The sequence below is a fragment of the Agrobacterium rubi TR3 = NBRC 13261 genome (assembly GCF_000739935.1).
GTDB classification, from domain to species: Bacteria; Pseudomonadota; Alphaproteobacteria; order Rhizobiales; family Rhizobiaceae; genus Agrobacterium; species Agrobacterium rubi.
Map to the genome: position 1 here is coordinate 226,858 of NZ_BBJU01000014.1, position 56,792 is coordinate 283,649.

Here is a 56,792-nt window from a genome sequence, read left to right on the forward strand (position 1 = left end):
AGGTTCGGCGATATCACCTGACGGTGACGTGAAGACGCCGAAGCAGAGAAGCGGGACATCGCGTTTGACGTCTGCGAGCGGCGCCAGCTTTTTCTCGAAGAGATAGCCTGCCTCATAGGACATGTAGCCAGCGAGATATTTGCCGTCATCGCGCGCCTGCTGCATGCGCTCCAGTGCGACCGGGAACTCATCAGGCTCATGCGCAAAGATAATGTCTTCCGGTTCAGTGAACAGTGTCACCGAACCGGTCGTATCATCGCGGAAGAGAACATAGGGCGCGGTTGGCAATGCGGTCGATCCGGCTGGCGCTCGTTTCAAAAGGAAACGATATCAGATTGGATCGATATCGCCTTTCGCCCACATTTCAATGGTTTCCGCATAGAAATCGGCAAAGCGGCCTTCTTCGATGGATTTGCGGATGCCCTGCATCAGTTCCTGATAATAGGCGAGATTGTGCCAGGACAGCAGCATGCCGCCCAGCGCCTCGTTGGAGCGAGCCAGATGATGCAGGTAGGCACGCGAATAATCACGCGATGCCGGGCAGTTGGACTGCTCGTCCAGCGGGCGCATGTCTTCGGCGTGGCGGGCGTTGCGAATGTTGACGCGGCCACGGCGGGTGAAGGCCAGACCGTGGCGGCCCGAACGGGTGGGCATGACGCAGTCGAACATATCAATGCCACGTGCGACCGACTTCAGGATATCGTCGGGCGTGCCGACGCCCATAAGGTAGCGCGGCTTTTCTGTCGGAAGGGCAGGCAATGTGATGTCGAGCATGCTCAGCATCACCTCTTGCGGCTCACCCACGGCGAGACCACCCACGGCGTAACCCTTGAGATCGAGCTGCTTCAGACCCTCGGCGGAGCGAATGCGCAAATCCGGCTGGTCGCCGCCCTGCACGATGCCGAACATGGCCTTGCCCGGCTGCTCACCGAAGGCAACGCGGCAACGCTCCGCCCAGCGCAGCGACATTTCCATGGCGCGCTCGATTTCCTTGCGCTCGGCAGGCAGCGCAATGCATTCGTCCAGCTGCATCTGGATGTCCGAATCGAGCATGCCCTGAATTTCGATGGAGCGTTCCGGCGACATGTGGTGCAGCGAGCCATCCACATGGCTTTTGAAGGTCACGCCCTTTTCATCCAGCTTGCGCAAGCCAGACAGCGACATCACCTGAAACCCGCCGCTGTCGGTCAGAATCGGGTGCGGCCAGCGGATCAGCTCATGCAGACCGCCGAGACGCTGAACGCGCTCCGGGCCGGGGCGCAGCATCAGGTGATAGGTATTGCCCAGAATGACATCGGCGCCGAGGTCACGCACCTGATCCAGATACATGGCCTTGACGGTGCCGACAGTGCCGACCGGCATGAAGGCAGGCGTGCGGATGGTGCCGCGTGGCATGGCCACTTCGCCAAGACGCGCGCCGCCGCTGGTTGCTTTGAGGGTGAAGGTGAAGTTCTCTTGCATCAGGTCTTCCGAAAAAGGAGGCTGGAATCGCCATAGGAATAGAAACGGTAGCCGGTTTCGATGGCGTGCCTGTAGGCCTCGCGCATGGTTTCAAGCCCGCAGAAAGCCGAAACCAGCATGAACAGCGTGGATTTCGGTAGGTGAAAATTGGTCATCAGGATATCGACGGCCTTGAAGCGGTAACCCGGCGTGATGAAGATGCCGGTGGCACCGGACCACGGCGCTATCTGGCCATCATCGCGCGCCGCACTCTCGATCAACCGCAGCGAGGTGGTTCCGACGCAAACGATGCGCCCGCCCCTCGCCTTGACGGCATTCAGTTTGGCCGCCGTTTCCTCAGATACAGTGCCGATTTCGAAGTGCATCTTGTGCTCCTCGGTGTCGTCGGCCTTCACGGGCAGAAACGTGCCAGCGCCCACATGCAGCGTCACGAAATGCCGCTCGATACCGGCGGCATCCAGGGCTTCGAACAGTGCGGGCGTGAAGTGCAGACCGGCAGTGGGTGCGGCGACGGCGCCTTTTTCGCGGGCGTAGATCGTCTGGTAATCCGTTTGGTCCTGCGCGTCTTCTGGGCGCTTGGCGGCGATGTAAGGTGGCAAGGGAATGTGGCCGACGGAGGCGATGGCCTCGTCCAGCACCGGGCCGGAGACGTCGAACAACAGGGTGATCTCACCCTCCTCGCCCTTCTCCTCCACCGTCGCCTCAAGGAAAGCCAAGCCGCAGGCATTGTCACGCTCGTAGCCGAAGCGAATGCGGTCGCCCTGCTTGATGCGCTTGCCGGGACGCGCGAACGCCTTCCAACGGCTGGCATCTGCGCGCATGTGAAGCGTGGCGGACACGGCAGTCTCCGGCGCACCCTCGCGAAGGCGCACGCCCTCAAGCTGGGCCGGAATGACGCGTGTGTCGTTGAAGACGAGCGCATCGCCCGGTTTCAGGAAGCTGGGGAGATCGAAGACGTTGTGATCCGTCATGCTGTTCGCGTTCGGATCGACCACGAGCAGACGCGCACTGTCACGCGGGCTTGCCGGGCGAAGCGCGATGTTGTCGTCGGGAAGGTCGAAGTCGAACAGGTCTACACGCATGATGGGGCTCTTAGAGTTTTCAAGAATAGTCCGGCGCTCCGCTCTCGTCTTCCCTCATTCCTGTGCTTGTCACAGGAATCCAGTTGGCGCGCGTCTGCGCGGCAGGAAGACTCTTTTCAGCCCAAGGACTTGGGCTGGCTGGATTCCTGTGACGAGCACAGGAATGAGGAAGCAACGGCACCAGAATATCAAAACCCGCCCCGCAGTTGCCTGCGAGGCGGGCCAAGTGTCTATATCCTATGCTCAGGCCGCAGAAGCAAGGCGGATCGAGACGATGGAATCGGGGTCTTTCACGGGCTCGCCGCGCTTGATCTTGTCGATGGCTTCCATGCCTTCGATGACCTGGCCCCAGACGGTGTACTGCTTGTTCAGCCATGGGCTGTCGGTGAAGCAGATGAAGAACTGTGAATTGGCAGAGTTCGGGCTCTGCGAACGGGCCATGGAGCAGGTGCCGCGTACGTGTGGGATAGCGGAAAATTCTGCCTGAAGGTCAGGCTTTTCGGAACCGCCCATGCCAGCGCGCGAAGGGTTGAAGCTCTCGGAGCCCTTCTTGCCGAACTTCACGTCGCCGGTCTGCGCCATGAAATCGGTGATGACGCGGTGGAAGACGACGCCGTCGTAAGCCTGCTCGGACACCAGTTCCTTGATGCGGGCAACGTGGCCGGGAGCCACTTCCGGCAGAAGCTGGATCACGACCTTGCCGGTCGTTGTTTCCATGATGAGGGTGTTTTCGGGATCTTTGATCTCGGCCATGGTATCTCTCCTTTTACGTGGGCATGCGCCCGGTTTTATTTCTTGCCAACGGTGACTTTGACCATGCGGTCAGGATCGGAAACTTCGCCGTTGCCGCCTTTGCCCTTCTTGATCTTGTCCACAAATTCCATGCCGGACACAACCTTGCCGACCACGGTATATTGGCCGTTCAGGAACGAGCCCTGATCGAACATGATGAAAAACTGCGAGTTGGCGGAGTTGGGGTCCTGCGAACGGGCCATGCCGACCGTGCCACGCTCGAACGGTGTCTTGGAGAACTCGGCTGGCAGATCCGGCAGGTCGGAACCGCCTGTGCCTGCGCGCTGGGCGTTGAAGGATTTGCTCATATTGCCGTACTGCACATCACCCGTCTGGGCCATGAAGCCGGGAATGACGCGGTGGAAAGCGACATTGTCATAAGCACCCTTCTCGGCCAGCGCCTTGATCTGCGCAACGTGCTTGGGCGCGACTTCCGGCATAAGCTGGATAACCACGGGGCCGTCCTTCAGCTGGATGGTGAGGAATTCCGCAGCCGAAGCAAAGGTGCTGGCGGCGATGGCGCTGACGAACAGGGCGCCTGCAAAGGCAAATCGAAGCAGTTTCATCGGATTGGCTCCAGAATATTGGCTGAGACTAGCGTTTCAGCTTGCTGTTGAGGGCGTGCAACACGGCTTTCGGCACGAAAGTCTCCACATTACCGCCCATTGCGGCGATCTGACGAACCAATGTGGCGGTAATGGGCCGCGATGCCGTGCCGGCGGGTAGAAAAACAGTCTGAATATCGGGCGCCATCTGCCGGTTCATGCCTGACATCTGCATTTCGTAATCCAGATCGGTGCCATCCCGCAGGCCGCGAACGAGAAGTGTCGCGCCATGTTCGCGGGCGGCATCCACCACCAGATTGGCAAAGGAAACGACGCGCAGACGATCGACGGCATCCGGCACCACGTCATTCAAAGCAAGACGAATGAGCTCTGCTCTTTCTTCAAAGCTGAACATAGGCGCCTTGCCGGGATGAATACCAATAGCAACGATGACCTTCGACGCAACATTGAGCGACTGGATCAACACGTCCAGATGTCCGTTGGTCATCGGATCGAACGATCCGGGGTAAAAGGCAATCGTCATATCGCTCCCGATACTGAACGTTGGTTGTGCCGCCTTTTGTCATGGAAGACGGGTCTTCGCAAGACCACAGGGGTGCCTCACAGACCGGACAGGCGGGTGAACATCACATGAATGCATCGTTCAGCGCGGCTTCAAAGCGCATCGCTATAACGGTCTCATCGAATGGCAAACGGGCAAGCAGCCCAATCGGAGACGGAAATGCTGGTGTTCATGATGATCCTAACAATCGCGACATCCTTCGTCGTTGAATATGTCTTTATGGATTGACGTGAACTGCCGATTTTCTGAACGCCAGATGAACGAAGCATTCAACAAGGCTTCAGAGGCGAAATGCTAATCGATTTTTAATAATAACGCGGAACTGGATCAGAGATCACGCGTTCAGATCGCAGTTAAAGGAACGAACACATGTTTACCAAAGCAAATCAGTCTACGTCTTCCAAGATTGGCGTTATCAGCACGGCATGGACAATGTTGGTTATCGCGATGGTAGCAACAACGCTCAGCCTTTACGGTCAAAAGCCGCAAGACAACGCTTCTGACTTCCCACAGCTGACTTCCCGCACTCAGTACATGAACTATTACTGATCAAGCGGGAGTGATTAGCAATCACTTCTGGAGTGAAATGCCATGATTACTGTCCTAACCTTGTTAGCAGCCCTGATTAGTATCATGTTCGTGGCATCTGTAATCTCCGTGGTGGTGGAATCACGCAAGGAAGATGAGGATTTCAAGGTTCTCTTGGAGCGACGCAAATCCTTCTGACGACGGGCTATCCAATTCATTTCAGATGATCCAAAGTGCACGGAAGCCGCCCTTTCAAGAGGCGGCTTTTTCGTTTTTGGGCTTCAGTTCCAATAAATTGCTTGCTCACTCGACTGTTGTAACAGTCGAAGATCGCTGTTTGAGGCAAGATACTCACGCCATCGTTTGCCATCGCGCTCTTTTCAGCGGAATTTAGCCTTCAATTTCAAAGTGGATTGATTTAAGGAAGCCCCACAGACCCGGCGTAACGGGCGAATATTGTGAGGTTTGCATAACGATGCTCGATTCCCTGAGAAATGCTTCTCGTACTCTGGCAGCAAAAATTCTGCTTTTGCTCCTCGTCCTGTCCTTCGGCGTGTGGGGCGTATCCGCATCTCTGGTTTCGAGCAACTCGCGCGATGTCATGACGGTTGGCGATCAGAGCGTGACGCCCAACGAGTTCCGCTTCGCCTATCAGCGCCAGATGGCCGATGTCGGTCGCCAGTTCGGCACACGCCTTACGACTGAACAGGCAAAGGCCTTTGGGATCGACCGTCAGGTCTTCAGCCAGCTTGCTGCCGGTGCGGCGTTGGACGAACTCGCATCGAAGATGAACCTCGGACTATCCGAAGATCGTCTTGCGACGCTGATCTCCGAGGATCCATCGTTCAAATCCTCCACTGGCCAGTTTGATCGCAACCTGTTCAGCCAGCGTCTGCGCAGCGCCGGTTTCAACGAAGATGATTACGTGAAGGAACGCAGCAAGGTTGCCGTGCGCGGTCAGATCGTGGATGCCGTGTCCGATGGCTTCAAGCCGCCACAGGTTCTCGTTGATGCGCTGAAGCAGTATCGCGACGAACAGCGCTCCATCGAATATATCCTGCTCTCCAACGCCAATATCGATCCTGTCAAAGCACCGGGCGACGATGTGCTTGCCGCATGGTTCGAAAAGAACAAGGACAAGTACCGCGCGCCGGAATATCGCAAGTTCAGCTATGTGAAGCTTGAGCCAACCGATATCGCCGATCAGGGCGCTATCACCGACCAGCAGATTTCCGATTATTACGAAGGCCACAAAGACAATTTCCGAACCGCTGGACGTCGCACCATCGAGCAGCTGACATTTACCGACAAGGAAATGGCCGAAGCCGCTGCTGCGCAAATCCGTGCCGGCACCACGACATACGATCAGGTCGTCAAAGACCAGGGCAAACAGCCCGCTGACGTGACTCTTGGTGAATTCACCAGGGACACGGTTCCTGACCAGTCGGTTGCCGAGGCGGCCTTTGCAATCCAGAAGGATGGAGGCGTTTCGTCCGTGGTCGACGGGTCCTTCGGACCGGTCATACTGCGCGTCACCGGTATCAAGAACGAAAGCATGAAGACGCTGGACGAGGCGAAGGAAGAGATTCGCACCAATCTCGCCACGACCAAGGCCGCAGAAGAGATGAACGCCGTTCACGACCGTTACGAAGATTTGCGCGGCGGCGGTTCGTCCTTGGCGGATGCCGCAACGCAGCTGAACCTCAAGACTGTCACCGTCAACGCCATCGACGCCAATGGTGAAGATGAAAAGGGCAACCCGGTCGAAGGCCTGCCGACATCTGAACTGGTGGCGGAAGTGTTCAAGGCCGAACAGGGCGTGGATGCGCCTGCCGTCAACATCGGCCGAGAGGGCTATGTCTGGTTCGATCTTCAGCAGATCACACCACCGCGCGACAGAACACTCGACGAGGTCAAGGAACAGGTCGTTGCCGACTGGACAGCCGAACAGCAGCGCACCGCCCTTGCCGCGAAGGCTGATGAGTTGAAGGCACGCGCCGAAAAAGGCGAAACGCTGGCCACGATTGCTGGTGAGATGGGCCTTGCCGTGGAAACCAAGATGGGCCTTCGCCGCACCAGTGAAGATGCGTTGCTTGGCCAGCAGGCAGTTACAGCCGCATTTGCGGGCGCAAACGGCCTTGTTGGCACAGCGCCGGATGCAGATGGCTCCAGCCGCGTTCTGTTCAAGGTCACGGATGTCAACACCACCAAGCCATCCGACGCACTCGACAACAACGACCAGCAGATCACCGCCATGGCAACCGCCGCTGGCGACGATATGCTCGACCAGATGGTTAGCCGTCTTCAGAACGATTATGGTGTATCCATCAATCAGGCTGTCGCCGACCAGGCCTTGACCGGATACTAAGCCGCAATTGGGGACATGAGGACATGGCTGACTTGAAGCCGCTGATTGCGAAGGTGGCCAACGGCGAAAGCCTGAACCGCGAAGAAGCGCGGCAGGCCTTCGACGTGCTGATGTCCGGCGAGGCGACGCCATCGCAGATCGGTGCCTTTCTCATGGCCCTGCGGGTGCGTGGCGAAACGGTGGATGAAATCGTAGGTGCCGTGTCCTCCATGCGCTCGCGCATGCTGCCGGTCACCGCGCCTGCCGATGCCATCGATATTGTCGGCACGGGCGGCGATGGCCTTGGCACTTACAACATCTCCACTCTCGCCTCCATCATCGTGGCAGGCACCGGCGTTCCGGTTGCCAAGCACGGCAACCGCGCTTTGAGTTCCAAGTCGGGTACGGCGGATGCGCTGTCGGCACTTGGCTTGAAGCTGGATATCGGCCCCGAACTGATCAGCCGCTGCATCCATCAAGCGGGCATTGGTTTCATGTTCGCGCAGCTTCACCATTCCGCCATGCGCCATGTCGGCCCAACGCGGGTGGAGCTTGGGACACGCACGGTTTTCAACCTTCTCGGCCCCTTGTCCAATCCGGCAGGCGCGACGAAGCAATTGCTTGGCGTATTTTCACCGCACTGGCTGGTGCCGCTGGCAGAAGTGCTGCGTGATCTGGGCTCGGAAAGTGTCTGGGTCATGCATGGCGATGGTCTGGATGAAATCACCACCACCGGCACCACCCATGTCGCCGCGCTGGAATCTGGCAAGATCAGAACATTCGATCTGACGCCGAAGGATTTTGGTGTCGATACCGCCAGCATCGATGATCTCAAGGGCGGGGATGGCGTTTTCAATGCAGCGGCGTTGCGTGACGTTTTGAGCGGGTGCAAGAACGCTTACCGCGATGTATCGCTGTGCAATGCTGCCGCTGCCCTTGTTGTTGCTGGCAAGACCGAAACACTGATGGATGGCATGAGACTTGCGAGCGCCTCTCTGGATGAAGGCAAGGCCGCTGCCGCGCTGGACAGACTGGTTGCTGTTTCGAACGAAGAATAGGGCACGTGGATGAGCGACATTCTGAAAAAGATCGAAGCCTACAAGCGCGAAGAGATTGCTGCTGCCAATGCGCGTGTTTCGCTTGCTGATCTCAAAGCCATGGCAGCCGATCAGACAGCGCCGCGTGGTTTCTATCAGGCGCTCAAGCGTCGACAGGACAACGGTGCGTTCGGCCTGATTGCCGAAATCAAGAAAGCCAGCCCTTCCAAAGGCCTCATCCGCCCTGACTTCGATCCGCCAGCGCTGGCCAAGGCCTATGAAGCCGGTGGTGCGGCCTGCCTCTCCGTGCTGACGGACACGCCAAGCTTTCAAGGCGCACCGGAATTTCTGACGAACGCCCGCAACGCCTGCGCCCTGCCCGCGCTGCGCAAGGATTTCATGTTCGAAACCTATCAGGTGCACGAAGCACGCGCCTGGGGTGCAGACTGTATTCTTCTCATCATGGCGTCACTTTCCGATGACGAGGCGAAGCGTCTTGAGGACGAGGCGTTCTCGCTGGGCATGGATGTTCTTGTTGAAGTGCATGACGAGGAAGAGACCGAGCGTGCGCTGAAGCTCGCCTCGCCGCTGCTGGGCATCAACAACCGCAACCTGCGCACCTTCGAGGTCAGCCTTGAGGTCAGCGAGCGTCTGGCAAAGCTGGTGCCGCAGGACAAGCTGCTGGTGGGCGAAAGCGGTGTCTTTACGTTCGAGGATTGCACCCGCCTTCAGGCTTCGGGCATCACCACCTTCCTGGTGGGCGAAAGCCTGATGCGCAAGGACGACGTGACCGCCGCCACACGCATGCTGCTGACGGGCCGCAACGACGTTATGGCTGCGGAATGAGCAGCGAGCCCAAACTCACCCATATCGGCGCCTCCGGCGAGGCCCATATGGTCGATGTCGGCGACAAGGCCGAAACGACGCGCGTTGCAGTGGCTGAAGGCTATGTGAAGATGAAGCCGGAAACGCTGGTGTTGATCCGAGACGGCAACGCCAAGAAGGGCGACGTCATCGGCACGGCGCGGCTGGCAGGAATCATGGCCGCCAAGCAGACGCCCAATCTCATTCCGCTGTGCCACCCGCTGATTCTGACCAAGATCGTCGTGGATATCACAGAAGACGACGCCCTGCCCGGCCTGCGCGTGGAGGCGACCGTGAAGCTGACCGGCAAGACCGGCGTGGAAATGGAAGCACTGACCGCCGTTTCCGTGGCGTGCCTGACCATTTACGATATGGCCAAAGCCGCCGACAAGACCATGGAAATCGGCTCGATCCGCCTTCTGGAAAAGAGTGGCGGCAAATCCGGGCATTTCAAACTGTGAGATAAGCAGCGCTGCGGCGCAAACCGACAGCACAAGACATGCGAGAGGACCCATGATGAAACCTGCCCTCTTGCCCGTTGCAGACGCACAGGCGCGCTTGCTGGCGGCAGCCATTCCGGTAACCGGCACGGAAACCGTCACGCTCGACCAAGCCGATGGCCGCGTGCTGGCCCACGATCTAGTCGCCCGCCTCACCCAACCACCTTTCGATGCATCCGCCATGGATGGTTACGCCCTGCGCGCTGCCGATGCACCGCAGATCGGTGCCGTGCTCAGCGTCATCGGCGAATCAGCCGCCGGTCACGCCTTTGACGGCGTCGTTGGCGAAGGCCAAGCCGTGCGCATTTTCACCGGTGCCATCGTGCCAGCCGGGGCAGATGCCGTTCTCATTCAGGAAGACGCCGAAGTGCTGAAGCCCGGCAAAATCCGCACAACATTTGCGGTGACCGCAGGCAGGCACATCAGGCCGCGCGGACAGGATTTCATCGAGGACGAAACGGGGCTGAAGGCAGGAACGGAGATGAGCTTCACCGACATCACCCTTGCCGCCGCCATGAACCACGCGACGCTCAGCGTCTTCCGCAAACCGCTGATCGCCATTCTCGCAACGGGTGACGAACTGGTCCCCCCCGGTGGCACGCCCGACGCAGCGCAGATCATTGCCTCCAATACCTTCGGCGTCGCCGCACTCGCCCGCAAAGCAGGCGCCGACATTCTCGACCTCGGCATCGTAGCCGACGACGAAGCCCTCATCCGCGCCGCAATCGACAAAGCCACCACGGCCAAAGCCGATGTTCTCGTCACGCTGGGTGGAGCCTCTGTCGGCGAGCACGACCTCGTACAAGCGGCACTGAAAGCACAAGGCATGACACTCGATTTCTGGCGCATCGCCATGCGCCCCGGCAAACCACTGATGGTCGGCTCCATCGGCGACATGCAGGTGCTGGGCCTCCCCGGCAACCCCGTCGCCAGCCTCGTCTGCAGCCTGCTGTTTCTGGAACCCCTCATCCAAAAACTCAGCCACCGCCGGATTACCTCCCTCGAAGCCAAAGCCAGGACTGCGACGGCGCTGAAGGCCAACGACCAGAGGCAGGATTATCTGCGCGCCCGTATCGTTGGCCACGAAGATGGTCAGCCGGTTGTCGAGGCCTTCACCAAGCAGGATTCGTCGATGATGAAGATCATGGCGGAGTCCGATTGCCTGATTGTGCGTGCGCCGTTTGCGGAGGAGTTGGAGGCTGGTGGGGAGTGTTTGGTGGTGCGGTTGCGGTCGTAATTCGGAGATATCCCCATGAACACAATCAATGAAGCGATGCAAACCGACATAGACAATTCTGTACTATGCTGGCTTGCCACCGCAGATCTGTCTGGCATTCCAAATGTCAGCCCGAAGGAGATTTTCTCAACATATGGAGATGATCGTATCGTGGTCGCAGATATCGCTTCAGCCAATTCCGTTCGGAATATTCGCGCCAACCCCAATGTCTGTGTCAGCTTCATCGACATCTTTCATCAACGTGGGTTCAAAATTATCGGCAGGGCTGTCATCATCGAGCGCGAAGACGCCGATTTCCGAGTTGTTGGGCATCAGGTATTAAAAATGGTGGGCAATGACTATCCAATCCAGCGTCTTATTGCGATCGAGATCAGCAGAATTTCGCGGATATGGGCGCCCAGCTATAAACTCTTTCCGGAGCGAACAGAGACGGACCGCATGCAAAGCGCTTACGACACCTACGGCGTCTCCCCAAACGTCATTACAGAATAAAACGTCAAGTTTGGGCCAGACCGTCGCGACCTCTTCAAACTGTCGCGACGGTCTGATCGTTACGCTACCTTCTTAAAATCCATCTCTTTTCCATGCAAAAAGCATGTTTTGGTAAAGAGCCTAAGATCGATATCGTTGGCCACACGGACATCGCCGATGTCGGGAATCCGCTTTGCATCAGGGTCGAAAGATCGGTCGATTTGAGAGATGAAGACCAAGATCACGCCAGTCTTTTTTGCAAATTCGGAAAGAGCCAAAACCTGCTCCGAGAGTGGTGGCTTGCTTCGATTCTGGTCCAGAATTTGGAGGAAGTCGATAACGACGATGCTTCCTCTCTCCAAATCTGAAAGATGCTGGATGATGTAATCGGCACTGATCGCATCGGACGTGAAGATCTGGAGCGTATTAGCAACCTCAGGATTGCCTTTGCTGATCGTGCGGATGTGCTGCCGCGCCTGCTGCTCCGTGAACTCGAGCGTGAATAAAATGGCGCGTCTTTTATCCTGGAGCGCATCCACTAAAATACGCAAAGCAAATCTTGTCTTTCCCTGCCCGGGGCGACCAGCCACCAACAGCATATCGCCGTCACTTAACAGATGAAGTGTTTTCTCAGCCTCTTGAGGTGCAGTGGAATGCGACGAAAGCAGGCTCCAGCTTGCGAACCCTTCCGAAGCTGCTACCGAGTCCAAGGCCTCATGAAGTGGCATGTTCTTGTCGCGCGCCATAAGCTTCGCACGACGTTTCAATTGAAATATGGGTGCAGACAGTGTCATCGATTGACCTCCTCTACGAGCCGTAGACGCAACCCCTCCTTATGCGTTGCTCGAACAGGTGGTTCGATGATGGTTAGTCACCCCATACGGACAGTACTTCCCCGATAGGAGGGAGGAGGCGTGGGTCAAGCCTGTGACCAATGCTAGCGCTCGTGGTGATTCGACTCAAGCTTATCCGTGTCGGTCATCAACTCTTTTCAGGGCTCAGAAACAACCCATTCCAACAGGGCATTCTGGGCATGGAGCAAATAAGCCTTCGCCGCTTGGCTTTGGCAAAGCGCGTTTTCCATGGCATCGTCGCTCACTTCTTGGCCTCGCTCCACCGGCGGGCATGGAAGAAAAATAGCCTCAGTTTTGAGTTGATCCAACAGAGATGCGGTGATGCGAAACGACTTTAATTGCTCTGGATCGCCATCGCCGACCCAGGAATCGGTTATGATAACATCAGCATCCAGCAATTCTTGCATATCGGTACTGACGCGAAAACGCTCATTCAGCAGCCGCTCTTCACGAACATGCCATTGCTGCGGATAGACCTGCACGACGTCGATAGGTAATGCGATGGATGCCTCGACCCAGGAGCGCAGGATATTGGCGTCGGGTGCCACGCACACCACTTTAAGGCCTTCGATGTAACCGCGCTGACGTTTGATGTAGCTCAGATCGCCCAGCGTCTCACATGGATGATTGGATGTGGTTCGGGCATTGATCACCGATGCTTTAGAGCAAGCATCCAATTTCCTCAATGTTTCGAGAGACCGCGTGCGGACGATGAGAATATCGAACCAGTTGTCGAGATAGCCGGCCAAATCGGCTGTCGTCTCGCGAACATTGAACCGGACGGGAGGCTGGATGCTCAGACCGCCCATGGCTTGAATACCAAGATCGAATGCCGTGGTGTTGCGCCAACCCGTGTCATCGGCAATGACCGCCAAACGCTTGCCCGCTAAGCACTGTGGCATGGTCCTTAACGACCAAGCCCGCGCCAATTCCTCGGCACGGGCTATGATTGCGTTCAACGTGTCTGCGTCAAGCTGATGGAATTCCAGAAAACTCTTCTTTGTCATCGCTTTCTGGAATGCTCCTCAAACCAAACGGCTCCGCTCCAGAGCGGCCTCAATAAAACTCGCAAACAGCGGGTGCGGGTCGAGGGGGCGGCTTTTGAGTTCGGGGTGGTACTGCACGCCGATGAACCATGGGTGGTCGGGGTATTCCACCGTTTCCGGCAGGACGCCGTCGGGGGACATGCCGGAGAAGACGAGGCCGCAGTTTTCGAGGCGGTCCTTGTAGTCTACGTTGACTTCGTAGCGGTGGCGGTGGCGTTCGGAAATGTCCGTGGAGCCGTAGATTTCGGCAATCTTGGTGTCTTTCTTGAGCGAGGCCTTGTAGGCGCCCAGGCGCATCGTGCCGCCGAGATCGCCGGCTGCGTTGCGCTTTTCGAGCTCGTTGCCCTTCACCCATTCGGTCATCAGGCCGACGACCGGCTCGGATGTCGTGCCGAATTCGGTGGATGAGGCCGCCTCGATACCGGCTAGATTGCGAGCCGCTTCCACGACCGCCATCTGCATGCCGAAGCAGATACCGAAATACGGCACCTGTCGCTCGCGGGCATATTGCGCCGCACGAATCTTGCCCTCGGAACCACGCTCGCCGAAACCGCCGGGAACGAGGATGGCATCGACCTTTTCGAGATAAGGTGCCGGGTCTTCCTTTTCGAAGACTTCCGACTCGATCCACTCCAGCTTGACCTTGACGCGGTTGGCAAAGCCACCGTGATGCAGGGCTTCGATCAGCGACTTATACGCATCCTTCAGGCCGGTATATTTGCCGACGATGGCAATGGTCACTTCGCCTTCTGGCGTGTGGATGCGGTTGCAGACCTCCTCCCACTGCTCAAGCCTTGGCTTTGGCGCAGGCTCGATGCCGAAGGCTGCCAGCACTTCGTTGTCGAGGCCTTCCTTGTGGTAGGCAATCGGAACGTCATAGATATTGGCCACATCCAGCGCCTGAATGACGGCGGATGGACGCACGTTGCAGAACAGCGAGAGCTTGCGACGTTCGGCCTCGGGGATTTCCCGATCGGCACGCACGAGAAGAATATCGGGGTGAATACCCAGCGCTTGCAATTCCTTGACGGAGTGCTGCGTTGGCTTCGTCTTCAGCTCACCGGCCGCTGGAATATACGGCATCAGCGTCAGGTGCACGAAGATGGCCGTGCCGCGTGGCAGGTCGTTCTTGGCCTGACGGATGGCTTCCATGAATGGCATGGCTTCGATGTCACCCACCGTGCCGCCGATTTCGCAGATGACGAAGTCGTATTCCTCATTGCCTTCGGTCACGAAATTCTTGATTTCGTTGGTGACGTGGGGAATGACCTGCACCGTCGCGCCGAGATAATCGCCGCGGCGTTCCTTATCGATGATGTTCTTGTAGATGCGACCCGTAGTGATGTTGTCGGTCTTGGTGGCCGAGCGCCCCGTGAAGCGTTCGTAGTGACCAAGATCGAGGTCGGTCTCCGCGCCGTCATCGGTCACGAACACCTCACCGTGCTGGGTGGGGCTCATGGTGCCGGGATCGACATTGAGATAGGGGTCAAGTTTGCGAAGCCGCACCCGATAACCACGAGATTGCAACAACGCTCCGAGTGCTGCGGCCGCAATGCCCTTACCAAGTGAGGAGACCACGCCGCCTGTGATGAATACATATCGCGCCATGGGATTTACCGCTTACCTTTAAAAGAGTGATTCCGCCAGCCCAAATTTCTGAACGCCCGCATTCATCTGTTGATGAAGGACTACGCTTGGCCGGAATGTGAACAAAAGAAAACCGGCAGGCTTTTGGCCTGCCGGAGTGATAGGATTGAACCGGTTTTACTGGCCGGTCGGAACTGCGTTGTTGGCCGGAGCCGGTGTCGCAGGTGCCGGAGTGGCCGGTGTCGTCGTGGCCGGAGCCGGTGTCGTGCCTGTCGCAGGAGCGGCAGCGCCGTTGCTGGAGGATGGCACGCCACCTTCCGCCGGAGCCTGCGTTGCCGGTGCGCCAGACGATGGGCCAAGCGTATCCAGAATGCCGTTACCTTGCCCTTGCGTGGCGGGAATACGGTCCAGAATATCGGTCGGGCGCGCTTCGTAGCGGGTCAGAAGACCAAGGCCGAGGGACGTTGCGAAAAACAGCGCCGCGAGGATGGCGGTGGTGCGCGTCAGGGCATTTGCCGTACCGCGTGCGGACATGAAGCCTGAGCCACCACCGATACCAAGGCCACCGCCTTCGGAACGCTGGATCAGAACCACGCCGACGAGCGCCAGCACGATCATGAGATGAATAACAATCAGTACGTTCTGCATGACAATCCATTCCATGCCCCATCAGGAGCACAATGAAGAAGTTTGCGGCTCTTTACATGAGGCGAAAGCGTATTCCAAGCCCCTGCGAGACGAAAGCCGGGTTGCTTTACCTAAAAAATCAAGCCGTCAATTTCTCGTATGCCGCATAGATGGACAGGAAGTCGGATGCTTTCAAGCTGGCACCGCCGATCAGCGCGCCATCGACATTCTCGACACCCATCAATTCCAGCGCATTGGTGGGCTTAACGGAGCCGCCATAGAGAATGCGCATGCCCTTGCCTTCTTCGCCGAAACGCTTGACCAGTTCATCACGCATGAAGGCATGGGCCTCGCGCACGTCCTGCGTGGTCGGCGTCAGGCCGGTGCCGATAGCCCAGACGGGTTCGTAGGCGATGACCGTATCTGCGGCAGTCGCCTCATCCGGCAGGGACCCGGCCAACTGCCGCTTGAGAATATCAAGCGTCTGGCCGGACTTGCGCTCATCCGCCGTCTCACCGATGCAGACGATGGCAACGAGGTCTGCAGCGTGTGCTGCGGATGCCTTGGCGCGAACCAGATGGTCGGTCTCGGCGTGGTCGGTGCGGCGTTCGGAATGGCCAACGATGACGTATGTGCCGAAGCAATCGGCAATCATTTCTGCGGAAATATCGCCCGTGTGGGCACCAGAAGCGTTCTGGTGGCAATCCTGCGCGCCGATTTTCAGCGGGCTGTCATCGCACAGGGCCGTCGCCACATAAAGAAGCGTCGAGGGCGGGCAGATCAGCGCATCCACCTTTTCTGAAAGGGAACCTTTGACACCTTCGGCCATCGCTTTGATCTGATCAAGCGACTCGCGCGTTCCGTTCATCTTCCAGTTTCCAGCGACGAGCGGGCGAACATCAGGGGTCATAAGCGATCCATTCCTCTTTGCTTGATAGGCGCTCGCTTCAACAGAAAGCGCCACAACGTCAGATTACCCGTCCCTCTTAAAACGTACGGTCGAAATTTGGTACAAAAAAGAACGATTTGCGTGGAAAACCTTGGGCAAAATCGCTATTTTTCGTTCGTTTTCGGTATCAGAAGCAATTTTCCGGCTCAACGCGCGATCAGGAAGTTCAAGACGGAGCGCCAGTCGGTCATACGCACCGGCGTTCCATGGGTGCCGCTCTTGTACAGCGTGAACCGAACCGGCTGCCCCGCCTTCAGCAAAGAGCGAAACATCGTGGCTTGCTGGTCTGCCGAATACACCTTGTCTTCGCTGCCATGCGTGAACCAGAGGGGCTTTTTGGCCTTCGCAAACGCGCTTTTGGGAAAATCGGGATCGACCGCGCCGCCAAGGATGGCCATGCCCTTTAGATCGGATACGGCTTTGCTGTCGCGGCTGATGCCATAGCAGATGAAGCTGCCCATGGAGGCGCAGGCGAGGATGACGGGACGCCCGCCGGATTTTGCCTTGGCATCTGAAATCAGGGCTGCGACATCGGCCACGCCCTTTTCATCGAAGCTCTTCACACTCGGTGCATAATAGGTGCCGCCATTGGCAACGGCCAGATTTTTCAGCCGATTGAAGTTGCCGCCGAAGGTATAGTCGTTCATGCCCAGCCGGCGGTCGCCGCCGCGTCCGTGAATGAAGATGACGGTGAAGGCCTGACCGGAAGCAGCACCCACGCGACCAACATCCAGCGCCCTGCCCCCGACCGAGATCGTTTCCAGCGCCTGGAATTTCTTGGGCGCGAGATCGACATATTGTCGCTTCACACGGCGCTCAGGCGTTTCGTCACGCCCGTTGATGTCGCGCATTTCCTGATAATCGATGATTTCAGATGCGCCATTGTCGCCGGTGGACAACACCGTCTGGCTGGAAAACAGCTCGTCCTTGAAGGGTTTCAGCGGTCCGCTGGCGCTTTGGGCCGAGGCTGGCACGATCGCAACAGACAGGCAAAAAAGAGTACAAAAGGTGAAGATAGCTGTGGACATGCCTTGAGGAACCCATTCAATTCGGCCACAACACTTGCCATTCGGGCGAGCGCGGCGCAATCCTTGGACGACGCGAAAACCGATCATCCGTGCTTGAGTAGCAAATATGCGTTGCCATCAGCGGCAAATCATAAACCTGCTCGCATGGCCAAATTCTGATTGAACTGGGCACAATGGACGATAGCAACGATCTCTTTTCAAGCCAACCCGCACCGAAGCCACAGGAGCCAGAGTCTGCTGTAGCAAAACCTGCGCCCGTGGTGAAAGCTGCTGCCAGCGCGCCGAAGCCTGCGGCGGTAACAACCTCGTCCGAGCAAGAATATGGAGCGTCGTCCATCCGCGTGCTGGAGGGGCTGGAGCCCGTGCGCATGCGCCCCGGCATGTATATTGGCGGCACGGATGAAAAGGCTCTGCACCATCTGTTTGCCGAAGTCATCGACAACTCCATGGACGAAGCCGTCGCGGGCCACGCCAATTTCATCGAAGTGCATCTGGACGCGGAAGGCTTTCTGACCGTTAGCGACAATGGTCGCGGTATACCCGTGGAAAACCATCCGCAAGTGCCGGGCAAGTCCACGCTCGAAGTCATCATGACCAAGCTGCATGCGGGCGGCAAGTTCGACGGCAAGGCCTATGAAACGTCTGGAGGTCTGCACGGCGTCGGCGTGTCCGTGGTCAATGCGCTTTCGGACCTGCTGGAAGTGGAAGTCGCGCGCAATCGCAAGCTCTACCGCCAGCGCTTTTCGCGCGGCGTGCCCATGGGCGGGCTTGAAGAGCTTGGCGATGTGCACAATCGTCGCGGCACCCGCGTGCGTTTCCATCCCGATCCGCAAATCTTCGGCGACCACGCAAAGTTCGAACCAGCCCGCATCTTCCGCATGGCGCGCTCGAAAGCCTATCTCTTCGGCGGCGTCGAGATCCGCTGGAGCTGCGATCCCGGCATGGTGGCACCGGATGGTGACATTCCTGAAAAGGCAGTCTTCCACTTCCCCGGCGGCCTGAAGGATTATCTGGCGGCAACGCTTGGCAAGGAATTCACCGTTACGCGCGAAATCTTCTCCGGCAAGACGGAAAAGACCGGCGGTCATGGTGCGATGGAATGGGCTGTGACGTGGTATGGCGGCGATGCGCAACTGCATTCCTATTGCAACACCATTCCGACGCCGGAAGGCGGCACGCACGAGGCAGGGCTACGCATCGCGCTGACCAAGGGTCTCAAAAACTACGCCGAGTTGACGCAGAACAAGCGCGCCCGCGAAATCACCACCGATGACGTGATGATTTCGGCTGTTGGCATGCTGTCCGTCTTCATTCGCGAGCCGGAATTCGTCGGCCAGACCAAGGACAAGCTGGCGACAGTGGAAGCCCAGCGCATCGTTGAGAACGCGCTGCGTGATCCGTTCGACCATTACCTCGCCGGGAACCCGAACGAAGCAGCGAAGCTGCTCGACTGGGTTATCGAGCGCTGCGAAGAACGCCTTCGTCGCCGCAAGGAAAAGGAAGTCAATCGCAAGACCGCCGTTCGCAAGCTGCGCCTGCCCGGCAAGCTGGCGGATTGCTCGCAGAACACGGCTGAGGGCGCCGAACTGTTCATCGTCGAAGGTGATTCGGCTGGCGGTTCTGCCAAGCAGGCGCGCAACCGTGCCAATCAGGCCATTCTACCGCTGCGAGGCAAGATCCTCAACGTCGGCAGCGCCAGCCGCGAAAAGCTCTCTGCCAACCAGCAGATCGCCGATCTCATTCAGGCGCTGGGTTGCGGCACGCGCACCAAGTATCGCGATGAGGATTTGCGTTATGAGCGCATCGTCATCATGACCGATGCCGATGTCGATGGCGCGCATATCGCCTCCCTGCTGATTACCTTCTTCTATCAGGAAATGCCCGAACTCATCCGCGGCAGCCACCTCTATCTGGCCGTGCCGCCGCTCTACGTCATCCGTCAGGGTGCGAAGACAGTCTACGCCCGCGACGACGCGCACCGTGCCGAGTTGATGGAAACCGTCTTCAAAGGCAAGAAGGTCGAAATCGGACGCTTCAAAGGCCTCGGCGAAATGATGCCAGCTCAGTTGAAAGAAACGACCATGGACCCCTCCAAGCGTACGTTGCTGCGCGTGGAAATCGATGACGTGGATTTCGAGGGCACCCGCGAAGCGGTTGACAACCTGATGGGCACGAAACCTGAGGCGCGCTTCCGGTTCATTCAGGATCGGTCTGCGTTTGCGGAGAATTTGGATATTTGAAGCCAAAGACGTGTCTTATGATCGGCATTAGTCTTCTGCTCCGCGACTTCGTCTCGCCCTCATTCCTGTGCTTGTCACAGGAATCCAGTCAGCCCAAGTCCTTGGGCTGAGATGAGTCTTTTCGCCGCGCAGACGCGCGACGACTGGATTCCTGTGACAAGCACAGGAATGAGGAGAACTTTTAGGTCGCGGCGCAAATTTTGCGTTACCGATGACACAAGGCCACATTGCTCGACGTTTTCCGCAATGATAGTGTCTGCAAGTTAAATCCACCATTGGTAGTGCTACCATTATGCCAAACAAAACAGTCATTGACGCTGACAACCCGGAATGGACAGACAAAGATTTCGGGCGCGCAAAACCCGCCTCACATTTGCCAGCCGATGTTGCTGCCTTTTTCCCGAAAATCCGTGGCCTGCAAAAGACGCCAACGAACGTAGCTCTTTCCTGAGCCTGGAAGTCGTGGAACACTACAAGGCAACTGGGCCCGGCTGGCAGGCACGCATTGACGAAGTGCTGAAGAAAGCCGCCGGTCTCTGATCCAACTCAAGCTGCCATCTCGAATATCGGTCGGCACATAGCCGATATGCGCAACCACATTCGATTTTTTGCCGTTCATGGCTGGAAATCATTTGCCACCATGTTATCTAAGAACAAACGAAGCAGCGGCCTTGAACCGCGTGTGAAAGGAAATGGCCATGAGCGGCATTCACGACATGATCGACGGCGAAGTGAAGGGTAACGATATCGTTCTCTTCCTCAAGGGCACACCGCAGTTTCCGCAGTGTGGTTTTTCCGGGCAGGTCGTACAGATTCTCGACTACCTGGGTGTGGAATATAAGGGTATCAACGTTCTTGCGGATGCCGATCTGCGCCAGGGTATCAAGGATTACTCCAACTGGCCGACCATTCCTCAGCTCTACATCAAGGGCGAGTTTCTCGGCGGCTGCGACATCGTGAGAGAGATGTTCCAGTCGGGCGAGCTTCAGGAACAACTTCAGGAACAGGGTATCAGCGTCCGCGCGGCGTGATTCCGGCCGGGACGCCCCGGCCCCCCTACTTTTAAAAACTTGTCTAGGCGTTGCCCCAAGCAACGCCTTTGCCGTTCTTTTGGGACAAATTCTGTGACACATCCTTCACAATCGGAATCGACGCGCGCCGTCGCCATGGGGCGGACGGAATTCATCGCGCTGGCAGCAGCGCTGATGGCGCTGAATGCACTGGCTATCGACATCATGTTGCCGGGCCTGCAGGAAATCGGCGCTTCGCTGGGTGTCGATAACGAAAACCATCGCCAATATGTCATCTCGGCCTATCTGATTGGCTTTGGCATTTCGCAACTCTTCTACGGCCCGATTGCAGACCGCTTCGGACGCCGCAAACCCATGCTGTTCGGTCTGGGCATCTACATCATCTCGTCCATTGCCGTTATCTTCGTGCCGTCGTTCGCGGGACTTCTCGTTTTGCGTTTCATTCAGGGCATCGGCTCTGCGGCCACGCGCGTCATCACCATCTCCATCGTCCGCGATATCTACGGCGGCAGGCAGATGGCAGAAGTCATGTCGCTGATCATGATGGTCTTCATGGTCGTTCCCGTGATAGCGCCCGGCACGGGACAGATCGTGCTGTTCTTCGGTGACTGGCACCTGATTTTCGGCTTCATGGCCGGTATCGCTGCTATCGTCACTGTCTGGATGTACTTGCGCCTGCCGGAAACGCTGCATGCCGAAGACGTGCGGCCCCTCACCGTTTCATCCGTTCTGGCGGGCTTCAAGATCGTTCTGACCAACCGGGTGGCGCTTTGCTACACGATTGCGAGCACGATCATCTTCGGCGCGCTGTTCGGTTTCATCAATTCGGCAGAGCAGGTCTATAAGGGCATTTACGGGCTGGGCCCATGGTTTGCGGCGGCCTTTGCGGGCGTGGCGCTGTCGTCGTTCCTCAACTCCCGTCTCGTTGGGCGCTTCGGCATGAGAAAGCTGTCGCACGGCTCGCTGATCGGATTTATTTGCATCACCCTCGTCTGGCTTGTGCTGCAAATCGTTGGCCCGCAACCCATGCCATTCTTCCTGTTCATTCTGATGTTCGCGCTGGCGATGTTCCAGTTCGGCCTGATCGGTTCGAACTTCAACTCGCTGGCCATGGAGCCGCTCGGCCACGTGGCGGGCACGGCGTCATCGGTCATTGGCTTCATGAGCACGATTGGCGGTTCGCTGATCGGCGCGGCGATTGGTCAGGCTTTCAACGGAACGGCCCTGCCCATGGTGGCAGGCTTCTTTGTGGTCTCGGTCCTCGGCCTCGTCTTCGTACTGATCGGTGAAAAGGGCGTGCTGTTTCAGCCGCAGAACAAGCCCCCACACTGATTTCCAACTGTCGATAACACAAAAGGCGCGGATGGTGACACCCGCGCCTTTTGCATTTGATGATGTAAGAATTCAGACCGTGAATATCTTTTCGCGCAGCAGGGTCCACGTTTCCTTGTCGGGCGCAAGCAGCAGGCCACCGCTGACATGGCTCGGCAGATAAGGCGAACCATCAAAGCGCGCCGCGTAAGCACCGGCTTCCTGCGAGATCAGCGTGCCTGCAAGGTGGTCCCATGGCATCAGCTTGTTGTACATGAGGAAGTGCATGTGCCCGCCCGCGAAGATGCGGTATTCGTGCGCGGCGCAGCGGTAGCTGGTGAACAGGCGCACATCGGCCAGATTGCTCAACAGTGTGCGGCGAACCTCGCCGTCGAAATAGCCTGTGTTGGCGATGCCGATCATCTGCGAAAGCTCGGGGGCCGGAACAACATTCATCTGCGACTGCGAGCCGTCGGCGCTGCACATCCATGCGCCGGAGCCTTTTTCGGCGATGGTCCAGTCATTGCCGAGCGGATCGTAGATGATGCCCGCAACCGTCTCGCCCTTCGAGATGACGCTGAGCATAACGCCGAATAGCGGCAGTCCGGCTGCGAAGTTGAAGGTGCCGTCGATGGGGTCCACCACCACGGCCAGATCTGCATCGCCAAGCTTGGTCAGCAGTTCGGGATCACTGGCAACCGCTTCTTCGCCGATAAACAGGGCATCCGGCATGAATTCGGCAACGCGGGCACGGATCAGGCGCTCTGCCGCCTCATCCGCTTCCGTCACAAGGTCGATGGCTTCCGTTTTCACCCGCACATCGTCTTCGCCCAGATTGCGAAACCTTGGCATGATTTCCACGGCGGCTGCTTCCTGCAGCGCGTTGGCGAGAGATGCGATTTCGAGTTCAACGGTCATATCAATTCCTTTTTGCGTGTCTAATCAAAGGCCGACGATTTCGCCGCGAAGCATTTTCCAGCTTTCCTTGTCCGGTGCGGACAGAATACCGCCGGTCAGGTCACCGGGGCGGTAGGGTGTGCCGTCGAATTTTGCGGTGTGGCCGCCCGCTTCCTGATGCGCCAGCACGCCAGCCAGATGGTCCCACGGCATCAGCTTTTCATGGCCAATGAAATGCAGCTTGCCGGTGGTGACGAGCCAGTATTCATGGGCCGAACAGTTCAGCGAAAGGGCCATCTTCGCCTTCGTCATGTTGGCCGCGATAACAGGGCGGCGCTCTTCGAAGCTGTGGCCCCAGGAGAAGATGCCGACCATTTCGGACAGCGAAACACTCTGCGCGACCCGCAACTTGGCATCGCTGCCGTTCTTGCGTTTCAGCGTCGCCCCTGCCCCTTTGACGGCAACAATCGTGTCGCCCATGACGGGGTCATGAATGATGCCCGCGACCGTCTCGCCTTTGACAGTCACGGCAAGCAGCGTTCCGAAGGCGGGAAATCCTGAGGCGTAGTTGAATGTGCCATCGACGGGATCGATCACGAAAGCGAGGTCCGCACTGGTCAGCGCCGGAATGACGGAATGGTCAGCGTCATAGGTCTCTTCGCCAACGATATGGGCTTTGGGAAAACGTGAGAGCAAAGCGGCGGTGATGCGCTTTTCCGCCAGAACATCGGCCTCGGTCACGAGGTCGACAACCGAGGTCTTCTGGGAAATATCGGAGGCGCTGAGATTGCGAAAGCGGGGCATGATCTCGTTGACGCCAGCATCTGCAACGGTCGAAATCAGGAAATCTAGATCGGTATCTGAAAGTGTCATGAAGGTTCTTCTAAAAGATGGGAGAGAAAGCCTCCACGCTCTAAGCTCCTAGCATGACGGATCGGTGACAGTCAGGCCTGCGAAATCGAAGAGCTTGGTATCAAGAAGATGAGACGGGTTAACGTGCGCCATGGCGCGCAGCATCACATCCTTGCGGCCCGGCATTTTCCGCTCCATGTCCGCCAGCATATCCTTCATGGCATTGCGCTGAAGGCCGTCCTGCGAACCGCAGAGATCGCAGGGAATGATGGGGAAATCCATCGCGGTCGCGAACTTCGACATGTCCTCCTCGGCGCAATAGGCCAAGGGACGCAGCACCATCAGGTCGCCTTCGTCATTCATCAGCTTGGCTGGCATCGCAGCCAGGCGTCCGCCGTGGAAGAGGTTCATGAAGAAGGTTTCGAGAATGTCCTCGCGGTGGTGACCGAGCACCAGCGCATCGCAGCCTTCTTCACGGGCGATGCGGTAGAGATTGCCGCGCCGCAGCCGCGAACAGAGCGAGCAATAGGTGCCGCCAGCGGGGACTTTTTCCTTCACGATCGAATAGGTGTCGCGATATTCGATACGGTGCGGCATGCCTATCCTGGTCAGATATTCCGGCAGAATGTGCTTGGGGAAATTCGGCTGGCCCTGATCGAGATTGCAGGCGATCAGGTCAACCGGCAGCAGGCCGCGCCACTTGAGGTCCATCAGCAGTGCCAGCAGGCCGTAGCTGTCCTTGCCGCCGGACAGCCCTACGAGCCAGCGCTTCTGGCCGTTCAGCATGCCGAAATCATCGAAGGCCTGACGCACATTGCGCAACAGCCGCTTGCGCAGCTTGTTGAACGAGACCGAACCGGGCGCGTTGGCAAACAGGGGATGCGCGCCACCCTGCCCTTCGGGCTCCACGCCTTCGGGCATGTCATCGATATCTGCGGAAATGGTCATGGCAATCTCGTTTGTTCCCGACGCAACAGCGTCCGGTATCAGGGAATGCCCGCATATGCCTTGAAGATCAAGCCCCGAATACGGACCAGCCCATTTCATTGGCCAGCATTTCCAGCGCATCGGAGCCAAGCGCAGAGTTGCCGACCTCGTTCAAACCGGGAGACCAGACAGCGATGGATGCCTTGCCCGGTGCCACCACCAGAATGCCGCCGCCCACGCCGCTCTTGCCCGGCAGACCGACGTGATAGGCGAAATCGCCAGAGCCGTCATAATGTCCGCAGGTCAACATCAGCGCATTGATACGGCGCGCGCGTTTTTCCGAAACCACGGAATGGCCGGTAATCGGGTTACGGCCACGGTTTGCCAGAAACAGCCCTGCCCGCGCCAGTTGAACGCAGTTCATGGAAATGGCGCACTGGTGAAAATAGACGCCCAGCGTGTGGTCGACGGGGTGGTGCAGATTGCCGAAGCTGCTCATGAAATTGGCCAGCGCAAAATTTCTGTAGCCACTCGTTTGCTCGGACTTCGCCACGGAATTGTCGATGGAGATCGTATCGTCATCGGCGAGATAGCGGATGAAACGCAGCAGTTCACCGATCGCCTCTCGCGGCTGGTGACCAGCCAGCACCATGTCGGTGATGACGATCGCACCGGCGTTGACGAAGGGATTGCGCGGAATCCCCGCTTCGCGCTCCAACTGCACGATGGAATTGAAGGCCGAACCGGATGGTTCACGGCCCACTCGCCTCCAGACGCTCTCGCCGGTCTTGCCGAGCGCCAGCGTGAGCATGAAAACCTTGGAAATACTCTGGATAGAAAACGGCGTCCGCGCATCGCCAGCCACGAAGGTTTCGCCTTCAACGGTGGTAACGGCAATGCCGAATTGTTTCGGATCGACCTTGGCAAGCTGCGGAATATAGTCGGCAACCTTGCCCTCACCCAGACGCGGCTGCATTTTTTCGCAGATGGAATCGATGACCGCCTGAATGTCCTGCATGCCCTGCCCACTTAAAGAAAAAGCGCCATGACGACGATGGCGCACTTAACCTCAACTTTATCCTCGGGCTTTTCCCGAGGATTAACCCACCCAACATCCAGCGTGGTCAGTTCCTCGGGACAAGCCCGAGGATGACGGAGGAGAGGTTTGCGGTCTTGTCGCGAGCATTCGCGACGAACAAACCAAACGCCGTTAGATCGAAGAAGCCCGCGCCTTCGTCGTCGTATCGAAGGCCTTCATGACGTAGCTGTCACGATCATAGACGTCGTCGAAATACTGCACCTTTCCGTCCTTGTCAGGCCAGGCCGTGAAGTAGGCCACGTAGACAGGGATTTTCGTCGGCACAGTCACCGCACGGTTCTGGCCAGCGGCAATCTGTTTGTTGACGTTGTCGAGCGTCGTACCGAGCACTGCTGCTGCCATGCGGCGTGGGTCAACAAGACGGATGCAGCCGTGGCTCAGCGCGCGCATATCGCGGCTGAAGAAGCTCTTGGATGGCGTATCGTGCATGTAGATGGCATGCGCGTTCGGGAACAGGATTTTCAAATCGCCCAGCGCATTGTCGCTGCTTGGCGGCTGGCGCACGGACACGGCGTTGGTGGAGCCATACCAGTTGACGCTGGAAGACGACACGGCGCGTCCGTTGACGGACACTTCGTAGCCCAGGCGATCCAGATAGGACGGATCGTTGCGCAGCTTCGGCAGCATCTCGTTGATGATGATCGACTGTGGCACGCCCCAGTAAGGGTTGAATTCCACAGTCTGGATTTCGTCCTGGAAGAAGTAGGTCTGGTTCGTCTTGGAACCGATGACCACCTTCATGCCGAAATCTTCGACGCCTTCATTGTGGTAGTAGGCCATGAAGGCCGGCTGGTTGATGAGGACGAAACGATCGCCCAGATCGGCTGGCAACCAGCGAACCTGCTCCATAGCAACTTCCAGCTTGGCAATCTTGGCTTCGTTGCTGTCACCCGTCATCGCTCGCACAGTTGCACGACCGATCACGCCATCAGCCTTAAGGCCGTTCTCGCTCTGGAATGCCTTGACGAGGTCAACGAGGTCGGGCGTGTATTCGGGTGTCTGCTGATAGCCTGCCAGCGTCATCGCATGGCCGGTCTTCAACGAGGCCGACGAGCGATGCTCGATAGCCTTGACGACGGTTGCCATGTCAGGGTTGTTTTCACCGGGCTTCAGAACGAGGTCTGCGGGCACGACGATCTTGTGGGAGCCGTCCTTGTCCGTGTCGCGCAGCTTTGCAAGCTCCACTTTCAGGCTCTGATATTCAGGGTTGGAAGGCTCGCGGCTGCGCAGATAGGCGGCAACGTCGGGGCTGAGGCCAGCAAGCTTCAGCACCGGTGCGAGATTGACCGTCTTGCGCTTGAAGTCGTGATAACCTGACAGCTTGTTAGGATCGACGCGACCGCGCGTCGTGTCTTGCACGTAAGCGAGAACCTTGGCGGAAAGCGCCAGTTCGAACTGCATCATGGCAGGCGAAACGGTCTGCTCTTCGGTCAGGGCGACATTTTGCACCGGCGCCTGTGGCTCGCTGGTGATGCTCGCCGTTACGTCCTGTGATGGTGCAGAGATGCTGTAATCGGCAGGGTTCAGGCCGCTGTCACCAACGGTTTCGAAGAAGGCGAGAACAGCGCTGGCGCGTGGGCTCAGATCACCATTTTCCACCCACAGAGGCTTGCCGCCTTCATTGTAATAGCCTTCCAGCGCCTTGGCGATTTCAGGCGTTGCAGAGAGCTTCACGCCTGCCAGTCCTGCGGCAAACTTGGAGGTGTCGACGGCGCGGGTGCCATCGGCCTTGTAGGTGTAATAGCGAGGACCGGAGACGCGCGGCAGCGGCTCTGGATCGACATCGCGGGTAGCTGGCATGGTGCGCTGCTGCGCCACACCGGGCAGACCGCGGTCCTGACGCTCACGCTCGACCTTGCCCGGGCCGCCGCGCAGAAGGTCCATGAGTGTAACGGCTCCCGCCGTGCCCGGCATGCCTGCCGAAACAGAAAGACCGAGAGCCAGGATCAGCGCTGTCGATGTTTTTCCCGATGTGATCTTCAATTTAGTCCTCGCCGCGTCCGCGCCATCAATCATTGGGGCGCATGTAAAGAGTATGTGTCTGTCTAGCTGATTGGCCTTGTTTTGAAAAGAAACGCACGAACGCCAATCCAGTGCCAGACACGAGGTCCCATCACGGTAAAATACCGCTTTGGCATGGGTGCCACGTTTGGCGAGAATAGTTAAATTTCTCTTTAATTTCTTGGCATTGCGCAAACAAGTTTTCGACAGTGTCTTTTAACATCTGTCAAAATGTTGCGGTTGCGAAGCACGTGGCCCAAAAGCCACGCCCGCCGACTTTCGAATCCTACGGCAGAGCGTGCAAAACAGTTGCGAAATATGACACTACACCGCACGACAGGCTTTCCATGATTGCGCTATCGCTTTATATGTCTGCCCGCGCAGGCGCGGCGGAAAAGCCGTCCTGCCCATGGACCGCACAGGAGAGGCAGGACTGATGACATCCACACGCACCGAAACCGATACATTTGGCCCAATCGACGTTGCAAGCGACCGTTACTGGGGCGCACAGGCACAGCGTTCGCTCGGAAACTTCAAGATCGGCTGGGAAAAACAACCCGCTTCGGTCGTTCGTGCGCTGGGCATCGTCAAGCAGGCAGCAGCACGCACCAACATGGCACTGGCCGGGCTCGACGCCCAGATCGGCGACACCATCATCAAGGCCGCGCAGGAAGTGATCGATGGCAAGCTGGATGAGCACTTCCCGCTCGTCGTCTGGCAGACCGGTTCCGGTACCCAGTCCAACATGAATGCCAACGAAGTCATCTCCAACCGCGCGATTGAAATGCTCGGTGGTGAAATGGGCTCCAAAAAGCCGGTTCACCCGAACGACCACGTCAATATGAGCCAGTCGTCCAACGACACCTACCCGACGGCCATGCACATTGCGTGCGCAGAACAGATCGTTCACCACCTGCTGCCGGGCCTCAAGCACCTGCACGCAGCGCTCGATGCCAAGGCCAAGGGCTTTGCGCATATCATCAAGATCGGCCGCACCCACACGCAGGATGCAACGCCGCTGACGCTAGGTCAGGAATTCTCCGGTTATGCCGCGCAGGTCGCTTCCGCCATCAAGCGCATCGAACTGACCCTTCCCGGCCTTTGCGAGCTGGCGCAGGGCGGCACAGCCGTCGGTACCGGTCTCAATGCACCGATCGGTTTTGCCGAGCAGGTGGCAGACGAGATCGCCAAGATCACCGGCTTGCCCTTCGTGACCGCGCCAAACAAGTTCGAAGCGCTGGCCGCCCATGACTCCATGGTCTTTGCCCACGGCGCCATCAACGCCGCAGCCGCCGCACTCTTCAAGATCGCCAACGATATCCGCTTCCTCGGCTCCGGCCCACGCGCCGGTCTCGGCGAGCTGGCATTGCCGGAAAACGAACCCGGCTCGTCCATCATGCCGGGCAAGGTCAACCCGACACAGTCGGAAGCGCTGACACAGGTTTGCGCGCATATCTTCGGCAATCAGGCAGCGATTACGTTTGCAGGCAGCCAGGGTCATTTCGAGCTCAATGTTTATAACCCGATGATGGCCTATAACTTCCTGCAATCCGTACAACTTCTGGGTGACGCAGCCGTATCCTTCACCGACAATTGCGTCGTCGGCATCGAAGCGCGCGAAGACAATATCAAGAAGGGCGTCGAAAATTCGCTCATGCTGGTCACGGCTCTCAACAGCAAGCTGGGCTACGATGCCTGCGCCAAGATTGCCAAGACGGCGCATAAAAACGGCACGACGCTGCGCGACGAAGCAGTGGGTGGTGGATATTTGACCAACGAAGAATTCGACCAGTATGTCCGCCCAGAAAACATGATCGGACCCAAGTAAGACAGACGGATGAAAACGGCTCTTCGGAGCCGTTTTTTTTGCCCCCTTTTTGGATCAGGTCTCAACCCATGATTTTACGCTGCCGATAAAACACTGAATAAAATGCGAATATTCGCAAACCTACAACAAATTACCTCTATAAATTTACCTGCAAAATGGTATTTGAAATCACGACTTCTGATTTAGCCGATTCCAATTTAGGAATTTGAACCGCTGAAACGGGACACGATTTTACTGGGTCATCTTGCCGCCAAACAGCACTCTGTTCTTGTGTGTCGAGATTCCAGAATAGATTTTATGATGCGGCAAGGCACAATACCAACGTCATTTCCGGAGTGACTTGATGAATACGACATCAACGCCCAAGGCTCCTGATATCGCAGCGCAGATTATCTTTGCGATGCGCAATATGGGTGTCGTTCCCATTCCGCGAAACTACAACCTGTTTTACGAAGCCTATATCGGCTCCAACCCAGCTTTGACGCGCGAGCTGAGCGTGCTGGGAAGCCGCGCGACGCAGGAAGAGTTGGACGAACTGGGTGCGCGTTATTTCGACCACAACCATGGGCAGTTGATCGAGGCCGCACGCGACAAGTTGCAGTCGGAGTTGAACGCACTTCTGATCGTCTTGCAGCATGAGCAGACGTGCCTTGAAAATTACAATCGCATTCTGGATGAAACCCGTGCCGGTATCTCTGACAAAAGTCAGTCCAGCGCCCAACTTCTACGCACCGCCATCTCCATGCTTGCGGATGCCACGAGCGACAAGATGGCGGAGAACGAAACGACATCGCGCGATATGGATCGTCACGCCGAGGAAATGCAGCAGGTCCGTCTCGAACTGGATGAATACAAGCGCATCGCCAATACCGATTCCCTGACCCGCCTGTCGAACCGTCGTGCGTTCGATGAGAAGCTGGCATCCGTCTACGATACGACGGTTGGCCTGCATCTCTCCGCCTTGGTGCTGCTGGATGTGGACAACTTCAAGAACATCAACGATGCCTTCGGTCACCCTGTCGGCGATAAGATATTGGCAAGCGTCGCCTCCGTCATCCGAGCCAGCGTTCGCAAGGATGGTTTCGTGGCGCGCAGCGGCGGCGAGGAATTCGCCATTATCATGGAAAACAGCAATCAGGACGACGTCCAGACCATGTGTGAACGGATCCGCACATCGCTGGAAAAGACGCCGTTCCGGAATTCCAAATCCGGCGTCGATTACGGCCAGGTCACAATTTCCATCGGCTATGCCCTGGCATCGCAGGCGCAGAACCCTGGCGAGCTATACGGTCACGCCGATACCGCTCTCTATCACGCCAAGGAAACCGGGCGAAACCGCACCGTTTTCTTTGAAGAGGGCATGCGGAAGAATTATTCCGGCAAGAGCTGGCTGATCTACAAGTAGGAGGACAGCTTCGGCCCCCCATGTCACCACATGGTTTTCGCCGCCCGTTCCGGCCACTCACGATCATAGGTATCCTTGTCGAAATCCGCCTTGGCGGCTTTCATGAGGCCGCCCGGTGTGGGCAAGGATGCCGGATCAACAAAGTTTTCGGGATTCCACAGCTCGGAGCGGATCAGCGCACGGGCGCACTGGAAATAGACCTCATCGATCGTGATCACGGTCACGGTGCGGGGATTTTTTCCGTCCATCTCGAAACTGTTGAGCAGTGCAGGGTTGATGGAAACGACGGCCTTGCCGTTGATGCGCATCGTCGTCGTGGAACCCGGAATGAGAAACATCAGCGCCACGCGCGGATCGCGCACGATATTCATGAGCGAATCGATCCGGTTGTTGCCGCGCCAGTCGGGCAGCAACACGGTCCTCTCATCCTGAACCCTGACGACACCGCCTTTGTCACCGCGCGGTGAACAGTCCATGCCTTCGGGACCCACGGTCGCCAGCGCCACGAAGGGCGATGCTTCGATCATCTGCCGGTATTCTGCTGTGAGTGCCGGTGTCACCTTAATCTGAGACGCTTCGGCAATGGTGCCGTAAATCGTCTTTAGATCGTCCACAGTTTGAATAATGGTCATTGTGATCTCCTTCCATCGGCCTCGTTTGACAGGACCGTCACGACAATGATGTGACAGCGCCTAGCTTTCCTCGCGCGCCTCTTCCCGCGCTTCACGTTCGGCACGCTCCCGTGCGGTGCGGGCTGCCACGATATCGGCGGGCTGCGCGTTGCCGCGGATGAGAGAGCGACCGGCATAGACGCCACCGACGACCTCGAGCGCAAAGCGCTCCTTGTCGACATCGCGGAATTCTTCCACCAGACGTTCCGCCAACTCGATCTCCTCACCCACGGCTGTCAGCACTTTTTCGCTGAAGCTGAGCGCGGATTCGTAGGTTTCGCGGATCTGGTAATCCACACCTGCCTTCAACAGATCGAGCGCATGACCACGATCGAAGGCGCGTGCCAGAACCGGCACCAGCGGGAATTCATGCTTGACGATTTCGGCGATGCGGATTGCCGCGTCCTTGTCGTCCACGCAGATCAGCACCGCGCGTGCTGAACCCGCCCCCGCCGCATGCAGGATTTCAGCACGCGAGCCATCACCGTAATAGACCTTGAAGCCGAAACCGGCAGCATCGCGCACGAAGTCGGCATCCTTGTCGACCAGCGACAGCGTATAGCCGCGCGCCAGCAACGGCTGGCTGACAATCTGGCCGAAGCGACCGAAGCCGATCATCAGAATGCTTCCATCGACATTTTCTGGCAAATCCAGATCGTCCGTTTTTGGCATTGTCTTGGGCATGATGCGATCATGGGCGATGACCATCAGCGGCGTCAGGATCATTGAGATGATGATGGTCGCCGTCAGCACGGCATTGGCTTCGGCATCGAGGATGCCGGCGGCCACGGCTGCGGAATAAAGCACGAAGGCGAATTCACCGCCCTGCGCCATCAACACCGCCCTTTCGATGCTTTCGCGCTGGCAGGTTCCCAGCACCCGCGCCACGCAATAGATCAACAGCGCCTTGACGAGCATATAGGCAATGACGCTCATCACCACGAGTTGCCAGTTCGCGGCAATCACCGTGAGATCGATGGCCATGCCGACGCCGAGGAAGAACAGGCCGAGCAGAATGCCACGGAAGGGTTCGATATCGGCCTCCAGCTGATGGCGGAAGGAGGATTCGGATAGAAGCACACCGGCGAGAAACGCACCCATCGCCATCGACAATCCGCTGACCTGCATCAGTAATGCCGACCCGAGAACAACCAGCAAAGCCGCTGCCGTCATTACTTCGCGCGCGCCAGACGCTGCGAGAAGCCGGAAGAACGGGTTGAGCAGGTAGCGCCCAGCGACGATCAGCGCGGCTACTGCGGCCAGCGCGATGCCGATGGAGATCATCCGCTCGCTCAGCGTCACCGCCTCGCCGCCTGCGCCCAGAAACGCGACCAGGACCAGAAGCGGCACGATCGCCAAATCCTCGAACAGCAGAATGGCAATGATGCGTTGGCCCTTCAGCGTCGACATGCTGTTGCGCTCTTGCAGCATCTGCATGACGATGGCGGTGGAGGTCAGCACGAAGCCGGTGCCAGCCACAAAAGACGGGATCAGCGAGAAGCCGAGCGCGAGGCCGACCAGCGTCAGGCCCGCCATGCAGGTCAGCACCTGCAAGGCGCCGAGCCCGAAAATATCCTTGCGCATCGACCACAGCCGCGACGGCTGCATTTCGAGCCCGATGATGAACAGGAACATGACGACGCCGAGTTCGGCGATGTGGATGATGGCCTGCGGGTCGGAAAAAGCGCCGAAGCCGAAGGGGCCGATCACCAGACCGGCGGCGAGATAACCCAAGACGGAGCCAAGGCCGATCCGCTTGAAGATGGGGGCCGCGATGACGCCTGCCGCCAACAGGACGACCACTTGCGCCAGATCATTTGCATTTCCCTCGACCGCCAAGTGTCACCCCTGTCCCTGCGTGAAATATGTCTGTCTGCTAACGGATTCTCGGCTCCCGGCTCAAGCCTTTTTCCGCAAGTTCCGCCTCGTAAGCCGTGAACAGTGTCTCACCGCGCTCGCCGAGCTCCAAAAGATACTTCCACGTATAGATGCCACTGTCGTGACCGTCATCGAAGGCGATGCGCACAGCGTAATTGCCGGTGGCGACGACCGAGCGTATGGCGACGTTTCTCTTCCCCGGCACGGTGATCTTCTGACCCGGCCCATGGCCCTGCACTTCCGCCGATGGGGACAGCACCCGCAGCATCTCTGCGGGCAAATCGAAGGATGCGCCATTGTCGAAGGTCACGACGAGATGTCTCTTGTCGTTCGATACCCGCAATTCCGTTGGCCAGGGCTCACTCATTTTTCATTTCCGTCATGGGATAATATACTGCACACTTATGACCTTGCCCGTCCGCGGGCAAGCCACTACATGAAGGCAGCACACATGCCGCAGATTGCACTGGAGATTTCAGCTTGAACAGCTTCATCGGATCGCTCCCCAAAGCGGAATCTCTGATGGAAAGCATGGACCCGATGGTTGACCCCTTCGGCCGCGCTGTGACCTATCTGCGTGTATCAGTCACCGACCGCTGCGATTTCCGCTGCACCTACTGCATGTCGGAACACATGACCTTCCTGCCCAAGAAGGACCTTCTGACGCTGGAAGAGCTGAACCGGCTCTGTTCCGCCTTCATCACAAAGGGGGTCCGCAAAATCAGGCTGACCGGCGGCGAGCCGCTGGTGCGCAAGAACATCATGCATCTGGTGCGTGATCTTGGTCGCCACGTGCAGGCGGGAACACTGGACGAGTTGACGCTGACAACCAACGGATCGCAGCTTGCAACTCACGCTGCCGAACTCTTTGATTGCGGCGTACGTCGCATCAATGTGTCGCTCGATACGCTGGATGCCGACAAGTTCAAGCAGATTACCCGTTGGGGTGATTTTTCCAAGGTCATGGCTGGCATCGATGCTGCCCTTGCGGCTGGCTTGAAAATCAAACTCAACGCCGTCGCGCTCAAGGATTTCAACGAGCACGAAATCCCCGACCTCATGCGTTTTGCGCATGAACGCGGCATGGACCTGACCGTCATCGAAACCATGCCGATGGGTGAGATCGAGGAAGATCGCACCGACCGCTACCTGCCGCTGTCGCAAGTTCGCGCATCGCTGGAAGAGCACTTTACGCTTGATGACATCGGCTATCAGACTGGCGGACCGGCGCGTTATGTATCGGTCAAGGAAACAGGCGGCAGGCTGGGCTTCATCACGCCGATGACCCATAATTTCTGCGAAAGCTGCAATCGTGTGCGCCTCACCTGCACCGGCACACTTTATATGTGCCTGGGTCAGGATGATGCTGCCGACCTGCGCACGGCGCTGCGCGCTTCCGATGACAATGCACTACTGTCGCAAGCCATCGATGATGCCATCCTTCGCAAGCCCAAGGGCCATGACTTCATCATCGACCGCACTCACAAGCGTCCGGCTGTCGCGCGCCACATGAGCGTGACCGGCGGTTGATCTCGCTTTATTCAACTGTGCTGACATTATTCGTTTGAAATCCTAATTTCTCCATGGCACCCCTTTCAACGTAAGAGGAGTGGGCGGAACTGTCATACGTGCGTCGATTGCACGCATGTGGCACCGTTGCGGATCTGGGATTTGGATTGATGGCATTGACGGATAATACGCGCGGCGCGTTGTTGATGGCGCTCGCGATGGCCTGCTTTACGGTCAACGATGCCTTCACCAAATCCGTTACGCCTTACATCAATACCGGACAAATTCTGTTCGTTCGCGGCGTTATCACTTGTGTCATGGTCTACTTCATCGCCCGTCAGATGGGCGCGTTACGACCACTGAAAACCATCCTGCGACCCATCATATTGCTGCGCTGCCTGTGTGAGGTCGGTGCCTCCATTCTTTATCTGCGTGCGCTGGCCACCATGGGCTTTGCCAATGTCTCGGCCATCATGCAGTCGCTGCCGCTGGCAGTCACACTGGGTGCCGCCATCTTTCTCAGAGAACCCGTGGGCTGGCGGCGGTGGACGGCCATTCTCGTCGGCTTCCTCGGTGTGCTGATCATTCTGCGGCCCGGCCCGGATGGTTTTACCACCGCAGCCTTGCTGGTCGTCGGCGCCGTCTTCGTCACAGCAGGCCGCGATCTCCTGACCCGACGCATGTACACCGATGTTCCATCGCTGACGGTTACAATGACTACGGCTGTCGTCAACACCGTTTTCGGGGCGGCCCTCATCGTACCCTTCGGCGGCTGGCAGCCGATGGATGCCTATGTCTGGTCGCACCTCTTCGTTGCCGCCATTCTGGTCGTCATCGGCTATCAGGCCGTCATCCTGTCCATGCGCAGCGGCGATATCGCGTTTGTTGCGCCTTTCCGTTACACCAGCATGATCTGGGCCTTTTCCATCGGCTATGTCGTCTTCGGAGAGAAAATGACACCGTGGATCTTGCTGGGAACGGCCATTATCGTCGCATCTGGCCTCTATACTTTTTATCGTGAAAGCCGACGCAAACAGCCGCCGCTTGCCAAAACATCCACGAGAATACAATGAACGCCGTCCGCTTCCTCGACAGATCGACCCCGCCGCATATCGCGACCCTCGTCCTTGTGCCCGGCGTTGCGGCGCTGTGCATGAATATCTTCCTGCCGTCGCTAGCAGCCATGGCGGTCCATTTCGAGACGGATTACGCGGTAATGCAGTTTGCCGTATCGGGTTACCTGGCAGCCACCGCTTTGGTGCAACTGCTCATCGGCCCGCTGTCCGATCTCTATGGCCGACGTCCTGTGTTGTTGGCATGCATTGTGATCACGGTCATCGCGACCGTGATCTGCGCTGTCGCACCAAACATCACCATCTTCATGATCGGGCGTCTATTGCAGGCAGTCATCGCGTCCGGCTTCGTTCTGTCGCGTGCCATCGTGCGCGATATGGTGCCTGCCGACAGGGCCGCGTCCATGATCGGTTATGTCACCATGGGCATGTCTGTCGTTCCGATGATCGGCCCCACCATTGGCGGTTTTCTCAATGACATCTTCGGTTGGCAGGCCACCTTTGTTCTTGTCGCATGCTGTGGCATGGCTATGCTGCTTCTCGTGTTTTTCGATCTTGGAGAAACCAACCATCAGAAATCCGCAAGCTTTTCCGCGCAATTTCAGGCCTGGCCTCGATTGTTGCGCTCCAAACGCTTCTGGGGGTACGCGCTGACATCCACCTTTTCGTCCGGCCTGTTTTTCTCGTTTCTTGGTGGCGCGCCCTTTGTCGGCAGCGTGCTCTATGAGCTGACGCCTGCCGTACTCGGCATGCAGTTCTTCTTCATGGCCAGCGGCTACATGCTCGGCAACTTCTTCTCGGGCCGTTATGCGGAGCGTGTCGGCATTTCCAGAATGATGCTGGCGGGAAACGGCATTGCCACAACAGGTATCATAGCCGCCATTGCCCTGCCCTATCTCGGACTGAACAGCCATTACGAGTTCTTCCTGCCGCTTGCACTCATCGGGATCGGAAACGGTGTCACCCTGCCCAGCGCCAATGCCGGCATGGTCAATGTCCAGCCGGATCTTGCAGGTTCGGCATCGGGGCTAGGCGGCGCACTGACAATCGGTGGCGGCGCCTGCCTTGCCGTGCTTGCCTCGTCATTGCTGTCGAAAGAGGCAGGAACCATACCCCTCTTGCTGGTGATGTTGCTCAACGCCGTCCTTGCCCTTATGGCAAGTTCCTATACCGGCATCCAGGAACGCCGACACAATGAAGGCATGCAGCAAGGCACAGCATGATGACAACCAAACCAGACACGCCCGGCCTCATTCTGGCCGGTGGCCTTTCCAGACGCATGGGAACCAACAAGGCGCTGAGCCTGCTGGGGGGCAAGACGCTGCTGTCCCACGTCGTCGCACGCGTCACACCCCAGGTCTCCAAACTGGCCTTGAATGCGCCTGAGAGCTGGGCGCAGGCGTTTGGCCTGCCACTGGTGCCGGATACCATAGTTGGTCACGCCGGCCCCTTGGCGGGTGTTCTGGCGGGTATGCGATACTTTGCTGTCCACGCGCCGCAAGCAACGCATTTTCTCACCGTCCCGGCAGACAGCCCGTTTTTCCCGGATGATCTCGCATCGCGTCTCGCCGCGCACCTCACGGGCGAAGACGCCATCGTCATCGCAGCCTCCAGCGGACATGTGCACCCGGTCATCGGGCTGTGGCCGGTCGCGATTGCGGACGATCTGGAGCACTGGCTGGCGGATGACAACAACCGCCGCATCCGCAGCTTTCTGGCGCGACACGCCACGCTTGGCGTGTCCTTCCCTGCGCTCGAAAGCGCCACGGCTTCCATCGACCCGTTCTACAACATCAACACGCCGGATGAGCTTGCGACGGCGGAAGCGTTCGTCAAGAGTATGTCCGCATGACCCAAAAAGTATTCGGCATTTCCGGCTGGAAGAATTCGGGCAAGACCGGTCTTGCCGTGCGTATCGTCACCGAATTGACAGCACGCGGTTACCGCGTCTCCACCATCAAGCATGCGCATCATGATTTCGATATCGACAAGGTGGGTGCCGATAGCTGGCGGCACAGGCAGGCGGGCGCACACGAAGTCACCATCGTCTCCGGCACCCGCTTTGCCATCATGCACGAGCTTCGCGGTGGCCCGGAGCCATCTTTTGAAGACATCCTCGCCCGCATCGCGCCGTGCGATTTGGTGCTGATCGAAGGCTATAAATACGAGCCTGTGCCCAAGATCGAGGCCCGTAGGCGGGACGCCGCCAAGACCGAGCCGCTTGCGCCGAGCGATCCGCACATTGTCGCCATCGCCGCCGATCATGCCGTGCCGGATACCAGGCTTCCAGTGTTTGATCTGGATGACACGGCAACCATTGCCGACTTCATCGAACGAACGGTTGGACTAACCAGACCGTGAAACGAGAAAAAGCCGGGCGTTGACCCGGCTTTTTCCATCCCTGAAACGCAATACCTATTCAAGGAAAGAGGATGGGTTCACCGGTGTGGCATCCTTGCGGACTTCGAAGTGAACCTGTGGACGCTTGGCGCTGCCCGTCATGCCGGATGTGGCAACCGTCTGGCCGCGCTGAACCTTCTGGCCACGCTGGACTTCGAGGTTTGCAGCATTGCCGTAAACGGTGACCCGACCGTCGTCGTGACGGATGAGGACCGTGTTGCCGAGCTGCTTCAGGCCGTTACCCGAGTAGATGACGACACCGTTTTCGGCGGCCTTGATCGGCGTACCCTCAGGCACGGAGATGTTGATGCCATCGTTGCGGCTGCCATCGACGTTTTCACCGAAACCGGAGATCACGGCACCACGAACCGGCCAGCGATATTTGCCGATGCCCGTGGACTCAGGCGCAATCGACGCCATGTCCGACTTCTTTTCGACATCGCTGACGCTTGCGTCGGCGGCCGGTGCCTTCGGTGCTTCGACCTTGGCCGTTGTCACTGGCGCTTCGACGGGCTTGGTGGCGGCTGGTGCCTGATGTTGAACCGATGCCGTCTTGATACCATCGGTACCAGCACCGGGGATTTTCAACGTCTGGCCGATGCGGACACTTCCGTCGGTAATGCCGTTTGCAGCCTTTAGGTCAGCAACGGAAACGCCGTTTGCACGAGCGATCTTTGCAAGGCTGTCGCCGGCCTGAACCTTGTAGCCGCCGGTTGGCGGAAGCGGCTTGCCGCCGGGAGGCGTCAACTTACCGGCTTCTGCCGAGGCCTTGTCACGGGCAGCACCTTGGCTTGGCAGAACAGCGACGTTCTGTTCAGGACCACGTGTCGGTGCTGGACCGTTGTTGTTCTTGCTCAGATCGATATTGCCGGATGCAGCGCGGGCCGCATTGCGGGACTGACCGAACTTCGGAATGATGACCGACTGACCGGGCGTTGCAGCAGAGGCACTGGACAGACCGTTGGCCTGAAGCAGAGCCTTTTCAGGTACACCGTAGCGCTTGGACAGCGTCGCAATCGTCTCACCCGACTTCAGCGTGACAGACGATGCACCATCGGTATGCCAGCCATTGTCGGCAGCCTTGATGGAGCCGGTGGACAGATTGTCGGAACCGTTGCTTGGCACGCGGGCCGACGCCATGGAAGGAGCCGAGTTCGACCGTGCCGGTGGCATGGGCTGGGCCATCGCTTCATTGCGTGGAGCAGGCTCGCGACGGCTGGATGGCGATGGAGCTGACAGCTCCGAGCGCTGTACGGATGCCGAAGACGAAGCCGCACGAGCCGACGAAGGCTGAACCGAACCATAGCCGCCATTGGACGCCGGATAAGGCTGGTTCATGGCAGTGTTCTGGTTGGCATAGCCGCCCTGTGGAGCAGATGATGCATAACCGCCGCCGCCATTGTTCATGTCGTTTTGCGGAACGGGCGCAGGTGCAGCGCCGTTGCGGGAAGGAATGGATGCGGTCGTCATTTGGTCCGGTCCGCTCGAAAACAGGCCGCCAAATCGCGTGGCGTCCGAACTACAACCCGTTGCGACGCTTGCCAGCAATGCCGCTGCGAGCATCTTTGCGATTGATTTTCCGATTTTAGGCGAATTACTCATACGCATGACTCGATCTACACTGACGCCAACCGCCGCATCGGGATCGATCCGGCTGAAAATTACACTCTGCAAGGCCCCTCTCCCGAGTTGGGAAAACCATGCGTCGATGGAGATGATTAAAGCGCGTTAGTGTTACCACGCCGTTAAAACGTCATGCGGTTTTGATATTTTTTGACACTTCGATAACCATGACGGGGCACCAAAAGCCCTGCCTGCTAGGCTTTTCCGGCTAAAAATATTTTTCAATCAATGCGTTGATAAAAATCCGAGTCGGCTCCGATATTCGGACCCAGGTTTCATTTTGTTACAGATACCGCGCAATATGCGGCTCTATCGGCAGATAGGGTGTCTCGAACATTTCTTCGCGCTCGAATCGGCTGCCTGTCTTGGAAAGACGAGTCATGACGCAGCGCCCATCTTCCAGCATGATCGGCGCAATCATCATGCCGCCGGACACGATCTGCTCGGTAAAAAAGCGCGGCATGTCGGTGAAGGCGGCTGTGGAAATAATCCGGTCGAAGGTACCCTCGCCTACCAGACCATTCATGCCGTCGGCCTGGCGGATGACCACATTGCGAATACCGAGATCGTCCATGCGGTTTTGCGCCATTTGCACCAACGTCTTGTAACGGTCAATCGACACCACCCGTTCAGAGCGCCTGCCCATCACGGCCGTCATGAAACCGCTGCCGGTGCCGATTTCCAGCACCCGCTGCCCGGGCTTGACCTGAAGACGGTGAACCAGCTTCACGGCCATGTCGGCGCTTTCCATGAAGGCACCGCAATCGATGGGAATGGTGCGGCTGGAATAGGCGTCTTCTGCAAATTGCGCAGGCACGAATTGCGAGCGTGGCGTTTGCTCCACCGCTGTCAACAGATCGATATCGGAGATGCCTTCGGCTCTCAACCGCAACACGAGAGCAGCGAAGCCCTCTTTCTCGACCATTGCAGACTTCAATCTTGCACTCCAAGTCCAAGCGCCTTCGCCACGCGATCCTTCACCGTGTAATCGGTAAGGTCAAGCTTGAGCGGCGTTACCGAGATACGGCCATCCTTGACCGCATGGATATCGGTGCCGTCGAGGAAATCGCCCAGTCGCTCTCCGAACCGCAGCCAGTAATAGGGCAGACCGCGACCATCCTGACGCTGCTCGACAGTCATACCGAAATCAAGCTTGCCCTGCCCCGTCACGCTCACGCCCTTCACATCAGCGGGCGCGCAATTGGGGAAGTTGAGATTGAGGAAGGTTTCCTTGGGAAGATCGACATCGATCAGCTTGCGGATGAGATCGGGTGCATAGGTCTCCGCCACCTCCCAAGGGACGATACGCTCTGCGTGGCCGGTATGGGCATAGGCTTGGCTCAGCGCAAACGAGCGGACACCCTGAAGCGTGCCTTCGATGGCGCCTGCAATGGTGCCGGAATAGGTCACGTCGTCGGCCATGTTGGCGCCGGAGTTGACGCCTGACAACACGAGGTCCGGTTTGCCCGGCAGCACTTCACGCACGCCCATGATGACGCAATCAGTCGGCGTACCGCGCAGCGCGAAATGCTTGTCGGAAATCTTGCGCAGGCGCAGCGGCTCGGACAGCGTCAGCGAATGAGCAAGGCCGCTTTGGTCCGTTTCCGGTGCTACGATCCAGACATCATCGGACAGCGTGCGAGCAATGCGCTCCAGCACTGCAAGCCCTTCGGCATGAATGCCGTCATCATTCGTCAGCAATATCCGCATGGTGCTCTCCCGCTTTAGTTCTTATCAACCGTCTCGCAACAGCGCTGCCTATGGCAACCTCGCACGTTGGCGAGGCAGTTCGGCCTAAACCTCCCCTCCGTCACCCCGGACTTGATCCGGGGTCCAGTCACCGCGCGTCTGCGCGGCTAGAAGAGTCTTTTGCCTTGCAGACGCAAGGCGCTGGATTCCGGCTCAAGGCCGGAATGATGGAAGTTCAAACAACCTTCTCAATCCGCGTCAGACCGCCCATGTAAGGCAGCAACACGTCTGGAATTGTGACCGAACCATCATCGTTCAGGTAGTTCTCCAGAACCGCAATCAGGCAGCGTCCGACAGCCGTGCCGGAGCCGTTGAGGGTGTGCACGAACTTCGTCGCCTTCTCACCCTTCGCCCGATAACGCGCATCCATCCGCCGCCCCTGAAAATCACCACAGACCGAGCAGGACGATATCTCGCGGTAGGTATCCTGACCCGGCAGCCAGACTTCGAGGTCGTAGGTCTTGCGCGCGCCAAAACCCATATCGCCGGTGCAGAGCGTCATGGTGCGGAAATGCAGGCCGAGGCGCTTCAGCACCTCTTCTGCGCAGGCGGTCATACGCTCATGCTCTTCGACAGCGCTTTCGGCATCCGTGATCGAAACCAGTTCGCACTTCCAGAACTGATGCTGGCGCAGCATGCCGCGCGTATCGCGACCGGCAGAGCCTGCTTCCGAACGGAAGGATGGTGTCAGCGCGGTGAATCGCAGCGGCAGCTTTTCCTGCTCGAGAATTTCACCGGCAACGAGATTCGTCAGCGTCACCTCGGCAGTCGGAATCAGCCAGCGGCCATCGGTCGTCCTGAACAGATCCTCGGCGAATTTCGGAAGCTGGCCCGTGCCATACATCGCCTCATCGCGCACCATCAGCGGCGACGACACTTCCGTATAGCCATGCTCGCTCGTGTGCAGGTCGATCATGAACTGGCCGAGCGCACGTTCCAAACGTGCAATCTGGCTGGTCAGCACGGTGAAGCGCGAACCGGACAGCTTGGCCGCACGGTCGAAATCCATGTAGCCGAGGGCTTCACCGATCTCGTAATGCTCCTTGGCCGCATGGTTCCAGCCGGGTTTCTGACCGACCACGCGCGCAATGATGTTGTCGTGCTCGTCCTTGCCGACTGGCACGTCATCGAATGGCAGGTTGGGAATGCGCGAAAGAGCATCGGTCAGCTCAGCCGAAACCTGACGATCCTCTTCCTCAAGGCGCGGCATGCTGTCCTTGATGTCGGCAACTTCGGCCTTCAGCTTTTCGGCAAGCTCGGCATTCTTCTGCGCCATCGCAGCGCCAATTTCCTTGGATGCGGTATTGCGGCGCGACTGCATGTCTTGCAAAGTCTGGATCACGGAGCGGCGCTTTTCATCGAGCGCAATCAGATGAGCGGATTGCGGCTCGGCATTGCGGCGGGCAAGGCCGGCATCGAAAGCTTCGGGGTTTTCGCGTATCCATTTAATGTCGTGCATCGTGGTTCCAGACCGTAATTTGCAGCATGTTTTGAAAAACAAAACGCCGGGACGAATGGCCCGGCGTCTGAAGAAGGTCCTGACGAAAACCGTCAGTCGTCACTGGAATTTTCAAGCTCACGGCCTGCATTTTCCTCAGCGCGCTTCTTCTCCACGAGTCGAGCCAAATGTATGGAAATCTCGTAGAGAAGGATTGCGGGCAACGCAAGACCGATCTGGGACATCGGGTCCGGCGGCGTCAGCACGGCGGCAACGATGAACGCGCCGACGATCGCGAATTTACGCTTCTCTTTCAGCCACTGGCTGGTCAGCAAACCGACACGTGCCAGAAGCGTGGTAACGACGGGCAACTGGAACACCAGACCGAAAGACAACACCAGCGTCATGATGAGGCTGAGATATTCCGACACCTTCGGCATCAGCGAAATCGCGACTTCGCCATCCTCAGGCAATTGCTGCATGGCGAGGAAGAACCACATGACCATGGGCGTGAAGAAGAAGTAGACCAGCGCACCGCCCAGAAGAAACAGCAGAGGAGACGCGATCAGGAACGGCAGGAAGGCTGCACGCTCGTTCTTGTAGAGGCCGGGTGCCACGAATTTGTAGAGCTGCGAGGCGATCACGGGGAAGGAAATCACCAGTGCGCCGAACATGGCGACCTTGATCTGCGTGAAGAAGAATTCCTGCGGCGCGGTGTAAATCAGCGACGACTTGGCAACATCAAGCCCGGCCCAGATCACCGCCCATTTATAGGGAATGACCAGCAGGTTGAAGAGGTGCTTGGCGACTGCGAAACAGGCAATGAAAGCGACGAAGAAGGCGCCCAGGGACCAGATCAGCCGCGTGCGCAGTTCCATGAGGTGTTCGATAAGCGGCTGCGGCTTATCATCGGTATCCGCACTCATGCTTCACCCTTTTTGGCCTTGGCCGTCTTCACTGTTTTTGCAGGCGTCGTCACCGCTGCTGTTTCGGCGTCGGTCTTTTTCACCATCGCCTTGGCCTTTTCGACCATCGGCTTTGCGGCCGCGACTGTGGCTTTGGCAGCCTTTGCCGTGGACGCTTTCGCCGCGACGTCAGTCAAGACAGCTGGCTTGCTGCTTTTTGGTGCGACCGGTTTTGCGGTACCGTTCTTTGCCGCTTCCGTCTTGGCTGAAACAGTCTTGGCGGCACGCTTTGGTTTGACCGCAACCTTTTCCGCTTCGACTTCCTGGACGGACTTGGCGGCAACGCGCTTGCGAACTGCCTTTGGCTTCTCCGCTGGCGTTGCTACAACTGTTGGCGCTGGCGCAGCTGCGGCTGAGCTTGCACCCACGGCCGTTGCCGTAACAGCAGCTTCCGTTGCGATCGCAGGCGGGCCGTCGGGCAATTTCATTTCAGGGTCGGACAGGCTGACCGCCGGTGCACCCACGGGCGCACTGGTGGCAGGAGAGCTGGCCGGTGTGGTCGAACCCTGTAGATCGGCGCGGATTTCGTTGCCCAATTGACGCAGCGGGTTCATCGCATCGCGGATCGAATTCGTCGGGTTAAGATTGCGAACGTCGGAAATCGTCTGGCGCACGTCGTCCATGTCGGCTTCTTTCAAAGCCTCATCGAACTGGCTGCGGAAGTCGCCTGCCATCTTGCGCAGGCCAGCCATGGTCTTGCCGAAGGCGCGGATCATGGGTGGCAAGTCCTTGGGGCCGACGACCACGATCAACACGACCGCAATCACCAGCAGCTCGCTCCAGCCGATATCAAACATCATAAAGCTCCTGACACGCGCAGTGTCGCGGCACGGCGTTCAACGCCGCACCGCAAAATCGATTACTTGAGCTCGTCAGCCTTGTGGTCCACCGTGCGGGGATGAACAGGGGTGGTCGGCTCTTGCGTGGTGTCGTGGTCTGCGGGGCGTGGTGTGCCGTCTTCGTCGGCCATGCCCTTTTTGAAGCTCTTGATGCCCTTTGCAACATCGCCCATCAGTTCCGGAATCTTGCCGCGACCGAAGAGGACAAGCACGATGACCAGAACGATCAGCCAATGCCACACACTAAAAGAACCCATAACGCAAACTCCCTGAATTTTGCTTTGAACCGATGTAAGACGTTTGCGGAGGTTTTTCAAACACCAAAATGGCTATTCAACAAACGATAAGACACTATAAATCTGCTGATTGACAAATGTTGGCAACTCTTTGTGATTGCGATGACAATAGAACGGGCTCAGCTTTCCGGCTCTTCGCCGCTGGGTGCAAGCAGTCCGAGTTCTTCGAGGTCCAACTGCGTGATCGGATCTTCGTCCTCTGTCAGCTCATCGCTCATCGATGGCAAGGGAATACCGAAGTTGGAGGGTATGCGGCCAGAGAGCAGCCCTGCCCCCTTCAACTCGTCCAGCCCCGGCAGATCGCGCAGTTCTTCCAGCCCGAAATGATCGAGAAAATCCACCGTCGTGCCCATGGTGACAGGCCGTCCCGGCGTTCTGCGTCGTCCGCGAAACCGCACCCAGCCCGCTTCCATCAATACGTCGAGCGTCCCGCGCGATGTCTGCACACCGCGGATTTCCTCGATTTCCGCGCGTGTCACCGGCTGGTGGTAGGCGATGATGGCCAGCACTTCCAGCGCCGCCCTCGAAAGCTTCTTCGGTTCCTTTTCATCCATGCGGATGACGAAGGAAAGATCGCCCGCCGTTCGGAAAGCCCAGTTTCCTCCCACCTGAATGAGATTGACGCCGCGCTCGGAATAGACGCCCTTCAGCTTCCACATCAACGCGGCCACGTCGATACCCCTCGGCATACGCTCGGCGATGAAGGACTCAGACACCGGCTGTGCGGAGGCAAAGACCAGCGCCTCGGCAATGCGCTCCGCATCCTTCAGCTGCCGCTCGGTGACCGTGGTTTCGAATCCCGCCCCATCCGTCACAGTGGCGTCGTCATCCGCTTCCAATTCACTCGACATCCCGTGTCCTTTCACGGCCAGCACCCTTGCGCATAAAAATCGGCTGGAAAGCGCCATCCTGGCGGATTTCCAGCGATCCCTCGCGCACCAGCTCCAGCGATGCGGCAAAGGCGCTCGCCATCGCCGTTGCGCGCATGGAAGGGTCGGCAACATATTGCAGCAGATAACGATCCAGCTCTGTCCATTCACCGATCTCGCCCAGCATGGAAGTCAACAGCTCACGCGCATCCACCAGCGACCAGACCTGCCGCTTTTCGATGGTGACCTGGGTGATGGCCTGGCGCTGGCGAAGATTGGCATAGGCACTCAGCAGATCGTAGAGGCTGGCCTCGAAGGACGAACGGCTCTTGTGGGGAATGTGCTCCGGCGCACCGCGGGCAAACACATCGCGGCCCAGATGATGACGGTTGACGAGCCGTTCCGCCGCTTCCCGCATGGCTTCCAGGCGCTTCAGCCTAAAGGCCAGCGTCGCCGCCATTTCCTCGCCGCTCGGGCCGTCATCCTTGCTTTGCTGCGGAATGAGCAGCTTGGATTTGAGGAACGCCAGCCACGCGGCCATGACCAGATAATCGGCAGCCAGTTCGATACGGACGCGCCTTGCCTGCTCGACGAACACAAGATATTGCTCGGCCAGCGCCAGCACGGAAATGCGCGAGAGATCGACTTTTTGCGTGCGGGCAAGGTGCAGCAACAAATCGAGCGGGCCTTCAAAGCCCGCAACGTCGATCATCAATGCCGCTTCGCCGGTGGCACGCTCGGGTTTGATATCCTCCCAAAGCTTTTCCATCGGCGCGCCGCCGCGCGATTTATCTGCCGCCATTCATTCGCCCACCCGGCCCATCCGTAAAGACGCCCGGCTGGATCGCTTATCAGGCAACCGTCAGCATGGCGTTGAATTCGTCTCTGAGTGCAGCTTCATCCGCACCATCAGCCACCGGAAAACCGGCTTCGACAGCACGAACACGCTCGAGAGACTTGCCGGAAAGAACAGGAACCTCTTTCACGACCTGAAGCATTTCATCCATCACGCCGTTGCAATGCAAGACTATATCGCAACCACCCGCAATAATATTGGCGGCACGTTCGCCCAGCGTCCCTTTCAGGGCATTCATGGAGCTATCGTCTGAGATCAGCAGGCCATCGAAACCGATGCGTCCGCGGATGATTTCATCAATCACGATAGGTGACGTCGTGGCCGGGCGTTCTGCATCGAAGGCGGTGAACACCAGATGGGCGCTCATGGCCATCAGTTCCTTGTTCAGTGCGCGGAACGGCACAAAATCGTGCGCGTCAAGCTCATCCAGGGGCACATCGACCACCGGCAATTCGTGGTGCGAATCGACCAGACCACGACCGTGGCCCGGAATATGCTTCATGACGGGCAACATGCCGCCCGCCTTCAATCCATCAGCCGCCGCCTGGCCCATGGCCGCCACCAGCGCCGGGTCGAAGCCATAGGCGCGGTTGCCGATCACGTTGCTGGCGCCTTCTACCGGCACGTCCAGCACCGGCAGGCAATCCACGTTGATGCCCAACTTCATCAGGTCGAACGCATGCAAGCGCGACATCAGCCACGCCGCGCGCAGCCCCTGCTTCTGATCGCGCAGATAGATTTCGCCCAGTGCCTGCGCATTGGGATAGGATTGCAAGATCGGAGGACGAATACGCTGCACGCGCCCGCCTTCCTGATCGATCAAGACAGGTGCGTTCGGACTACCGATGGCATCGCGCATGGAAGCCACAAGGTCCGTGATCTGCGCCGCATCGCCAATGTTGCGCCCGAACAGGATAAAGCCCCATGGACGCTCCGCCTTGTACAGCGCGATTTCGTCATCGGTCAGGGTCAGGCCGCTACAGCCGAGGATCATAGCTTTCGTGTCGGTCATGGATTGGTCCTGCTTGAAGCGCGGTTAGGCAGATGAGAAGCCGAGAGCAGCCTTAGATACCGTCATCCCAGACTTGATCCGGGGCCAGTTCGATCAAGTCCTTGATCGACAGAAGACTCTTCTGCACCGCAGATGTGGTGCTCGTGAGTTCCGGCTCCAGGCCGGAATGACGGAAAAACTGAGGTCAGTATTGAGAGTTTTTTTACACATCAAGGCCGGAGCGACATAACCACTCCGGCCTTGATATTTTGCCTATTCAAAATCAGCGAGCAATCAGGCAGCTGCCACCTGCGGAGCGGAAGCGCTCGCACAAAGCTGCTGCTTCGTTCTTGTCGCCTGCGGGGATACGGACGCGGTAGAACGTGCCCTTGCCAGCGATTTCAGCCGCCTTGATGTCCACACCGCGACCGCCGATGACGGAGCCGAACTTGGCAGACAGGCTCTGATACGACTTCTGTGCTTCCGCCTGACTTGGCAGCGACGCAACCTGAACATAGTAGCCGCCAGAAGACGATGTGTTGGTGGCTGGCGTTGGCGCAGCGGCAGTTTCCTGCGCAGGCTGCGAAGGCGGTGCCGGACGCACATTACCCTGGCTGGTGACCGCAGCCGTGACAGTGGTCGGCTGGGCCGAAGGGCGGGACGCTGGCATAGGTGCTGCTGTCTGCGCGGGCTTTGGCGCAGCGGCGACTGGCGCGGGCGTCTGTGGCTGCTGAGCAGGCTGCTCAGGTGCGACAGGAACACGCGAGGCGGCAATCACCGCTGGTGCACGTTCTGCGGCAGCCGTAGTCTGTGGTGCGGCAAGCTCTTCGACCTTGTCTGCCTGCGGCGCGGATGGCGCGGCCGGAGCCGGAACTTCCTGTGCAACCAACGTACCGTCAGGCTTGACGATCATCGTGCGGACCTTGCGCGGCGAAACATTGACCGGCGAACCGGCCTGATTTTCAGCAGAGCGTGCCTTTTCTTCCGGCGACAGCAGGCGTGGGTCTTCCGTCTCGCCGACCGGGGTCGAGGCGACGGCATCCATGTCTTCGTTTTCGCCTTCCAGCGGCAACTGCTCGGGGATCAGCGTGCGCTGCACGACGTCCACCGGCTGCTCGTCGGACGAGATCAACGAGGACTGTTTCGGATCGGCAGGTGCGGCACCCGCAACACGGTCATAAACGGCCTTGTCCTGGTTTGGAACCACACGACCACCCGGGTTATCGGGCACAACCTTGGTCGGCTCGCTATCGGCAGAGATGATGACAGGCGCGCCATTGGTACCATGTCCCGAACCGCTGAACATCAGGGCATAGGTCCCGCCGCCGATGAGAAGAACGCCAACCGCTGCGGCCATGGGCACGAACCAGCGGCGTGGACTTGCACGCTCTTCATCATCGCTGTAGCGAACCGGCTGGGCAATCTCGGCGCGGGCAATGTGCTCGCCGGAAGAGCGCGATTCGGCAGCTTCTTCCATGCTGCGACGGAAATCCTGTTCGAGCGCGCGCTCGAACTCGTCAACCTCTTCTGGCGTCGGCTGCGGCTGTCCTGATGCGGGACGGCCATCGGCGTTCTTATGGCGGTCGAGACCACCTGCGACCGCCGGTGCAAACAGCGAGGCAAGCTCGGTGTCAAGATCGAGGTCTTCTTCCTGGCGGCGCGGCGCAGGCTTTGGCTCGAACACGCTCACTGGCAGTTCGGGCACGTCCATTTCGGTCATGGTTTCAGGCTGGTCTTCCGTCTCACCGATCTGCGAGGGATCGAACGGCAGGCTTTCCAGCGTTGCAGGCGGCGCGACGACCACGGCAGCGGCAGGACGTGGTGTCTCCTGGCGAGCGACGGGCGCAGCAACGATCGGCTGAGGGCGAGCGGGTGCGGCCTCGACACGGGGCGGCTCGACAACGGGCTTTGGTTGAACCGGAGCCTGCGCTACCGGTTCAGGTGCCGCCAATACAACAGGTGCCGGTGTAGGCTCGGGAGCCGAGGGCACGTCGATATTGGCGATTTCAGAAAGATCGATGTCGAAATCGATATCGTCGAGCGCCAGTTCGAAGTCATCGTCCTTGAACGTATCGAAATCGCTCATATCCGGCTCGGATTTCGCGATGTTCTGAACGACAGGCGGCTCGACACGGGCGGGTGCAACGGTCGGTGTGACGACGGCAGGCGCTGCGGAAACAACCGGCTCGATGCGCGCTGCAGGGGCTGCAGCCTTTACGTCCTTACTGCTGATTTCGTATTTCGCCACATCGTAGATCAGCTCGTCCATGGCCGAAAGCTTCATCCCGGCGGGAATGGCAGGTTCGATATGGTTGGCAGGCGCAGACAGCGGCTGTTTAAACTGGGCAGCGACGGGGGCCTGAACCACAGGCTCCGCTGGCGTAGGCACGACGGGTGTGGCACGTGGCGCGCCGAAATTGGCAAGAGGAAGCCGCAGGCTGGAATAATCGAGCGAGGAACGACGGGCAATCGGGGCTGGAGCCTGCGACGGTACCACAGGTTCATCGGACACCGACATTTCGAGTTCGCTGACGAGATCGATCGACGCTTCGCCAGATGTTTCCGCCATCCGCTCCCAATCGGGCTGCTGGGCAGCAACTGGTGCTACATAATGCGGTGCTGGCGTCTCTTCGATAGGCCGCGCAGCGACAGGCTCTTCGTAATGCTGTACAGGCTCCACGTCAGCGACAAGCTCTTCGCGGTAAGCCACCGGCGCAACGTATTCCACTTCTGGTTCAGGCGCATGCTGAACTGGCTGCCGTACCGGCTCGCGGTGGGCAACATCGAACAAGGCTGCGACAGAATCGGGATCATCACTGAAGTCGTCACGGAGATTGCTGGCAGCGACCGTATCGGAACCATGCTCCGCAACCAGATATTCCTCCGTGTCGGCAGGCGCATATTGCTCCACCGGCTGAAGCTCCGGCTCCTTGCGGGCGAACACCGATTCGACGCGCTGCATGAATTCGCCAGCCGGGACCGGAGATGCGTGCACATCGTTTGCTGCATCAAGCGCTATCGGCTCGTGACGGGGCGCATCGTAAATGGCGAATTCGCGCAGCAACTCGTCTTCAAGATTGAATTCGGGCTCGCGACGCTGTACCGGCTGCTGCGCTACGGGCGCAGCAACGTGGGATGGCCGATCCTCTTGCCCAACCAGACGCGCCAGTTGCGCCAAGGGATCGTTGTCGTCGAATTCTTCTGTCCGGTTGTCCCGGTTATACGCGACATTTTTATCGACCATTACGTGTTCCACCATCTACGCGTCAAAGCTCTTGCCAGCGTATTGTGAGCAAATAATGGTGAGATGTTATCGCATTTCGTCAGGCGCGTCCGCTCCTAAAAGCGTTAGTCCAGACTTCAATACATTCGCGACAGCATTCACCAGCCCTAACCTGGCAACACTTAATTCTCGGTTTTTATCGTTAACAAAACGTAATTCTGGCTGATCTTTACCTTTATTCCAATGCCCATGGAAGGAGCTTGCAAGATCATAGAGGTAAAAGGCCAGTCTGTGCGGCTCATGATTGAGCGCGATGGACTCGATCATGCGCGGGTATTCAGCCAGTTTAGCAATCAGCTGCAATTCATTGATATCGTTTATCAATGATGAACCGGACGCCATGGTTATCGAGGTCACATCCAGGTCTGGAAATGCCTCATTTGCCTGCCTGAAAACAGACTTGCAGCGGGCATGTGCATATTGCACATAAAACACTGGATTATCCTTGGATTGCTCCGTTACTTTAGCAAAATCGAAATCCAGGGGCTCTGAGCTCTTGCGATAGAGCATCATGAATCGCACCGGATCTCGCCCGACCTCGTCCACAACCTCACGCAAAGTGACGAAATCACCCGAGCGTTTGGACATTTTGACGGGCTCGCCATCACGAAAAAGTTTGACCAGCTGGCACAACAAAACCGTCAGCTTGGACTTGCCTTCGGACACGGCGCGGGCAACCGCTTCCAGACGCTTGACGTAGCCGCCATGATCGGCGCCCAAGACATAGATCATCTCGCCAAAGCCGCGGTCGTACTTGTCCTTGAAGTAGGCGACGTCAGCAGCAAAGTATGTATAGGACCCGTCCGACTTGATCAGCGCACGGTCCATGTCGTCACCGACCTCGGTGGAGCGGAACAGCGTCTGTTCGCGGTCTTCCCAGTCATCCGGCAACTCGCCCTTCGGCGGCGGTAATGTGCCCTTGTAGACATGGCCCTTGAAGGTCAGGTCGTTGATGGCCGACAGTATCGGTCCGGCATTGCCCGCATGCAGGGTGCGCTCGGAATAGAACACATCGTGCTTGACGTTCAGCGCGGCCAGATCCTCGCGGATCATCACCATCATCGCGTCGATGGCCTTGTCTTTGACGATGGGCAGCCACTGCTCTTCCGGCATGGCCCGCAGCTTGATGCCGAATTCATCGGCCAGCGACTGGCCGAGCGGCACCAGATAATCACCCGGATAAAGACCCGGCGGAATGGCGCCGACCTCTTCGCCCAGCGCTTCGCGGTAGCGCAGGAAGACAGAGCGTGCGAGCACGTCGATCTGCGATCCGGCATCGTTGATGTAATATTCCTTGACGACCTCGTAACCGGCAAAGGACAGAAGGTTCGCCAGCGTATCGCCCACCACGGCGCCACGGCAGTGGCCGACATGCATCGGGCCGGTCGGGTTGGCCGAGACATATTCGACGTTGACCTTCTTGCCCGCACCGATGGTCGAGCGGCCGTAGTCGGCACCGTTCTCGATCATGCCGGCCAGCAGGCGCTGCCAATAGGCAACGGATACGCGGATGTTGATGAAGCCCGGGCCCGCGACATTGACGCTATCCACGTCCGCGTCACGCTCCAGTGCGGGAACGATGAGTTCAGCCAGCGCGCGCGGGTTGGTGCCGAGTGGCTTTGCCAGCACCATGGCGGCATTGGTCGCAACGTCGCCATGGCTGGGATCGCGCGGTGATTCCACGGTGATGCGGCCGAAATCCACCGTATCGCGATGCGCCTTGACGAGATCGATCGTCTCGAGCGCGTTTTTGATTCTGGTGTCGAAATCGGCAAAAATGTTCATAATCATATACCTGCGCAAACGGCTTGCATCTCAGTCCGGGCGATCCGGCTCATCGGGCCGTATAACCGGTCCGTATTGGCCCGCTGCCTACCGCAAATCGGGTGTATGGTCAAACAGGCGCTGGTGCGCTTTCAGTGCATAACTGTCGGTCATCCCGGCCAGATAATCTCCAACATGCCGGGCTTTTGCGGCCACGCTCATACCCGGAATACTGTCCACCCAGTAGTGGCTTTGCATTTCGGCGGGGGTTTCCATGTAGCGATGAAACAGGTCTGTTACGATCTGTGTCGCCCCTGCCCTAATGCGCATGATATCGGCATGGCGGTAGATATGCGCAAACAGCAGTTTCTTGATCTGCCGGTCCGTCTCAGCCATGTCAGGCGAAAACGCCGCCACGGTAAAATCGGCCGCGCGGATATCGGCAGCGCATGTCGGCTTCAGCTTCAACAGATTATGCTGCGCAACGCCGATCACGTCTTCCACCATGCGGGTAATCTGACGGCGCATGATTTCATGTGCAAAGCGGTCGTCTTCGAGGTTGGGATATTTGGCCCTCACTTCCGCCATCAATGCACTGAGGAACGGTACCTCCTCCAGCATCTCGAAGGTCAGATAGCCCGCGCGAAGACCGTCATCGATATCATGCGTGTTGTAAGCAATGTCATCGGCTATTGCCGCCACCTGCGCTTCAAGGCTTGCGAACGTCCCGATCTCCAAATCCTGCAATTCGCAATATTCCAGGATGGGCAGCGCAACGGGACCATGGCCACCTCTAGCGTTCTCGCCGATCAGCGGACCGTTGTGTTTAACAAGTCCTTCCAGCGTCTCCCACGTCAGGTTGATGCCGTCATATTCGGCGTAGCGACGCTCAAGCTTGGTGACGATGCGCAGAGACTGGGCATTGTGGTCGAAGCCGCCATAGGGCTTCAACATCTCGTCCAGCGCGTCTTCGCCGGTATGGCCGAAGGGCGTATGACCGAAATCGTGAACCAGCGCCACACCTTCCGCCAAATCTTCGTCCAGCTTCAGCGCACGCGCAAGCGCTCTGGCGATCTGCGCCACCTCCACAGTGTGCGTCAGCCGTGTGCGATAATGGTCTCCGTCAGGGCTGATGAACACTTGCGTCTTGTGCTTGAGGCGACGGAAAGCGGTGGTGTGGACGATGCGGTCACGGTCACGCTGAAAATCGGAGCGAGTGAGGCTAGAGCCTTCCGGAAACAATCGTCCGCGCGTCGTCCAGGGGTCGGTGGCATAAACCGCCCGCTCTCCGCTTCCGAAACCCAATGCACGCTGATCGATTATCATTCTTTATCCTGCTGAACTCTATCACATGGTCTTGCCATTGACCTTTTCATCTACCCTTCATACCTATCCCGAAGGTTGCCGCAAAGCGTCATCGCCGCGCAACAAGCCTATAGACCGTTAATTTGACTGGTTTATAATGGCCATTACGAGAAAACAGCGCTCTCCGGTTCTTGACCCCGGTAGGAGAAACACCATGACCAGAGACATTACACTTTCCGAATCCGCCGCGAAGCGAATCGCCCAGATCGTTGCCTCCGAAGAGGGCAAGCAATCCCTGCGCGTTTCCGTCGAAGGCGGCGGTTGCTCGGGCTTTTCCTATAAGTTCGATCTCGATGGCGCGCCCACGGACGACGACCTCGTCATTTCCAGAGACAACGCCAAGGTGCTGATCGACAGCATGTCGGTCGTCTACATGGAAGGCTCGGAGATCGATTTCGTCGATAATCTGTTGGGACAATCCTTCCAGATCAAAAACCCCAATGCCGTTGCAAGCTGTGGCTGCGGCACCAGCTTCTCGATCTGAGCCTATCAACATAACGCCTGTTGAAACCGTGAAAACGGGTGGCATTCGTGCGAGCATGGTCTAAAACGGATTCCATAATCGAAAATGGAATGTCCGATGAAGATCGCTACCTGGAACATCAACGGCGTCAAAGCGCGTATCGAAAACCTTTGCCAGTGGCTGAAGGATTCGAGCCCTGACATTGCCTGCCTTCAGGAAATCAAATCCGTCGATGAAAACTTCCCGCGCCAAGACATAGAGGCGTTGGGTTATCATGTGGAGACGCACGGCCAAAAAGGCTTCAACGGCGTCGCACTTTTGTCGAAGATGATGCCGGACGAGATCAATCGCGGTCTGCCGGGCGACGACGCCGACGAGCAGGCCCGTTTCATCGAGGGCGTGTTCTCGGTCAAGGGCGGCGCCATCCGCGTCTGTTCGCTTTATCTGCCGAACGGCAATCCGCCGGATGATCCGGTCAAGTACCCTTACAAGCTGGCCTGGATGGAGCGTCTGACCCGCTTTGCGCAAAACCGCCTGCTTCTCGAAGAACCGCTCATTCTGGCTGGCGACTACAACGTCATCCCCGAACCCTTCGATTGCTACGACCCGCGCGCCTGGGAAGGTGATGCGCTGTTCCTGCCCAAGACTCGTGCCGCGTTCCGGAAACTGGAAAACCTCGGACTGACGGATGCCACCCGCGCGACAACGGATGAAGCTGGCCTTTATACGTTCTGGGATTATCAAGCCGGCGCATGGCCGAAGAACAACGGCATTCGCATCGACCACCTGATGTTATCCTGCGAAGCCGCAGACAGGCTGCGATCGGTCTCCATCGAGAAACACGTCCGCGCCTGGGAAAAGCCGTCCGATCATGTTCCGGTCTGTGGGTATTTCGATTTTCCGCTGGCGTCGTGAAGGGCAGAAAATCGTCTTTTCCATCCGTCATACCGGCCTTGAGCCGGTATCCAGCAGTGCCGCGTCGGCGGCGCGTGAGACTCTTGTGAGCAAACAGACGTCAGGTCGCTAGATTCTGGCTTTAAGTCCGGGATGACGAAGACACCAGTGTGTTTCGCCTCAAACTCAGTCCGCGTCACCCAGCGCAATATTCTGCGCAAGCGATATGGCCACCCGTCTATCGTCTTCCGCCGCTACCGAGAAAGCCTGTTCCTGCATGTTCTGGATCCACTTGCAGTTCGCGGCCGAGCACTTGTCGAGTGCAGCCGTCATGAAAGCGAGCCCGCGCACGGTCTGACCTTCCTGAAACAGCAGATTGCCGAAGATGGACATGGCACCGGCGTGACCGTGCTTGCGGGCCTGGTTCAGCCACTTCTTGGCCTGCTGGGTGTCCGCACGGCCGCCCTCGCCCGCCAGGATCATCTGTGCAAGCTCGAACTGCGCTTCGGCCACACCAAAGGTGGAGGCAACCTGGAAATAGAGCTGGCGGGCCTGTGACAGGTCTGTCTTGACGGGGCTGCCGGGAATGCCATGACGATAATAGTCGGCAAGCGACAAAAGCGCGTTGACGAAGAAGCCGGTATCCTCGGAGCCGGGCTCTACGCCCTGGCTGGCAATCTCGCTGTAAATCTTGAAAGCTTCGAAGTCATTCTTGGCGACGCCATCGCCATAGGCAT

55 protein-coding genes (2 of these 55 only partly in view) are annotated in these 56,792 nt (G+C 58.2%); 21 read left to right on the forward strand and 34 right to left on the reverse strand.

All coding sequences use genetic code 11. The annotated features are described in order from the left end of the window. From RRU01S_RS12220 to coaD, 6 genes are all read right to left on the reverse strand, one after another. A protein-coding gene (locus RRU01S_RS12220; protein WP_045230541.1) for an aminodeoxychorismate synthase component I crosses the window boundary here: on the reverse strand, positions 1–288 show its 5' portion. Its footprint begins 858 nt before the window's first position; 288 of the gene's 1,146 nt are visible here — the first part of the coding sequence; its start codon is at positions 286–288; the stop codon falls past the left edge of the window. 42 nt (positions 289–330) lie between these two features. Further along, positions 331–1,461, reverse strand: a complete 1,131-nt coding sequence (gene tgt, locus RRU01S_RS12225; protein WP_045230542.1) for a tRNA guanosine(34) transglycosylase Tgt — start codon at positions 1,459–1,461, stop codon at positions 331–333. Beyond that, complete coding sequence (gene queA / locus RRU01S_RS12230) at positions 1,461–2,543, reverse strand: tRNA preQ1(34) S-adenosylmethionine ribosyltransferase-isomerase QueA (RefSeq protein ID WP_045230543.1); 1,083 nt, start codon at positions 2,541–2,543, stop codon at positions 1,461–1,463. The genes tgt and queA overlap by 1 nt, the downstream gene beginning before the upstream one ends. A 243-nt stretch (positions 2,544–2,786) precedes the next feature. Beyond that, positions 2,787–3,296 (reverse strand): peptidylprolyl isomerase, encoded by a 510-nt coding sequence (locus RRU01S_RS12235; protein ID WP_045230544.1) that lies wholly within the window; start codon positions 3,294–3,296, stop codon positions 2,787–2,789. Positions 3,297–3,331: 35 nt separating this feature from the next. Next, positions 3,332–3,901: a peptidylprolyl isomerase gene (locus RRU01S_RS12240; RefSeq protein WP_045230545.1), complete on the reverse strand. Its 570-nt coding sequence runs from the start codon at positions 3,899–3,901 to the stop codon at positions 3,332–3,334. A 28-nt stretch (positions 3,902–3,929) separates the two neighbouring features. Next, positions 3,930–4,424: a pantetheine-phosphate adenylyltransferase gene (gene coaD, locus RRU01S_RS12245; protein ID WP_045230546.1), complete on the reverse strand. Its 495-nt coding sequence runs from the start codon at positions 4,422–4,424 to the stop codon at positions 3,930–3,932. Positions 4,425–4,832: 408 nt separating this feature from the next. On the opposite strand from coaD, the gene RRU01S_RS12250 reads away from it, so the two are divergent. The 8 genes from RRU01S_RS12250 (at position 4,833) to RRU01S_RS12280 (ending at position 11,468) form a co-directional block, all read left to right on the forward strand. Continuing rightward, on the forward strand, positions 4,833–5,012 hold the full coding sequence (locus tag RRU01S_RS12250) for a hypothetical protein (RefSeq protein ID WP_045230547.1): 180 nt from the start codon (positions 4,833–4,835) through the stop codon (positions 5,010–5,012). Positions 5,013–5,054: 42 nt separating this feature from the next. Next, a complete protein-coding gene (locus RRU01S_RS26695; RefSeq protein ID WP_268822333.1) occupies positions 5,055–5,189 on the forward strand; it encodes a hypothetical protein in 135 nt (44 codons plus the stop codon). A 277-nt stretch (positions 5,190–5,466) separates the two neighbouring features. Further along, entirely contained in the window at positions 5,467–7,359 is a 1,893-nt protein-coding gene (locus RRU01S_RS12255) for a peptidylprolyl isomerase (RefSeq protein WP_045230548.1), read from the forward strand. 23 nt (positions 7,360–7,382) lie between these two features. Continuing rightward, on the forward strand, positions 7,383–8,396 hold the full coding sequence (gene trpD / locus RRU01S_RS12260; protein WP_045230549.1) for an anthranilate phosphoribosyltransferase: 1,014 nt from the start codon (positions 7,383–7,385) through the stop codon (positions 8,394–8,396). A 9-nt stretch (positions 8,397–8,405) separates the two neighbouring features. Next, a complete protein-coding gene (gene trpC / locus RRU01S_RS12265) occupies positions 8,406–9,221 on the forward strand; it encodes an indole-3-glycerol phosphate synthase TrpC (protein ID WP_045230550.1) in 816 nt (271 codons plus the stop codon). Then, positions 9,218–9,700: a cyclic pyranopterin monophosphate synthase MoaC gene (moaC, locus tag RRU01S_RS12270; protein ID WP_045230551.1), complete on the forward strand. Its 483-nt coding sequence runs from the start codon at positions 9,218–9,220 to the stop codon at positions 9,698–9,700. Before trpC ends, moaC begins: the two co-directional genes overlap by 4 nt. A 55-nt stretch (positions 9,701–9,755) precedes the next feature. Next, positions 9,756–10,976 (forward strand): molybdopterin molybdotransferase MoeA, encoded by a 1,221-nt coding sequence (locus RRU01S_RS12275; protein WP_045230638.1) that lies wholly within the window; start codon positions 9,756–9,758, stop codon positions 10,974–10,976. Between the two features lie 15 nt (positions 10,977–10,991). Next, complete coding sequence (locus tag RRU01S_RS12280; RefSeq protein WP_045230552.1) at positions 10,992–11,468, forward strand: pyridoxamine 5'-phosphate oxidase family protein; 477 nt, start codon at positions 10,992–10,994, stop codon at positions 11,466–11,468. 59 nt (positions 11,469–11,527) lie between these two features. On the opposite strand, the gene RRU01S_RS12285 is transcribed toward RRU01S_RS12280, so the two are convergent. The 6 genes from RRU01S_RS12285 to RRU01S_RS12310 all read right to left on the reverse strand — a co-directional run bounded on the left by RRU01S_RS12285 (position 11,528) and on the right by RRU01S_RS12310 (position 17,538). After that, positions 11,528–12,241: a DNA helicase gene (locus RRU01S_RS12285; protein WP_045230553.1), complete on the reverse strand. Its 714-nt coding sequence runs from the start codon at positions 12,239–12,241 to the stop codon at positions 11,528–11,530. Positions 12,242–12,438: 197 nt separating this feature from the next. Next, entirely contained in the window at positions 12,439–13,308 is an 870-nt protein-coding gene (locus RRU01S_RS12290) for an ornithine carbamoyltransferase (RefSeq protein ID WP_045230554.1), read from the reverse strand. 18 nt (positions 13,309–13,326) lie between these two features. Beyond that, positions 13,327–14,955, reverse strand: coding sequence for a CTP synthase (pyrG, locus tag RRU01S_RS12295; protein ID WP_045230555.1), 1,629 nt, complete (start codon positions 14,953–14,955; stop codon positions 13,327–13,329). Between the two features lie 156 nt (positions 14,956–15,111). Then, positions 15,112–15,582, reverse strand: coding sequence for a preprotein translocase subunit SecG (secG, locus tag RRU01S_RS12300; protein WP_045230639.1), 471 nt, complete (start codon positions 15,580–15,582; stop codon positions 15,112–15,114). A gap of 118 nt (positions 15,583–15,700) precedes the next feature. After that, positions 15,701–16,471 (reverse strand): triose-phosphate isomerase, encoded by a 771-nt coding sequence (tpiA, locus tag RRU01S_RS12305; protein WP_045230556.1) that lies wholly within the window; start codon positions 16,469–16,471, stop codon positions 15,701–15,703. Positions 16,472–16,656: 185 nt separating this feature from the next. Then, the gene (locus RRU01S_RS12310; RefSeq protein WP_045230557.1) at positions 16,657–17,538 is read right to left on the reverse strand and encodes a phospholipase; all 882 of its coding nucleotides are present in this window, start codon (positions 17,536–17,538) and stop codon (positions 16,657–16,659) included. Positions 17,539–17,711: 173 nt separating this feature from the next. Between RRU01S_RS12310 and parE the strand changes: the two genes are divergently transcribed. The 4 genes from parE (at position 17,712) to RRU01S_RS12330 (ending at position 22,141) form a co-directional block, all read left to right on the forward strand. Beyond that, on the forward strand, positions 17,712–19,778 hold the full coding sequence (gene parE, locus RRU01S_RS12315; RefSeq protein ID WP_045230558.1) for a DNA topoisomerase IV subunit B: 2,067 nt from the start codon (positions 17,712–17,714) through the stop codon (positions 19,776–19,778). A gap of 330 nt (positions 19,779–20,108) precedes the next feature. Continuing rightward, positions 20,109–20,318, forward strand: a complete 210-nt coding sequence (locus RRU01S_RS12320) for a BrnA antitoxin family protein (protein ID WP_234936071.1) — start codon at positions 20,109–20,111, stop codon at positions 20,316–20,318. A gap of 158 nt (positions 20,319–20,476) precedes the next feature. Further along, positions 20,477–20,809, forward strand: a complete 333-nt coding sequence (gene grxD / locus RRU01S_RS12325) for a Grx4 family monothiol glutaredoxin (protein WP_045230640.1) — start codon at positions 20,477–20,479, stop codon at positions 20,807–20,809. Between the two features lie 135 nt (positions 20,810–20,944). After that, positions 20,945–22,141 (forward strand): multidrug effflux MFS transporter, encoded by a 1,197-nt coding sequence (locus RRU01S_RS12330; RefSeq protein WP_045230559.1) that lies wholly within the window; start codon positions 20,945–20,947, stop codon positions 22,139–22,141. A 72-nt stretch (positions 22,142–22,213) separates the two neighbouring features. On the opposite strand, the gene RRU01S_RS12335 is transcribed toward RRU01S_RS12330, so the two are convergent. From RRU01S_RS12335 to RRU01S_RS12355, 5 genes are all read right to left on the reverse strand, one after another. Next, positions 22,214–23,038, reverse strand: coding sequence for an inositol monophosphatase family protein (locus RRU01S_RS12335; RefSeq protein ID WP_045230560.1), 825 nt, complete (start codon positions 23,036–23,038; stop codon positions 22,214–22,216). 24 nt (positions 23,039–23,062) lie between these two features. Next, positions 23,063–23,890: an inositol monophosphatase family protein gene (locus RRU01S_RS12340; protein WP_045230561.1), complete on the reverse strand. Its 828-nt coding sequence runs from the start codon at positions 23,888–23,890 to the stop codon at positions 23,063–23,065. Positions 23,891–23,938: 48 nt separating this feature from the next. Further along, positions 23,939–24,817 (reverse strand): tRNA 2-thiocytidine(32) synthetase TtcA, encoded by an 879-nt coding sequence (gene ttcA / locus RRU01S_RS12345; protein ID WP_045230562.1) that lies wholly within the window; start codon positions 24,815–24,817, stop codon positions 23,939–23,941. Positions 24,818–24,884: 67 nt separating this feature from the next. Then, positions 24,885–25,814 (reverse strand): glutaminase, encoded by a 930-nt coding sequence (locus RRU01S_RS12350; RefSeq protein WP_045230563.1) that lies wholly within the window; start codon positions 25,812–25,814, stop codon positions 24,885–24,887. Between the two features lie 192 nt (positions 25,815–26,006). Then, positions 26,007–27,911, reverse strand: a complete 1,905-nt coding sequence (locus RRU01S_RS12355; RefSeq protein WP_108722625.1) for a L,D-transpeptidase family protein — start codon at positions 27,909–27,911, stop codon at positions 26,007–26,009. A gap of 394 nt (positions 27,912–28,305) precedes the next feature. On the opposite strand from RRU01S_RS12355, the gene fumC reads away from it, so the two are divergent. Next, positions 28,306–29,724, forward strand: coding sequence for a class II fumarate hydratase (gene fumC, locus RRU01S_RS12360; RefSeq protein ID WP_165572223.1), 1,419 nt, complete (start codon positions 28,306–28,308; stop codon positions 29,722–29,724). A gap of 343 nt (positions 29,725–30,067) precedes the next feature. Next, positions 30,068–31,129 (forward strand): GGDEF domain-containing protein, encoded by a 1,062-nt coding sequence (locus RRU01S_RS12365; protein WP_045230565.1) that lies wholly within the window; start codon positions 30,068–30,070, stop codon positions 31,127–31,129. Positions 31,130–31,152: 23 nt separating this feature from the next. Here RRU01S_RS12365 and RRU01S_RS12370 read toward each other — a convergent pair whose 3' ends face one another. The 3 genes from RRU01S_RS12370 to RRU01S_RS12380 are packed head-to-tail and all read right to left on the reverse strand — an operon-like array spanning position 31,153 to position 34,045. Then, positions 31,153–31,761 (reverse strand): pyridoxamine 5'-phosphate oxidase family protein, encoded by a 609-nt coding sequence (locus RRU01S_RS12370; protein WP_045230566.1) that lies wholly within the window; start codon positions 31,759–31,761, stop codon positions 31,153–31,155. A gap of 60 nt (positions 31,762–31,821) precedes the next feature. Beyond that, entirely contained in the window at positions 31,822–33,639 is a 1,818-nt protein-coding gene (locus tag RRU01S_RS12375) for a monovalent cation:proton antiporter-2 (CPA2) family protein (protein WP_045230567.1), read from the reverse strand. Between the two features lie 37 nt (positions 33,640–33,676). Continuing rightward, the gene (locus RRU01S_RS12380) at positions 33,677–34,045 is read right to left on the reverse strand and encodes a gamma-butyrobetaine hydroxylase family protein (protein ID WP_045230568.1); all 369 of its coding nucleotides are present in this window, start codon (positions 34,043–34,045) and stop codon (positions 33,677–33,679) included. Positions 34,046–34,200: 155 nt separating this feature from the next. Between RRU01S_RS12380 and moaA the strand changes: the two genes are divergently transcribed. The 5 genes from moaA (at position 34,201) to mobB (ending at position 38,621) form a co-directional block, all read left to right on the forward strand. Beyond that, positions 34,201–35,208, forward strand: a complete 1,008-nt coding sequence (gene moaA, locus RRU01S_RS12385; protein WP_165572225.1) for a GTP 3',8-cyclase MoaA — start codon at positions 34,201–34,203, stop codon at positions 35,206–35,208. A 149-nt stretch (positions 35,209–35,357) separates the two neighbouring features. Continuing rightward, positions 35,358–36,260 carry a DMT family transporter gene (locus RRU01S_RS12390; RefSeq protein WP_045230570.1) on the forward strand — a complete coding sequence of 301 codons (903 nt, stop codon included), beginning with the start codon at positions 35,358–35,360 and terminating at the stop codon, positions 36,258–36,260. Further along, positions 36,257–37,483, forward strand: a complete 1,227-nt coding sequence (locus RRU01S_RS12395) for a multidrug effflux MFS transporter (RefSeq protein ID WP_045230571.1) — start codon at positions 36,257–36,259, stop codon at positions 37,481–37,483. Before RRU01S_RS12390 ends, RRU01S_RS12395 begins: the two co-directional genes overlap by 4 nt. After that, positions 37,483–38,112, forward strand: a complete 630-nt coding sequence (mobA, locus tag RRU01S_RS12400) for a molybdenum cofactor guanylyltransferase MobA (RefSeq protein ID WP_045230642.1) — start codon at positions 37,483–37,485, stop codon at positions 38,110–38,112. Before RRU01S_RS12395 ends, mobA begins: the two co-directional genes overlap by 1 nt. Then, positions 38,109–38,621: a molybdopterin-guanine dinucleotide biosynthesis protein B gene (gene mobB, locus RRU01S_RS12405; protein ID WP_045230572.1), complete on the forward strand. Its 513-nt coding sequence runs from the start codon at positions 38,109–38,111 to the stop codon at positions 38,619–38,621. The genes mobA and mobB overlap by 4 nt, the downstream gene beginning before the upstream one ends. A gap of 54 nt (positions 38,622–38,675) precedes the next feature. On the opposite strand, the gene RRU01S_RS12410 is transcribed toward mobB, so the two are convergent. The 13 genes from RRU01S_RS12410 to RRU01S_RS12470 form a co-directional block, all read right to left on the reverse strand. After that, positions 38,676–40,268 carry a peptidoglycan DD-metalloendopeptidase family protein gene (locus RRU01S_RS12410; protein ID WP_045230573.1) on the reverse strand — a complete coding sequence of 531 codons (1,593 nt, stop codon included), beginning with the start codon at positions 40,266–40,268 and terminating at the stop codon, positions 38,676–38,678. Positions 40,269–40,566: 298 nt separating this feature from the next. Continuing rightward, a complete protein-coding gene (locus RRU01S_RS12415) occupies positions 40,567–41,220 on the reverse strand; it encodes a protein-L-isoaspartate(D-aspartate) O-methyltransferase (protein ID WP_045230574.1) in 654 nt (217 codons plus the stop codon). Then, the gene (surE, locus tag RRU01S_RS12420; protein WP_045230575.1) at positions 41,217–41,993 is read right to left on the reverse strand and encodes a 5'/3'-nucleotidase SurE; all 777 of its coding nucleotides are present in this window, start codon (positions 41,991–41,993) and stop codon (positions 41,217–41,219) included. Before surE ends, RRU01S_RS12415 begins: the two co-directional genes overlap by 4 nt. Before the next feature lie 214 nt (positions 41,994–42,207). Then, positions 42,208–43,491: a serine--tRNA ligase gene (serS, locus tag RRU01S_RS12425; protein ID WP_045230576.1), complete on the reverse strand. Its 1,284-nt coding sequence runs from the start codon at positions 43,489–43,491 to the stop codon at positions 42,208–42,210. Positions 43,492–43,583: 92 nt separating this feature from the next. Beyond that, on the reverse strand, positions 43,584–44,396 hold the full coding sequence (gene tatC, locus RRU01S_RS12430; protein ID WP_045230577.1) for a twin-arginine translocase subunit TatC: 813 nt from the start codon (positions 44,394–44,396) through the stop codon (positions 43,584–43,586). Beyond that, the gene (tatB, locus tag RRU01S_RS12435) at positions 44,393–45,232 is read right to left on the reverse strand and encodes a Sec-independent protein translocase protein TatB (protein ID WP_045230643.1); all 840 of its coding nucleotides are present in this window, start codon (positions 45,230–45,232) and stop codon (positions 44,393–44,395) included. The genes tatC and tatB overlap by 4 nt, the downstream gene beginning before the upstream one ends. 62 nt (positions 45,233–45,294) lie before the next feature. Continuing rightward, on the reverse strand, positions 45,295–45,531 hold the full coding sequence (locus RRU01S_RS12440) for a twin-arginine translocase TatA/TatE family subunit (protein ID WP_045230578.1): 237 nt from the start codon (positions 45,529–45,531) through the stop codon (positions 45,295–45,297). Positions 45,532–45,689: 158 nt separating this feature from the next. After that, positions 45,690–46,421: an SMC-Scp complex subunit ScpB gene (scpB, locus tag RRU01S_RS12445; protein ID WP_045230579.1), complete on the reverse strand. Its 732-nt coding sequence runs from the start codon at positions 46,419–46,421 to the stop codon at positions 45,690–45,692. Beyond that, positions 46,411–47,241, reverse strand: coding sequence for a segregation and condensation protein A (locus tag RRU01S_RS12450; RefSeq protein ID WP_045230580.1), 831 nt, complete (start codon positions 47,239–47,241; stop codon positions 46,411–46,413). The genes scpB and RRU01S_RS12450 overlap by 11 nt, the downstream gene beginning before the upstream one ends. 49 nt (positions 47,242–47,290) lie before the next feature. Beyond that, positions 47,291–48,307 carry a beta-N-acetylhexosaminidase gene (gene nagZ, locus RRU01S_RS12455; protein WP_045230581.1) on the reverse strand — a complete coding sequence of 339 codons (1,017 nt, stop codon included), beginning with the start codon at positions 48,305–48,307 and terminating at the stop codon, positions 47,291–47,293. Positions 48,308–48,569: 262 nt separating this feature from the next. Next, positions 48,570–51,530, reverse strand: coding sequence for an SPOR domain-containing protein (locus RRU01S_RS12460; RefSeq protein ID WP_045230582.1), 2,961 nt, complete (start codon positions 51,528–51,530; stop codon positions 48,570–48,572). 66 nt (positions 51,531–51,596) lie between these two features. Further along, entirely contained in the window at positions 51,597–53,354 is a 1,758-nt protein-coding gene (gene argS, locus RRU01S_RS12465) for an arginine--tRNA ligase (RefSeq protein ID WP_045230583.1), read from the reverse strand. An 87-nt stretch (positions 53,355–53,441) separates the two neighbouring features. Then, positions 53,442–54,659 (reverse strand): deoxyguanosinetriphosphate triphosphohydrolase, encoded by a 1,218-nt coding sequence (locus RRU01S_RS12470; RefSeq protein WP_045230584.1) that lies wholly within the window; start codon positions 54,657–54,659, stop codon positions 53,442–53,444. Between the two features lie 193 nt (positions 54,660–54,852). On the opposite strand from RRU01S_RS12470, the gene erpA reads away from it, so the two are divergent. Together erpA and xth are read left to right on the forward strand one after the other, a co-directional pair. Beyond that, positions 54,853–55,182 carry an iron-sulfur cluster insertion protein ErpA gene (gene erpA, locus RRU01S_RS12475; RefSeq protein ID WP_045230585.1) on the forward strand — a complete coding sequence of 110 codons (330 nt, stop codon included), beginning with the start codon at positions 54,853–54,855 and terminating at the stop codon, positions 55,180–55,182. Between the two features lie 96 nt (positions 55,183–55,278). After that, on the forward strand, positions 55,279–56,076 hold the full coding sequence (gene xth / locus RRU01S_RS12480) for an exodeoxyribonuclease III (RefSeq protein WP_045230586.1): 798 nt from the start codon (positions 55,279–55,281) through the stop codon (positions 56,074–56,076). A 165-nt stretch (positions 56,077–56,241) separates the two neighbouring features. On the opposite strand, the gene exoR is transcribed toward xth, so the two are convergent. Beyond that, positions 56,242–56,792, reverse strand: partial view of an exopolysaccharide production regulator ExoR gene (gene exoR / locus RRU01S_RS12485; protein WP_045230587.1) — the 3' portion only. It continues 244 nt past the right edge of the window; the window shows 551 of its 795 coding nt (coding positions 245–795); its start codon lies off the right edge, out of view; its stop codon occupies positions 56,242–56,244.

Coding starts and splice junctions, on each gene's coding strand:
- tgt (WP_045230542.1), bottom strand. CDS start 1,461: ATGCAAGAGAACTTCACCTTCACCCTCAAAGCAACCAGCGGCGGCGCG.
- queA (WP_045230543.1), bottom strand. CDS start 2,543: ATGCGTGTAGACCTGTTCGACTTCGACCTTCCCGACGACAACATCGCG.
- RRU01S_RS12235 (WP_045230544.1), bottom strand. CDS start 3,296: ATGGCCGAGATCAAAGATCCCGAAAACACCCTCATCATGGAAACAACG.
- RRU01S_RS12240 (WP_045230545.1), bottom strand. CDS start 3,901: ATGAAACTGCTTCGATTTGCCTTTGCAGGCGCCCTGTTCGTCAGCGCC.
- coaD (WP_045230546.1), bottom strand. CDS start 4,424: ATGACGATTGCCTTTTACCCCGGATCGTTCGATCCGATGACCAACGGA.
- RRU01S_RS12250 (WP_045230547.1), top strand. CDS start 4,833: ATGTTTACCAAAGCAAATCAGTCTACGTCTTCCAAGATTGGCGTTATC.
- RRU01S_RS26695 (WP_268822333.1), top strand. CDS start 5,055: ATGATTACTGTCCTAACCTTGTTAGCAGCCCTGATTAGTATCATGTTC.
- RRU01S_RS12255 (WP_045230548.1), top strand. CDS start 5,467: ATGCTCGATTCCCTGAGAAATGCTTCTCGTACTCTGGCAGCAAAAATT.
- trpD (WP_045230549.1), top strand. CDS start 7,383: ATGGCTGACTTGAAGCCGCTGATTGCGAAGGTGGCCAACGGCGAAAGC.
- trpC (WP_045230550.1), top strand. CDS start 8,406: ATGAGCGACATTCTGAAAAAGATCGAAGCCTACAAGCGCGAAGAGATT.
- moaC (WP_045230551.1), top strand. CDS start 9,218: ATGAGCAGCGAGCCCAAACTCACCCATATCGGCGCCTCCGGCGAGGCC.
- RRU01S_RS12275 (WP_045230638.1), top strand. CDS start 9,756: ATGAAACCTGCCCTCTTGCCCGTTGCAGACGCACAGGCGCGCTTGCTG.
- RRU01S_RS12280 (WP_045230552.1), top strand. CDS start 10,992: ATGAACACAATCAATGAAGCGATGCAAACCGACATAGACAATTCTGTA.
- RRU01S_RS12285 (WP_045230553.1), bottom strand. CDS start 12,241: ATGACACTGTCTGCACCCATATTTCAATTGAAACGTCGTGCGAAGCTT.
- RRU01S_RS12290 (WP_045230554.1), bottom strand. CDS start 13,308: ATGACAAAGAAGAGTTTTCTGGAATTCCATCAGCTTGACGCAGACACG.
- pyrG (WP_045230555.1), bottom strand. CDS start 14,955: ATGGCGCGATATGTATTCATCACAGGCGGCGTGGTCTCCTCACTTGGT.
- secG (WP_045230639.1), bottom strand. CDS start 15,582: ATGCAGAACGTACTGATTGTTATTCATCTCATGATCGTGCTGGCGCTC.
- tpiA (WP_045230556.1), bottom strand. CDS start 16,471: ATGACCCCTGATGTTCGCCCGCTCGTCGCTGGAAACTGGAAGATGAAC.
- RRU01S_RS12310 (WP_045230557.1), bottom strand. CDS start 17,538: ATGTCCACAGCTATCTTCACCTTTTGTACTCTTTTTTGCCTGTCTGTT.
- parE (WP_045230558.1), top strand. CDS start 17,712: ATGGACGATAGCAACGATCTCTTTTCAAGCCAACCCGCACCGAAGCCA.
- RRU01S_RS12320 (WP_234936071.1), top strand. CDS start 20,109: ATGGACAGACAAAGATTTCGGGCGCGCAAAACCCGCCTCACATTTGCC.
- grxD (WP_045230640.1), top strand. CDS start 20,477: ATGAGCGGCATTCACGACATGATCGACGGCGAAGTGAAGGGTAACGAT.
- RRU01S_RS12330 (WP_045230559.1), top strand. CDS start 20,945: ATGGGGCGGACGGAATTCATCGCGCTGGCAGCAGCGCTGATGGCGCTG.
- RRU01S_RS12335 (WP_045230560.1), bottom strand. CDS start 23,038: ATGACCGTTGAACTCGAAATCGCATCTCTCGCCAACGCGCTGCAGGAA.
- RRU01S_RS12340 (WP_045230561.1), bottom strand. CDS start 23,890: ATGACACTTTCAGATACCGATCTAGATTTCCTGATTTCGACCGTTGCA.
- ttcA (WP_045230562.1), bottom strand. CDS start 24,817: ATGACCATTTCCGCAGATATCGATGACATGCCCGAAGGCGTGGAGCCC.
- RRU01S_RS12350 (WP_045230563.1), bottom strand. CDS start 25,814: ATGCAGGACATTCAGGCGGTCATCGATTCCATCTGCGAAAAAATGCAG.
- RRU01S_RS12355 (WP_108722625.1), bottom strand. CDS start 27,911: ATGATTGATGGCGCGGACGCGGCGAGGACTAAATTGAAGATCACATCG.
- fumC (WP_165572223.1), top strand. CDS start 28,306: ATGGACCGCACAGGAGAGGCAGGACTGATGACATCCACACGCACCGAA.
- RRU01S_RS12365 (WP_045230565.1), top strand. CDS start 30,068: ATGAATACGACATCAACGCCCAAGGCTCCTGATATCGCAGCGCAGATT.
- RRU01S_RS12370 (WP_045230566.1), bottom strand. CDS start 31,761: ATGACCATTATTCAAACTGTGGACGATCTAAAGACGATTTACGGCACC.
- RRU01S_RS12380 (WP_045230568.1), bottom strand. CDS start 34,045: ATGAGTGAGCCCTGGCCAACGGAATTGCGGGTATCGAACGACAAGAGA.
- moaA (WP_165572225.1), top strand. CDS start 34,201: ATGGAAAGCATGGACCCGATGGTTGACCCCTTCGGCCGCGCTGTGACC.
- RRU01S_RS12390 (WP_045230570.1), top strand. CDS start 35,358: ATGGCATTGACGGATAATACGCGCGGCGCGTTGTTGATGGCGCTCGCG.
- RRU01S_RS12395 (WP_045230571.1), top strand. CDS start 36,257: ATGAACGCCGTCCGCTTCCTCGACAGATCGACCCCGCCGCATATCGCG.
- mobA (WP_045230642.1), top strand. CDS start 37,483: ATGACAACCAAACCAGACACGCCCGGCCTCATTCTGGCCGGTGGCCTT.
- mobB (WP_045230572.1), top strand. CDS start 38,109: ATGACCCAAAAAGTATTCGGCATTTCCGGCTGGAAGAATTCGGGCAAG.
- RRU01S_RS12410 (WP_045230573.1), bottom strand. CDS start 40,268: ATGCGTATGAGTAATTCGCCTAAAATCGGAAAATCAATCGCAAAGATG.
- surE (WP_045230575.1), bottom strand. CDS start 41,993: ATGCGGATATTGCTGACGAATGATGACGGCATTCATGCCGAAGGGCTT.
- serS (WP_045230576.1), bottom strand. CDS start 43,491: ATGCACGACATTAAATGGATACGCGAAAACCCCGAAGCTTTCGATGCC.
- tatC (WP_045230577.1), bottom strand. CDS start 44,396: ATGAGTGCGGATACCGATGATAAGCCGCAGCCGCTTATCGAACACCTC.
- tatB (WP_045230643.1), bottom strand. CDS start 45,232: ATGTTTGATATCGGCTGGAGCGAGCTGCTGGTGATTGCGGTCGTGTTG.
- RRU01S_RS12440 (WP_045230578.1), bottom strand. CDS start 45,531: ATGGGTTCTTTTAGTGTGTGGCATTGGCTGATCGTTCTGGTCATCGTG.
- scpB (WP_045230579.1), bottom strand. CDS start 46,421: ATGTCGAGTGAATTGGAAGCGGATGACGACGCCACTGTGACGGATGGG.
- RRU01S_RS12450 (WP_045230580.1), bottom strand. CDS start 47,241: ATGGCGGCAGATAAATCGCGCGGCGGCGCGCCGATGGAAAAGCTTTGG.
- nagZ (WP_045230581.1), bottom strand. CDS start 48,307: ATGACCGACACGAAAGCTATGATCCTCGGCTGTAGCGGCCTGACCCTG.
- RRU01S_RS12460 (WP_045230582.1), bottom strand. CDS start 51,530: ATGGTCGATAAAAATGTCGCGTATAACCGGGACAACCGGACAGAAGAA.
- argS (WP_045230583.1), bottom strand. CDS start 53,354: ATGAACATTTTTGCCGATTTCGACACCAGAATCAAAAACGCGCTCGAG.
- RRU01S_RS12470 (WP_045230584.1), bottom strand. CDS start 54,659: ATGATAATCGATCAGCGTGCATTGGGTTTCGGAAGCGGAGAGCGGGCG.
- erpA (WP_045230585.1), top strand. CDS start 54,853: ATGACCAGAGACATTACACTTTCCGAATCCGCCGCGAAGCGAATCGCC.
- xth (WP_045230586.1), top strand. CDS start 55,279: ATGAAGATCGCTACCTGGAACATCAACGGCGTCAAAGCGCGTATCGAA.